Source organism: Mycobacterium europaeum, from assembly GCF_002102155.1.
GTDB classification, from domain to species: Bacteria; Actinomycetota; Actinomycetes; order Mycobacteriales; family Mycobacteriaceae; genus Mycobacterium; species Mycobacterium europaeum.
In genome coordinates this window covers 1-57671 of record NZ_LQOU01000009.1, presented here as the reverse complement: position 1 = coordinate 57671, position 57671 = coordinate 1, and the positions used below count along the sequence as shown (strand labels likewise).

The 57671-nt window shown below is 68.2% G+C and carries 47 protein-coding genes and 3 tRNA genes (1 of these 50 running past the window's edge); 38 read left to right on the top strand and 12 right to left on the bottom strand.

Going from position 1 to position 57671, the window contains the following annotated elements; translation table 11 throughout:
- A protein-coding gene (locus tag AWC03_RS03255) for an MFS transporter (protein ID WP_085239093.1) crosses the window boundary here: on the top strand, positions 1-36 show its final stretch. The gene continues 1305 nt to the left of window position 1, outside the view; the window shows 36 of its 1341 coding nt (coding positions 1306-1341); its start codon lies beyond the left edge, outside the window; its stop codon occupies positions 34-36.
- Positions 37-40: 4 nt separating this feature from the next.
- Here AWC03_RS03255 and AWC03_RS03250 read toward each other — a convergent pair whose 3' ends face one another.
- Positions 41-805, bottom strand: coding sequence for an MmpS family transport accessory protein (locus AWC03_RS03250; protein ID WP_208859346.1), 765 nt, complete (start codon positions 803-805; stop codon positions 41-43).
- 64 nt (positions 806-869) lie between these two features.
- Positions 870-1526 carry an SACE_7040 family transcriptional regulator gene (locus AWC03_RS03245; RefSeq protein WP_085239092.1) on the bottom strand — a complete coding sequence of 219 codons (657 nt, stop codon included), beginning with the start codon at positions 1524-1526 and terminating at the stop codon, positions 870-872.
- Between the two features lie 193 nt (positions 1527-1719).
- Here AWC03_RS03245 and AWC03_RS03240 point away from each other — a divergent pair, with 193 nt between their 5' ends.
- The 10 genes from AWC03_RS03240 to AWC03_RS03195 all read left to right on the top strand — a co-directional run bounded on the left by AWC03_RS03240 (position 1720) and on the right by AWC03_RS03195 (position 12687).
- Positions 1720-2463, top strand: a complete 744-nt coding sequence (locus AWC03_RS03240) for a CoA transferase subunit A (protein ID WP_085239091.1) — start codon at positions 1720-1722, stop codon at positions 2461-2463.
- Positions 2463-3113, top strand: coding sequence for a CoA transferase subunit B (locus tag AWC03_RS03235; protein ID WP_085239090.1), 651 nt, complete (start codon positions 2463-2465; stop codon positions 3111-3113). Before AWC03_RS03240 ends, AWC03_RS03235 begins: the two co-directional genes overlap by 1 nt.
- Positions 3114-3124: 11 nt before the next feature.
- Positions 3125-4696: a carboxyl transferase domain-containing protein gene (locus AWC03_RS03230; RefSeq protein WP_085239089.1), complete on the top strand. Its 1572-nt coding sequence runs from the start codon at positions 3125-3127 to the stop codon at positions 4694-4696.
- A gap of 5 nt (positions 4697-4701) precedes the next feature.
- Entirely contained in the window at positions 4702-6708 is a 2007-nt protein-coding gene (locus AWC03_RS03225) for an acetyl/propionyl/methylcrotonyl-CoA carboxylase subunit alpha (protein ID WP_085239230.1), read from the top strand.
- Positions 6705-7871, top strand: a complete 1167-nt coding sequence (locus tag AWC03_RS03220) for an acyl-CoA dehydrogenase family protein (protein ID WP_085239088.1) — start codon at positions 6705-6707, stop codon at positions 7869-7871. Before AWC03_RS03225 ends, AWC03_RS03220 begins: the two co-directional genes overlap by 4 nt.
- Positions 7868-8371 carry a MaoC family dehydratase gene (locus AWC03_RS03215; protein WP_085239087.1) on the top strand — a complete coding sequence of 168 codons (504 nt, stop codon included), beginning with the start codon at positions 7868-7870 and terminating at the stop codon, positions 8369-8371. Before AWC03_RS03220 ends, AWC03_RS03215 begins: the two co-directional genes overlap by 4 nt.
- Entirely contained in the window at positions 8368-9189 is an 822-nt protein-coding gene (locus tag AWC03_RS03210) for an HpcH/HpaI aldolase/citrate lyase family protein (RefSeq protein WP_085239086.1), read from the top strand. Before AWC03_RS03215 ends, AWC03_RS03210 begins: the two co-directional genes overlap by 4 nt.
- 194 nt (positions 9190-9383) lie before the next feature.
- Positions 9384-10475: a pyruvate dehydrogenase (acetyl-transferring) E1 component subunit alpha gene (gene pdhA / locus AWC03_RS03205; RefSeq protein ID WP_085239085.1), complete on the top strand. Its 1092-nt coding sequence runs from the start codon at positions 9384-9386 to the stop codon at positions 10473-10475.
- Positions 10472-11527: a 3-methyl-2-oxobutanoate dehydrogenase subunit beta gene (bkdB, locus tag AWC03_RS03200; protein ID WP_085239084.1), complete on the top strand. Its 1056-nt coding sequence runs from the start codon at positions 10472-10474 to the stop codon at positions 11525-11527. Before pdhA ends, bkdB begins: the two co-directional genes overlap by 4 nt.
- Positions 11524-12687 (top strand): dihydrolipoamide acetyltransferase family protein, encoded by a 1164-nt coding sequence (locus AWC03_RS03195; RefSeq protein WP_085239083.1) that lies wholly within the window; start codon positions 11524-11526, stop codon positions 12685-12687. Before bkdB ends, AWC03_RS03195 begins: the two co-directional genes overlap by 4 nt.
- Positions 12688-12702: 15 nt before the next feature.
- On the opposite strand, the gene AWC03_RS03190 is transcribed toward AWC03_RS03195, so the two are convergent.
- Together AWC03_RS03190 and AWC03_RS03185 are read right to left on the bottom strand one after the other, a co-directional pair.
- Positions 12703-13473, bottom strand: a complete 771-nt coding sequence (locus AWC03_RS03190; RefSeq protein WP_085239082.1) for an enoyl-CoA hydratase — start codon at positions 13471-13473, stop codon at positions 12703-12705.
- Positions 13474-13806: 333 nt separating this feature from the next.
- A complete protein-coding gene (locus AWC03_RS03185) occupies positions 13807-14250 on the bottom strand; it encodes a hypothetical protein (RefSeq protein ID WP_085239081.1) in 444 nt (147 codons plus the stop codon).
- Positions 14251-14601: 351 nt separating this feature from the next.
- Here AWC03_RS03185 and AWC03_RS03180 point away from each other — a divergent pair, with 351 nt between their 5' ends.
- Positions 14602-16083 (top strand): biotin carboxylase, encoded by a 1482-nt coding sequence (locus AWC03_RS03180; protein ID WP_090421587.1) that lies wholly within the window; start codon positions 14602-14604, stop codon positions 16081-16083.
- Complete coding sequence (locus tag AWC03_RS03175; RefSeq protein WP_085239080.1) at positions 16080-17258, top strand: serine hydrolase domain-containing protein; 1179 nt, start codon at positions 16080-16082, stop codon at positions 17256-17258. Before AWC03_RS03180 ends, AWC03_RS03175 begins: the two co-directional genes overlap by 4 nt.
- Here the strand turns inward: AWC03_RS03175 and AWC03_RS03170 are convergent.
- A tRNA-Arg gene (locus tag AWC03_RS03170) sits at positions 17259-17332 on the bottom strand.
- Positions 17333-17518: 186 nt separating this feature from the next.
- Between AWC03_RS03170 and lipQ the strand changes: the two genes are divergently transcribed.
- From lipQ to AWC03_RS03120, 10 genes are all read left to right on the top strand, one after another.
- A complete protein-coding gene (gene lipQ, locus AWC03_RS03165) occupies positions 17519-18766 on the top strand; it encodes an esterase LipQ (protein WP_085239079.1) in 1248 nt (415 codons plus the stop codon).
- 140 nt (positions 18767-18906) lie between these two features.
- The gene (locus tag AWC03_RS03160; RefSeq protein ID WP_085239078.1) at positions 18907-20376 is read left to right on the top strand and encodes a WS/DGAT/MGAT family O-acyltransferase; all 1470 of its coding nucleotides are present in this window, start codon (positions 18907-18909) and stop codon (positions 20374-20376) included.
- Entirely contained in the window at positions 20373-22037 is a 1665-nt protein-coding gene (locus AWC03_RS03155) for an HAD-IB family hydrolase/lysophospholipid acyltransferase family protein (RefSeq protein WP_085239077.1), read from the top strand. The genes AWC03_RS03160 and AWC03_RS03155 overlap by 4 nt, the downstream gene beginning before the upstream one ends.
- On the top strand, positions 22034-24385 hold the full coding sequence (locus AWC03_RS03150; protein WP_085239076.1) for a glycerol-3-phosphate 1-O-acyltransferase: 2352 nt from the start codon (positions 22034-22036) through the stop codon (positions 24383-24385). The genes AWC03_RS03155 and AWC03_RS03150 overlap by 4 nt, the downstream gene beginning before the upstream one ends.
- A 29-nt stretch (positions 24386-24414) precedes the next feature.
- Positions 24415-26451 (top strand): bifunctional copper resistance protein CopD/cytochrome c oxidase assembly protein, encoded by a 2037-nt coding sequence (locus AWC03_RS03145; protein ID WP_085239075.1) that lies wholly within the window; start codon positions 24415-24417, stop codon positions 26449-26451.
- Between the two features lie 154 nt (positions 26452-26605).
- Positions 26606-27085 (top strand): single-stranded DNA-binding protein, encoded by a 480-nt coding sequence (locus AWC03_RS03140; RefSeq protein ID WP_085239074.1) that lies wholly within the window; start codon positions 26606-26608, stop codon positions 27083-27085.
- Between the two features lie 113 nt (positions 27086-27198).
- Entirely contained in the window at positions 27199-28875 is a 1677-nt protein-coding gene (ettA, locus tag AWC03_RS03135) for an energy-dependent translational throttle protein EttA (protein ID WP_085239073.1), read from the top strand.
- A 118-nt stretch (positions 28876-28993) separates the two neighbouring features.
- Positions 28994-33856, top strand: a complete 4863-nt coding sequence (locus AWC03_RS03130; protein ID WP_085239072.1) for an NAD-glutamate dehydrogenase — start codon at positions 28994-28996, stop codon at positions 33854-33856.
- The gene (locus AWC03_RS03125; RefSeq protein ID WP_085239071.1) at positions 33853-34266 is read left to right on the top strand and encodes an acyl-CoA thioesterase; all 414 of its coding nucleotides are present in this window, start codon (positions 33853-33855) and stop codon (positions 34264-34266) included. The genes AWC03_RS03130 and AWC03_RS03125 overlap by 4 nt, the downstream gene beginning before the upstream one ends.
- Positions 34254-34925, top strand: a complete 672-nt coding sequence (locus AWC03_RS03120) for a DUF8185 domain-containing protein (protein WP_085239070.1) — start codon at positions 34254-34256, stop codon at positions 34923-34925. Before AWC03_RS03125 ends, AWC03_RS03120 begins: the two co-directional genes overlap by 13 nt.
- A 25-nt stretch (positions 34926-34950) precedes the next feature.
- Here AWC03_RS03120 and AWC03_RS03115 read toward each other — a convergent pair whose 3' ends face one another.
- The 4 genes from AWC03_RS03115 to AWC03_RS03100 form a co-directional block, all read right to left on the bottom strand.
- Entirely contained in the window at positions 34951-35985 is a 1035-nt protein-coding gene (locus tag AWC03_RS03115; protein WP_208859345.1) for an NAD(P)/FAD-dependent oxidoreductase, read from the bottom strand.
- 56 nt (positions 35986-36041) lie between these two features.
- The gene (locus tag AWC03_RS03110) at positions 36042-36674 is read right to left on the bottom strand and encodes a DUF5134 domain-containing protein (protein ID WP_141659183.1); all 633 of its coding nucleotides are present in this window, start codon (positions 36672-36674) and stop codon (positions 36042-36044) included.
- Between the two features lie 177 nt (positions 36675-36851).
- Entirely contained in the window at positions 36852-38417 is a 1566-nt protein-coding gene (locus tag AWC03_RS03105; RefSeq protein WP_085239068.1) for a glycoside hydrolase family 13 protein, read from the bottom strand.
- Between the two features lie 21 nt (positions 38418-38438).
- Positions 38439-38834: a globin gene (locus tag AWC03_RS03100; protein ID WP_085239227.1), complete on the bottom strand. Its 396-nt coding sequence runs from the start codon at positions 38832-38834 to the stop codon at positions 38439-38441.
- 142 nt (positions 38835-38976) lie between these two features.
- Here AWC03_RS03100 and AWC03_RS03095 point away from each other — a divergent pair, with 142 nt between their 5' ends.
- The 3 genes from AWC03_RS03095 (at position 38977) to AWC03_RS03085 (ending at position 40384) form a co-directional block, all read left to right on the top strand.
- Entirely contained in the window at positions 38977-39624 is a 648-nt protein-coding gene (locus AWC03_RS03095; protein WP_085239067.1) for an HNH endonuclease, read from the top strand.
- 78 nt (positions 39625-39702) lie between these two features.
- On the top strand, positions 39703-39930 hold the full coding sequence (gene ctaJ, locus AWC03_RS03090; RefSeq protein ID WP_085239226.1) for an aa3-type cytochrome oxidase subunit CtaJ: 228 nt from the start codon (positions 39703-39705) through the stop codon (positions 39928-39930).
- Positions 39917-40384 (top strand): DUF5130 domain-containing protein, encoded by a 468-nt coding sequence (locus AWC03_RS03085; RefSeq protein ID WP_085239066.1) that lies wholly within the window; start codon positions 39917-39919, stop codon positions 40382-40384. The genes ctaJ and AWC03_RS03085 overlap by 14 nt, the downstream gene beginning before the upstream one ends.
- 192 nt (positions 40385-40576) lie before the next feature.
- Here AWC03_RS03085 and pepN read toward each other — a convergent pair whose 3' ends face one another.
- Complete coding sequence (gene pepN, locus AWC03_RS03080; RefSeq protein WP_085239065.1) at positions 40577-43153, bottom strand: aminopeptidase N; 2577 nt, start codon at positions 43151-43153, stop codon at positions 40577-40579.
- Positions 43154-43258: 105 nt separating this feature from the next.
- On the opposite strand from pepN, the gene AWC03_RS03075 reads away from it, so the two are divergent.
- The 3 genes from AWC03_RS03075 to AWC03_RS03065 are packed head-to-tail and all read left to right on the top strand — an operon-like array spanning position 43259 to position 45197.
- Positions 43259-43882: a mycothiol-dependent nitroreductase Rv2466c family protein gene (locus AWC03_RS03075; protein WP_085239064.1), complete on the top strand. Its 624-nt coding sequence runs from the start codon at positions 43259-43261 to the stop codon at positions 43880-43882.
- Between the two features lie 27 nt (positions 43883-43909).
- Positions 43910-44389: a ribose-5-phosphate isomerase gene (locus AWC03_RS03070; RefSeq protein ID WP_085239063.1), complete on the top strand. Its 480-nt coding sequence runs from the start codon at positions 43910-43912 to the stop codon at positions 44387-44389.
- A 7-nt stretch (positions 44390-44396) separates the two neighbouring features.
- Positions 44397-45197, top strand: a complete 801-nt coding sequence (locus AWC03_RS03065; RefSeq protein ID WP_085239062.1) for an Fpg/Nei family DNA glycosylase — start codon at positions 44397-44399, stop codon at positions 45195-45197.
- Positions 45198-45218: 21 nt separating this feature from the next.
- Here AWC03_RS03065 and AWC03_RS03060 read toward each other — a convergent pair whose 3' ends face one another.
- Together AWC03_RS03060 and AWC03_RS03055 are read right to left on the bottom strand one after the other, a co-directional pair.
- Positions 45219-46409, bottom strand: coding sequence for a serine hydrolase domain-containing protein (locus AWC03_RS03060; RefSeq protein ID WP_085239061.1), 1191 nt, complete (start codon positions 46407-46409; stop codon positions 45219-45221).
- Between the two features lie 32 nt (positions 46410-46441).
- Positions 46442-46512: transfer RNA gene (locus AWC03_RS03055), tRNA-Gly, on the bottom strand.
- Positions 46513-46660: 148 nt separating this feature from the next.
- Between AWC03_RS03055 and AWC03_RS03050 the strand changes: the two genes are divergently transcribed.
- The 9 genes from AWC03_RS03050 (at position 46661) to mobA (ending at position 56452) form a co-directional block, all read left to right on the top strand.
- Positions 46661-46737 (top strand) — tRNA-Pro (locus tag AWC03_RS03050).
- Between the two features lie 66 nt (positions 46738-46803).
- Positions 46804-48213, top strand: a complete 1410-nt coding sequence (gene tig, locus AWC03_RS03045; RefSeq protein WP_085239060.1) for a trigger factor — start codon at positions 46804-46806, stop codon at positions 48211-48213.
- A gap of 127 nt (positions 48214-48340) precedes the next feature.
- Positions 48341-48931 carry an ATP-dependent CLP protease proteolytic subunit ClpP1 gene (gene clpP1 / locus AWC03_RS03040; protein WP_066958374.1) on the top strand — a complete coding sequence of 197 codons (591 nt, stop codon included), beginning with the start codon at positions 48341-48343 and terminating at the stop codon, positions 48929-48931.
- On the top strand, positions 48928-49569 hold the full coding sequence (clpP2, locus tag AWC03_RS03035) for an ATP-dependent CLP protease proteolytic subunit ClpP2 (protein ID WP_085239059.1): 642 nt from the start codon (positions 48928-48930) through the stop codon (positions 49567-49569). The genes clpP1 and clpP2 overlap by 4 nt, the downstream gene beginning before the upstream one ends.
- A gap of 395 nt (positions 49570-49964) precedes the next feature.
- The gene (gene clpX, locus AWC03_RS03030; protein WP_085239058.1) at positions 49965-51245 is read left to right on the top strand and encodes an ATP-dependent Clp protease ATP-binding subunit ClpX; all 1281 of its coding nucleotides are present in this window, start codon (positions 49965-49967) and stop codon (positions 51243-51245) included.
- A gap of 45 nt (positions 51246-51290) precedes the next feature.
- Positions 51291-52586: an MFS transporter gene (locus AWC03_RS03025; protein ID WP_142278313.1), complete on the top strand. Its 1296-nt coding sequence runs from the start codon at positions 51291-51293 to the stop codon at positions 52584-52586.
- Positions 52587-52771: 185 nt separating this feature from the next.
- Positions 52772-54745, top strand: a complete 1974-nt coding sequence (locus tag AWC03_RS03020; RefSeq protein ID WP_142278312.1) for a 2-oxoacid:acceptor oxidoreductase subunit alpha — start codon at positions 52772-52774, stop codon at positions 54743-54745.
- Entirely contained in the window at positions 54742-55833 is a 1092-nt protein-coding gene (locus AWC03_RS03015) for a 2-oxoacid:ferredoxin oxidoreductase subunit beta (protein ID WP_085239055.1), read from the top strand. The genes AWC03_RS03020 and AWC03_RS03015 overlap by 4 nt, the downstream gene beginning before the upstream one ends.
- A gap of 1 nt (position 55834) precedes the next feature.
- Entirely contained in the window at positions 55835-56452 is a 618-nt protein-coding gene (gene mobA, locus AWC03_RS03010) for a molybdenum cofactor guanylyltransferase (protein ID WP_142278311.1), read from the top strand.
- Positions 56453-57671 lie beyond the last annotated feature (1219 nt).

The following is a 57671-nucleotide window of genomic DNA, read 5'->3' as shown; positions in this document are numbered from 1 at the left end:
CCGGCGCGCGGCGCCTTCGCGGCCGAACCGACGTAGGCGCTTAGCGCCTGGCGTCGCAGATCGTCAGGCCCACGCCGACGCGCCTGCTCATCTGCACGCCGTTGACGGTGACCGAACAGGTGACGTTGTGGCCGATGTTGACGATGGTGACGTTGGCCGGGTGCGCGGCCGTCGCGGCCAGGCTGACCTCTTTGCTCCAGGGCAACGCGACGTTGAATTCGGTCTGGATGAGGTCCCCGGTGTCGATGTACATGATGCTGATCGCGCGGCCTTCGCCGGCCACGCTGTAGACGATGTCCTGCATCGCGGCCGGGCCGGGCGACTCGCTGGGTGTCGGCGCGCCGCCGGTCGGCGGCACCGGGGCCGGGATGCGCGGCTGGGAGGCGCGTGTCGACGGGCTCGGCACTGTCGGAGTCGTCTCCGGCATGGCGGGCAACGGCGGGACGGCGGTCTGCGTCTTGATCGCGTCGTTCACCAGCACCAGGGCGATGACCAAGGCGACCACGAGCAGCACGGCCGCACCGGCGACGATCCACAGCCAACGCGGTGGATGCTTCGGGCCTTCCGGCGGCGGGGGAGGCGGTTGGCCCGATGGGCGAAGCTCTTGTTGCCAGTAGGCCGGCAGCTGTTTGGTGGTGTTGGTGTCGTTCGCCCATGACGGAGGCTGCCCGCCGTACGCGGACGCATAGGGCGTCTGATCGGCGTAGGCCGGATCGGCCGGGGGCGGGTACCACGGACCCTGCTGCCCCGATCCGGGCATAGAAGCACTGAACCGGTCGGTGGGACGTGAATCGTTCATCTCCACCTCATGGATTGCAGAGTACCTGCGCCGGGCGCCGGGCCGGTGGTTCACCTCACCGGCGGGCGGCTCAGGGGCACTCGTTGCCGGCGGCGAGCGCGGCGACGGTCATCGCCCGCATGACGGCGCGGGATCGCGCGGCGCGGGCGGGCTTGCTGCGCGAGGCGTCGGGGGATTTCATGCTGTACGGCGTCGAGTTCAGCAGGCCGAACACCGCGTGGGCGGTCAACCGCGCGTCGGCCTCGGCCAGGTCGGGGTTCAGCTCGCGCAGCACCCCGACCCACACCTCGACGTACTGGCGTTGCGCTTTGCGCACCTGCTTCTCGGCCGCCTCGGGCAGGTGCGCGAGGTCGCGGTCCTGAATGCGGATCAGGTCCGGCTCCCCGAGCGCGAAGTCGAGATGAAAATCGATCAATCCGTCCAGCGCGGCGGCCGCGTCGGAGCTGCGGGCCCGCACGTCGCGGGCGCCGGCGAGCAACCGCGCGCTGATGCCCACCAGCAGCTCGACCAGCAGCGACTCCTTGTTGGGAAAGTGCCGGTAGATCGCCGGTCCGCTGACGCCGGCGGCGGCGCCGATGTCTTCGAGCCGCACGGCGAGGAAGCCGCGCTCGGCGAACAGTCGCTCGGCGGCCGAGAGTAGCTGCAGGCGCCGGTCGGATTTCAGCTGGCTGCGCCGCTTCGGGGCATCGGGGGGACCGGTCCGGTCGTCGGAGGTGGACGCTGTCATGACGAACCCCCGTCCAGTTGGTTAATCGTCACTAACTTAGCACGAGTTATCCACGATTAACCTGCGGTAACGGACGGCGCCATGCCGGAACGGCGTTTCTGGACCGGTGGGGTCGCCAATGGTATTCTCAGCGGCGAGTTAATGAGCATTAACTCAAAACCGCCCGCCCGACGGCAAGGAGGCTGCTGCGGCGATGGACAAGGTGGTGGCGACGGCCGCCGAGGCGGTTGCCGACATAACCGACGGATCCTCCCTCGCGGTGGGGGGCTTCGGGTTTTGCGGCATCCCCGAGGCGCTGATCGCCGCGCTGGTGACCACCGGCGCGCGTGACCTGGAGACGGTGTCCAACAACTGCGGCGGAAACGGCGTCGGGTTGGTTCACCTGTTGGAGCACAAGCGAATTCGCCGGGCTATCGCCTCCTACGTCGGTGACAACAAGGAGTTCGCCCGCCAGTTCCTCGCGGGTGAACTCGAGGTGGAGCTCACCCCGCAGGGCACACTCGCGGAGCGGCTGCGTGCCGGCGGGATGGGAATCCCGGCCTTTTACACCCCGGCGGGCGTCGGCACCCCCGTCGCCGACGGTGGTCTGCCGTGGCGCTACGACGCATCCGGCGCGGTGGCCGTGATGTCGCCGCCGAAGGAGACCCGCGAATTCGATGGCGTCACCTATGTCCTGGAGCGGGCCATCCGCACCGACTTCGCGCTGGTACACGCCTGGAAGGGCGACCGGCACGGCAACCTGGTCTACCGCCGGGCCGCCGCCAACTTCAACCCCGACTGCGCGCAGGCAGGCAGCATCACGATCGCCGAGGTGGAGCATCTCGTCGAGCCGGGAGAGATCGATCCCGAGACGGTGCACACCCCGGGCGTCTTCGTGCAACGGGTCGTGCATGTGCCCGACCCGGTCAAGCCGATCGAGAAGCTGACGGTGCGCTGATGCCATGGAGTAGAGAGGGTTTGGCGGCGCGGGTGGCCGCGGAATTCGAGGACGGCCAATACGTGAACCTGGGCATCGGGATGCCCACCCTGGTGCCCAACCACATCCCGGCCGGCGTCACCGTCGTCGTGCATTCGGAGAACGGAATCCTGGGGGTGGGGCCCTATCCCCGGCCCGGGGACGCCGACGCGGATCTGATCAACGCGGGCAAGGAGACGGTCACCACGCTGCCGGGTGCGGCCTTCTTCGGTTCCTCGGCCTCCTTCGGGATCATCCGTGGGGGGCACCTCGACGTGGCCGTGCTCGGGGCGATGCAGGTCTCGGCCACCGGCGACCTGGCCAACTGGGTGATTCCGGGAAAGCTGGTGAAGGGCATGGGCGGCGCGATGGACCTGGTGCACGGCGCGCGCAAGGTGATCGCGATGATGGAGCACACCGCGCGCGACGGCAGCCCGAAAATCGTTGCGCGGTGCACCCTTCCGCTGACCGGTACGGGCTGTGTCGACCGCATCATCACCGATCTGGCCGTCATCGACGTCCGCGACGACGGTTTGCACTTGATCGAGACCGCCCCCGGCGTCTCGGTCGACGAGGTGCTGGACAAAACCGAACCGCCGCTTGTGCGGGCGACAACCGGGAGGCATTCGTGACTTCAACCGTGATGACCGCGCCGTCGTTCGCCGACGAGCACCGCCGGCTGGTCGCCGAATTGAACGCCAAGCTGGCGGCCGCGGCGCTGGGCGGTAACGAACGCGCGCGCGAACGCCACGTCAGTCGCGGCAAGCTGCTGCCGCGCGAGCGGGTGGACCGGCTGCTCGACCCGGGCAGCCCGTTCTTGGAGCTGGCCCCGCTGGCCGCCAACGGGATGTACGACGACGAGTCGCCGGGCGCGGGAATCATCACCGGGATCGGCCGGGTGTCCGGGCGGGAGTGCGTGATCGTCGCCAACGACGCCACGGTCAAGGGTGGCACCTACTACCCGATCACGGTCAAGAAGCACCTGCGCGCGCAGGAGGTCGCGCTGCAGAACCGCTTGCCCTGCATCTATCTGGTGGACTCCGGGGGCGCATTCCTGCCGCGTCAAGACGAGGTGTTCCCCGACCGCGAGCACTTCGGCCGGATCTTCTACAACCAGGCGACCATGAGCGCCAAGGAGATTCCGCAGGTGGCCGCCGTCCTCGGTTCGTGCACGGCGGGTGGAGCGTACGTGCCGGCCATGAGCGACGAGGCCGTCATCGTGCGCGAGCAGGGCACCATCTTCCTCGGCGGCCCGCCCCTGGTGAAGGCGGCCACCGGGGAGATCGTCTCGGCCGAGGACCTCGGCGGCGGCGACCTGCACTCGCGGGTCTCCGGTGTCACCGACCACCTCGCCGACGACGACGAGCACGCGCTGCGCATCGTGCGCGCGATCGCGGCGACCTTCGGCCCGCGCGAGCCCGGCCAGTGGGACGTCCGGCCCACGGTCGAGCCCACACACGCGCAGACCGAGCTTTACGACGTGGTGCCGCCGGACCCCCGGGTGCCCTATGACGTGCACGAGGTGATCGTGCGGCTGGTCGACGGCGGAGAGTTCAGTGAATTCAAGGCCAATTACGGCAAGACACTGGTGACCGCCTTCGCGCGCATCCACGGCCACCCCGTCGGGATCATCGCCAACAACGGTGTCCTGTTCAGCGAATCCGCCTTGAAGGGCGCGCATTTCATCGAGCTCTGCGACAAACGCAAGATTCCGTTGCTGTTTTTGCAGAACATTGCCGGGTTCATGGTCGGACGCGACTACGAAGCGGGCGGCATCGCCAAGCACGGTGCCAAGATGGTAACCGCCGTGGCCTGCGCCCGGGTGCCCAAGCTGACGGTGGTGATCGGCGGATCCTATGGTGCGGGCAATTATTCGATGTGCGGACGGGCGTACTCGCCGCGCTTCCTGTGGATGTGGCCCAACGCCCGGATCTCGGTGATGGGCGGCGAGCAGGCCGCCTCGGTGCTGGCCACGGTGCGCGGCGAGCAGCTGGCCGCTTCGGGCAAACCCTGGCCGCCCGACGAGGAGGAGGCCTTCAAGGCGCCGATCCGCGCCCAATACGAGGACCAGGGCAACCCGTACTATTCGACCGCGCGCCTGTGGGACGACGGCATCATCGATCCGGCCGACACCAGAACAGTTGTCGGGCTAGCCCTTTCGATATGTGCTCACGCCCCGCTGGAGCCGGTGTCCTACGGCGTCTTCCGGATGTGATGACCATGTTCGAGACCGTATTGGTGGCCAACCGCGGCGAGATCGCCGTCCGGGTGATGCGAACCCTGCGCCGGCTGGGCATCCGCTCGGTGGCGGTATACAGCGACCCTGACGCCAACGCCCGCCACGTCCTGGAGGCCGACACGGCCGTCCGGCTCGGACCCGCCGCGGCCCGCGACAGCTACCTCGACATCGGCAAGGTGCTGGACGCGGCGGCACGCACCGGAGCTCAGGCGATCCACCCGGGCTACGGGTTCCTCTCGGAGAACGCCGAATTCGCCGCCGCCTGCGAGCGTGCCGGGGTGGTGTTCCTGGGGCCGCCGCCGCGGGCGATCCAGGTGATGGGGGACAAGATCACCGCCAAGAACGCGGTCGCCGCGTTCGACGTGCCGGTGGTGCCCGGGGTGGCCAAGCCCGGACTGACCGACGAGGAACTGGTCGTCGCCGCCGACGAGGTCGGGTATCCGGTGCTGATCAAACCGTCGGCGGGCGGCGGCGGCAAAGGCATGCGCCTGGTCGAGGACCCGAGCCGGCTGCGCGACGCCCTGCTGGGGGCACGGCGGGAGGCCGCCTCGTCGTTCGGCGACGACACCCTGTTCCTGGAACGATTCGTGTTGCGGCCCCGGCACATCGAGGTGCAGGTGCTCGCCGACACCCACGGCAACGTGGTGCACCTCGGCGAGCGTGAGTGCAGCCTGCAGCGGCGCCACCAGAAGGTGATCGAGGAGGCGCCTTCTCCGTTGCTCGACCCGCAGACCCGCGCCCGCATCGGAGCGGCCGCCTGCAACACCGCCCGCAGCGTCGACTACGTCGGGGCGGGCACCGTGGAGTTCATCGTGTCCGCCGATCGGCCCGACGAGTTCTTCTTCATGGAGATGAACACCCGGCTGCAGGTGGAACACCCGGTCACCGAAGCTATTACCGGCCTGGACCTGGTCGAGTGGCAGCTACGGGTCGCGGCCGGAGAGAAACTGGGCTTCGCGCAGGACGACATCGAACTGCACGGCCACGCGATCGAGGCCCGGGTGTACGCCGAGGATCCGGCACGGGGCTTCTTGCCCACCGGCGGTCGGGTGCTGCAGGTCGTCGAACCGTCGGGGTCCGGGGTCCGCGTCGACTCGTCGCTGCTGGCGGGCACGCTGGTCGGCAGCGACTACGACCCGATGCTGAGCAAGGTGATCGCCCACGGCGAGGACCGCGACGAGGCGCTGGCGAAACTCGACGGGGCGCTTGCGCACACGGCGATCCTGGGTGTGCAGACCAACATCGAATTCCTGCGGTTCCTGCTGGCCGACGAGCGCGTCCGCGCCGGTGACCTGGACACGGCGCTGCTCGACGAGCGGGTGGCGGACTTCGCACCGCTGCCGGCCCCCGACGACGTGCTCGCCGCCGGGGGCCTCTACCGCCAGTGGGCCCTGGACCGCCGGGCCCCGGGTAACCCCTGGGCCACGCCGACCGGATGGCGGGTCGGCGGGGCACCGGCGCCCGTCCGCACCGAAATGCAGACACCGCTGCGCAGCGACACCGTGTCGGTATGGGGCACGCCCGGCGCCGCCCGGGTGCAGGTGGGCTCGGGTGAGATCGGTTCGGCCAGCGTGCAGCTCGACGGTTCCCGGATGGACGTCACGCTGGACGGCGTGCGCCGCGAATACCGATGGGCGGAGGCCGACCGTCACCTGTGGATCGCCGACGAGCGCGGGGCCTGGCACCTGCGCGAGGCCGAGGAACACAAGATTCACCGCGCGGCCGGCGCGCAGCAGGCCGAGATCCTCAGCCCCATGCCCGGCAGTGTGATCGCGGTCCAGGCTCCCTCGGGCACCGAGGTATCCGAGGGTGACGTGGTGGTGATCGTGGAGGCGATGAAGATGGAACACTCGCTCTCCGCGCCGGTTTCGGGACGAGTGGAGCTCTTGGTCTCCGTCGGCGCTCAGGTCACCGTCGACCAAGTGCTGGCCCGGCTGGTCCCCGAAGAGCCCGACACAGCAGCCGATTCGAGTAAGGACGAGACATGACGACATCCATCACCGCGGGAACGCTACCCAAGGAATACGAAGATCTTCGCGACACGGTGGCCGAGTTCGCGCGCACCGTGGTCGCGCCGGTGTCGGCCAAACACGACGAAGAGCACAGCTTCCCCTACGAAGTCGTCGCCAAGATGGGCGAGATGGGGTTGTTCGGCCTGCCGTTCCCCGAGGAGTACGGCGGGATGGGCGGTGACTACTTCGCCCTGTCGCTGGTGCTCGAGGAACTGGGCAAGGTCGACCAGTCGGTGGCGATCACGCTGGAGGCCGGCGTCAGCCTCGGTGCGATGCCGATCTACCGGTTCGGCTCCGAGGAACAGAAGGCCAAGTGGCTGCCGGACCTGACGGCCGGCCGGGCGCTGGCCGGTTTCGGGCTCACCGAGCCGGGCGCCGGCTCGGACGCGGGCGCCACCCGCACCACGGCCCGGCTCGACAACGGCGAGTGGGTGATCAACGGCAGCAAGCAGTTCATCACCAACTCCGGCACCGACATCACCAAACTGGTCACCGTCACCGCGGTGACGGGAACGGTCGGTGACGGCAAGAAGGAGATCTCGACGATCATCGTGCCCAACGGCACACCGGGATTCACCGTCGAACCGGTCTACAGCAAGGTCGGCTGGAACGCCTCGGACACCCACCCGCTGAGCTTCGCCGACGCCCGCGTTCCCGAGGAGAACCTGCTGGGCGCCCGCGGCACCGGCTACGCGAACTTCTTGTCCATCCTGGACGAGGGCCGCATCGCCATCGCCGCGCTGGCCACCGGCGCCGCGCAGGGCTGCGTCGACGAAAGCGTCAAGTACGCCAGGGAACGCCAGTCGTTCGGTCAGCCGATCGGCTCCTACCAGGCCATCAGCTTCAAGATCGCGCGGATGGAGGCACGCGCCCACGTCGCGCGCACGGCGTACTACGACGCGGCCGCAAAGATGTTGGCAGGCAAGCCGTTCAAGAAGGAGGCGGCCATCGCGAAGATGATCGCGTCGGAAGCGGCCATGGACAACGCCCGCGACGCCACCCAGATCCACGGCGGCTACGGGTTCATGAACGAATATCCGGTCGCGCGGCACTACCGCGACAGCAAGATCCTCGAGATCGGTGAGGGCACCACCGAGGTGCAGCTGATGCTCATCGCGCGGTCGCTGGGGCTGTCATGAGCGAGCAGAGCGGCAAGTCGATCATCCAGCGGGGCTTGTGGTTCGAGGAGTTCGAGATCGGCACCACCTACCTGCACCGTCCCGGCCGCACCATCACCGAGGCCGACAACGTCTTGTTCACCACGCTGACGATGAACACCCAGTCGCTGCACCTGGACGCGGCCTGGGCCGCCGAGCAGCCGGGCTTCCGGGGGGAGCGGTTGGTGAACTCGATGTTCACCCTGTCCACGCTGGTCGGCCTGTCCGTCTCGCAGTTGACGCTGGGGACCATCGTCGCCAACCTGGGCTTCTCCGAGGTGTCGTTTCCCAAGCCCGTCTTTCACGGCGACACCCTCTACGCGGAGACGGTGTGCACCGGCAAGCGCGAGTCCAAGAGCCGGCCCGGCGAAGGGATCGTCACCCTCGAGCACACCGGGCGCAACCAGCACGGCGACGTCGTCGCGCGCGCGGTGCGGACCACGCTGGTCCAAAAGCGGCCAGACGGTGAGGAGTCACGATGAACCTGCACTCCGCCGGCCCGGGGTGGCTGTTCTGCCCGGCCGATCGTCCCGAGCGGTTCGCAAAGGCCGCCGCCGCGGCCGACGTGGTGATCCTCGACCTCGAGGACGGCGTGGCCGAAGCGGACAAGCCCGCCGCCCGCAAGGCGCTGCGGGAGACCCCGCTGGATCCCGAGCGCACCGTGGTGCGCATCAACGCGGCGGGCACCGAGGAATACGCCCGGGACCTGGACGCCCTGGCCGAGACGGCGTACACGACGGTGATGCTGTCGAAGACCGAGTCGGCCGCGCAGGTGTCCGCGCTGGCACCGCGCGACGTCATCGCGCTGATCGAGACGCCCCGCGGGGCGGTGTTCACCACCGAGATCGCCGCCGCCGACGGGACCGTCGCGATGATGTGGGGCGCCGAGGACCTGGTCGCCGCCCTTGGCGGCAGCTCCAGCCGGCTGGCCGACGGCACCTACCGCGACGTCGCCCGCCACGTCCGGTCGACGGTTCTGCTGGCGGCGTCCACCTTCGGCCGCATCGCGCTCGACGCGGTGCATTTGGACATCCGCGACCTCGACGGCCTGCGCGCGGAAGCCAACGACGCCGTCGCGGTGGGCTTCCACGGGACGGTCTGCATTCACCCGACCCAGATTCCGGTCGTGCGCGACGCCTACCGACCCAGCGAGGACAAAGTCGACTGGGCGCGAAGGGTATTGGCGGCCGCCCGCACCGAGCGCGGCGTTTTCGCCTTCGAGGGGCAGATGGTGGACTCGCCGGTGCTCAAGCACGCGGAGATGCTGGTGCGCAGGGCGGGGCAATCCGCCGCCCAGTGACCGCCCACAGCGCCGTGCCCGACGGCGCGACACGGTCGCGATCGCCGCGGTCTCTTCTGATTTGAGCGCATAATGGTCAGTACGCCAGTGTCGCGGCGAGCGGAGACTTTCGGGTAGCTGGTCATCGACTTCGGCTCGCGGCGGGTCTCGGGAGCTTTGCTGTGACCCCTGCGGCACCGAGGTAGGGAGACGGTATGGCAAAGGCGCCTGAACTGCCGATGACCGTCGACCTGGACCCGGTGCAACTCGTCGCCGCGGACGGCACACCGACGCCCGAACTCCGCTACGGCCGCGACCTTCCCGCCGAGACACTGTGCTGGCTCTACGAGATGATGGCGGTCACCCGGGAGCTGGACACCGAGTTCGTCAACCTCAAGCGCCAGGGGGAGTTGGCGCTGTTCGCGTCCTGCCGCGGTCAGGAAGCCGCCCAGGTGGGCGCGGCGGCCCCTTTGCGCAAGACGGACTGGCTGTTTCCCCAATACCGGGAGCTCGGCGTGTATCTGGTGCGCGGCATCCCGCCCGGGCACGTCGGGGCGGTGTGGCGCGGAACCTGGCACGGCGGACTGGAATTCACCAAGAAATGCTGCGCCCCGACCTCGATTCCGATCGGCACCCAGACCCTGCACGCCGTCGGCGCGGCGATGGCCGCGCAGCGTCTCGGCGAGGATTCGGTGACGGTGGCCTTCCTCGGCGACGGTGCCACCAGCGTCGGGGACGTGCATGAGGCGCTGAACTTCGCGGCCGTGTTCGCCACGCCGTGCGTGTTCTTCGTGCAGAACAACCAGTGGGCGATTTCGGTGCCGATCCACAAACAGACCAGGGCACCGTCGATCGCGCACAAGGCAATCGGGTACGGCATGCCCGGGGTCCGGGTGGACGGCAACGACGTGCTGGCCTGCTACGCCGTGATGGCCGAGGCCGCCGGCCGCGCCCGGGCCGGCGGTGGCCCGACCCTGATCGAGGCGGTCACCTACCGGCTCGGCCCGCACACCACCGCCGATGATCCCAGCCGCTACCGGACCCAGGAGGAGGTGGACCGCTGGGCGGCGCTCGACCCGATCCCGCGCTACCGCACCTACCTGCAGGGGCAGGGCCTGTGGTCGGACCGCTTGGCGGAGCGTGTTGCTGCCCGTTGCAAGCGGATGCGCGCCGAGTTGCGCGACGCGGTGTGCGGGGCACCCGATTTCGACGTCGACGAGGTGTTCACCACCGTGTACGCCGAGATGACGCCCGGGCTCGAGGCGCAGCGCCAACAGCTGCGGGCCGAACTGGGGAGGCCCGAATGACCCAGCTCGCGGATCGACCCGCCGGTCCGGCCGAAACCCTCACTCCGGCCTCGCAGAACGTAGCGCTCGGTGCGCAGTCGCTGACCATGGTGCAGGCGCTCAACCGAAGCCTGCATGACGCGATGGCCGCCGACGACCGGGTGCTGGTGTTCGGTGAGGACGTCTCGGTCGAGGGTGGGGTGTTCCGGGTGACCGACGGACTCGCCGGAACGTTCGGCGACACGCGCTGTTTCGACACGCCGCTGGCCGAATCCGCCATCATCGGCATCGCGGTCGGGCTGGCGTTGCGCGGCTTCGTCCCGGTGCCGGAGATTCAATTCGACGGGTTCTCCTACCCCGCTTTCGATCAGGTGGTCAGCCATCTGGCGAAGTACCGCACCCGCACCCGCGGCGAAATCGACATGCCGGTCACGGTGCGAATCCCCTCCTTCGGTGGAATCGGTGCCGCAGAACATCATTCGGAGTCCACCGAGTCGTATTGGGCCCATACCGCGGGTCTGAAGGTGGTGGTTCCCTCCGGCCCGGCCGACGCGTACTGGCTGCTTCGCCACGCGATCGCCTGCCCGGACCCGGTGATGTTCCTCGAGCCGAAGCGGCGCTATCAGGTCCGCGGCACGGTCGACACCGAGCGGACGGAACCGCCGATCGGGCAGGCGATGGTGCGAAGGCCCGGCTCCGACGTGACGGTCGTGGCCTACGGCAGCCTGGTCGGCACCGCCGTCGCCGCGGCCGAAGATGCGCAGCGGCAACGTGGTTGGAGCATCGAGGTCATCGACCTGCGGTCACTGGTCCCGTTGGACTTCGAGACCGTGGCCGCGTCGGTTCATCGGACCGGACGTTGTGTGGTGATGCACGAGGGGCCGCGCAGCCTGGGGTATGGCGCCGAGTTGGCCGCCCGGATTCAAGAGGAGATGTTCTACGAGTTGGAGGCGCCGGTGTTGCGCGCCTGCGGATTCGACACCCCGTACCCGCCGGCCCGGCTGGAGCGACTCTGGCTGCCCGGCCCCGACCGGTTGCTGGACTGCGTCGAGCGTGCGTTGGGGCAGCCATGAGCACCGACGAAAGAGTGAAGGCGTTTCGCGTCCCCGATCTCGGCGAGGGGTTGCAGGAAGTGACCGTGACGCACTGGAACGTCGCCGCCGGCGACGACGTCGAGCTCAACCAGGTGTTGTGCTCGGTGGAGACGGCGAAGGCGGAGGTGGAGCTGCCCAGCCCGTATGCGGGTCGGATCGTCGAAACACACGGCGGCGAAGGCGATGTGCTGCCGGTGGGGGCGGTGTTGGTCCGCATCGATACGGCCGCGCTGAACGGCGACGATCGCGGGGACGCCGGGACGGTCCCCACTTTGGTCGGCTATGGCGCCGACGCCGGCATCGACGCCAGCCGACGAACCCGCCGCCCGCTCGCCTCCCCTCCGGTGCGCAGATTGGCCAAGGACCTGATGGTCGACCTGCGGTCGCTGCAGGGCGATCCCGACAGCATCATCACCCGCGCGGACGTGCTGGCGGCCGCGGGCCAGAACGGCGCCGACGTCCGGCCGGTCCGTGGCGTGCAGGCGCGGATGGCCGAGAAGATGATGTTGTCGCACCGCGAGATCCCCTCCGCCACAGTCAGTGTCGCGGTCGACTGCACCGAATTGCTGCGGCTGTCCGACCGGGTGTCGACGGAGGAGAAGATCACGCCGTTCGTCCTGACGATGCGGCTGCTGCTCGTCGCGTTGCGCCACAACGAGATTCTCAACTCGACATGGGTCGACTCGCCCGACGGACCGGCGGTTCGCGTCGACCATCGCGTGCACCTGGGATTCGGAGTCGCGTCCCCGCGTGGGCTGCTGGTCCCGGTGATCACCGACGCGCACACCAAGACGACCCGCGAACTGGCAACACGGGCAACCGAATTGATCACCGGCGCGCGAGCGGGCACGCTGACCCCGGCGGAACTGCGCGGCTCCACCTTCACCGTCTCGAATTTCGGTGCGCTGGGCGCCGACGACGGCGTGCCGGTGATCAACCATCCGGAGGCGGCCATCCTGGGAATGGGGGCGATCAAACCGCGCCCGGTGGCCGTCGGTGATCAGCTCGTGGTGCGCCCGACCATGACGCTCACCTGCGTGTTCGACCACCGCGTCGCCGACGGCGCGCAGGCGGCCCAGTTCGTCACCGAGCTGAGGGATTTGGTTGAGTCACCGATGACCGCGCTGCTGGACCTGTAGTCGGCTGTGCGGCGGTTACCGGCGCTGCGCCGCGGCCAATCGCTGGGCGAACTCCGGTGACTGGATGGAATAGGCTTGCGGCCCGAGTTCGGTGCGCATGGCGAACACGTGTTGTTCGTGATCGAGCGATCCCGGGCTGGCGGTGGCGCGCATGGTGGCCTTCGTCGCCAGGACGACCTCGCGCGGGGCCGCCGCGGGCCCGGCCGCCAGCTCCAGCGCCGCGGCGACGGGATCGTCGGCGACGGCCAGCGCCAAGCCGTGGTGCACGGCGGCTTCGGCGTCGAAACGCATGCCGAAGAGCAGTGCCGCGCGGGCGACCTGCGGGCCCACCGCCCGCTGCAGCATCCACGTCGCACCGCCGCCGGGGTGCAGCCCCAGCTTCTGGAATCGGGCGTCGAACATCGCCGCCGGCCCGGCGATGCGGACGTCGGCCGCCAATGCGAGATTCAGGCCCGCGCCGACGGCCGCGCCGTTGACCGCGGCGATGGTGGGCAACCGGCAACTGCCGACGGCCATGAAGCCGTCGTAGAGCTGCTGCAGACCCGTCTCGGCTTTGTCGCCGCCGGCGGCTCCGAGCGCGCTCAGATCCGCGCCGGCGCAAAATGCCTTGCCGGCACCGGTGACCACCACGGCGTGCACGTCGGGATCGGATTCCGCCCGCTCGATGGCCGCGCGCAGCCGCGCCGACATCTCGGCGGTGACCGCGTTGCGCCGGTCGGGGTCGTTGACGGTGATCAGCGCGACGCGATTGTCGACGGTGTACAAGACGAGGTCTGACTGGGCCATCGGGTACCTCCGCGGCTCGGGGGATGGCGGGTCTTGGGCGACGCACGGTTACGGCGCCGCCGGCTGCGACTCGGGGCAGGGGTAAGGGTACTGCGGGGCGTCGGGGTGGTTTTTCGCCACGTCGGTTGCCGTATGAGTGTGGAACCGCCCGGTCCTGAACAGCCGATTAATTGCCTGCGCTTCGGCGCCGTCGCGGATTGCTTAGCGCCGACAAACGCGAACGCTATTGGGGTGGCCGCGGAATTCAGCAAAGAATCGTTGTGCAAGAACGAATGCGTTAGCGGTTTCCTCGTTCAGACCTCGATCGCAGTCCGCGCGATCGGACCGCGTTGATTACAAAGATGTATTTAAAGAGGCGACGTTCTCCTCGACCTCGGGTCTCGCCAACTTCGTCGCCAGTTCATCGAGCGCCGCCTGGCGCCGTCTCACCGCCCACGCCCGTTGATCCGGCTGCGCGCCGGAAACGACCGTCTTGGGCACCGCGTCACTGCGCAATCTGGTGTTCGCGTAGTGGATTGCGGCATCGATCATTTCGATGTAGCGCTCCGCTTCGTCGAGGGCGCACGTGCCCTCGATGCGCTGGACCTCATCCCAGCAGGGATAAGAGGAGTATCTGGCATCGAGCCGTTGCCGCGATACCTGTAGACCGAAGTAGCCGCGCCAGTCTCGGCTTAGCCACCCCCGTGTCTTGACCTCGACTTTGATCCTATTTCCCAGGCCGGCTACGAACTTTGGTTTTCCAACTCGTACCACCGGTTGCCAGTCGTCCGACGTCATCATCGACCACCCCTCGAATAGAGACGCCTTTAAGTCATGATCCCCCTGCTGGCGTCATCTGCTCGCACGACACGCCAATTGTGGTTCCCGAACCGTCTAATAGGCAAACTCTGGGCGACGCGCAGCGATGAAACCGTTGTTAAAAACCATTTCCACCGGGTGACGTTCGTGCGACGGGCCGGCCAGAGAAGGCGCATCGCGGCCTCGCGCGCACTCCGCACTTTCGCCCGGCGGTGGGGCGGGCCAGACTTGTGGGATGAAGACACGCGATCTGACCGCCCACACGCCGACCGGGGCGCCCCCGCCGCCATGCCACCGCTGGCCGCAGGCGCCGACGGCGGCGCGAGCGGCGTGATGGTGCCCGCCGGCGGGTCTGCGCCGGAGCCGCCCCGCCAGTTGAACGGCCTTTCGGACATACGCGCGTTCTTCCACACCAACAAGGTGCCGCTGTACTTCATCTCGCCGACGCCGTTCAACCTGCTCGGCGTCGATCGCTGGATACGGAACTTCTTCTACCTCACCTACTTCGACTCTTTCGAGGGCACCCACTCGCGCGTGTTCGTGCCGCGGCGGCGCGACCGCCGCGATTTCGACTCCATGGACGAGGTGTGCAGCCACCTCCTGTCCGACCCCGAGACGCTCGAGTTCATCGCCGGTAAAGGTCCCGGCGGCAAGTGCTGCTTTGTGATGATGAACGAGGAAATCCAGGCCCTCGCGCGGTCCGCGGGCCTCGAGGTCATGCATCCGCCGATCGAGTTGCGCAATCGCCTGGGCTCCAAGATCGTCATGACGCGCCTGGCCGAGGAGGCGGGGGTACCGAGCGTGCCCAACACGATCGGGCGGGCCGGCTCGTACGACGAACTGCTGGCGCTCGCACAAGACGCCGGCTTGGGCGATGACCTCGTCATCTCGATCGCGTATGGCAATGCCGGCAGCGGGACGTTCTTTGTGCACGGTCAGCGCGACTGGGACGAGCACGCCGGTGACCTGGTCGGGCAGGACCTCAAGGTCATGAAGCGCATCCGCAATGTGGAGGTGTGCCTCGAGGGCGCCGTGACCCGCCACGGCACCGTGGTCGGGCCCGCGATGACCAGTCTCGTCGGCTATTCGGAGCTGACGCCGAGCCGGGGCAGTTGGTGCGGCAACGACATCTGGCACGAGGTGCTTCCGCCCGCCCAGACGCACGCCGCGCGAGAAATGGTGACAAAGCTGGGCGACGTCATGCGCCGCGAGGGCTATCTCGGTTACTTCGAGGTGGACCTGCTGCATGACCTCGACTCCGACGAGCTCTACCTCGGCGAGGTGAATCCTCGCCTGAGCGGCGCGAGTCCGATGACGAACCTGACCACCGAGGCCTACGCCGACATGCCGCTGTTTCTGTTTCACCTGCTCGAGTACATGGACGTGGAGTACGAGCTCGACATCGACGAGATCAACGCGCGCTGGGAGCGGGGCTACGGCGAGGACGAGGTCTGGGGCCAGGTGATACTCACCGAGACCTCGCCGGATATCGAGATCTTCACCGCAACACCACGCACCGGAGTATGGCGCATCGACGACGACGGTCGGGTCTCCTTTTCGCGGACCGCCAACGACTGGGCCACGCTCCTCGACGGCTCCGAGGCCTTTTACATGCGGGTCGCGGCGCCCGGCGACTTGCGTTCCGAGGGCGCCCAACTCGGCGTGCTCATCACCCGCGCGCACTTGCAGACCGACGACTATCAGCTCAGCGAGCGGTGCCAGCGCTGGGTCAAGGGCATGAAGGCGAAGTTCACCTCAACGCCCCTGACGCCCGCCGCGCCGATCGTCTCGCGGCTCGTCGCCCGCGCGTGAGCGTCCCGGCGGGAATCTCACTGGACAACTGGCTGTCGCCGCCGTATTCGCGGTGGTCGTTCCAGCACGTCGAAGACATGGTTCCGACGGTGACCATCGCGCGCGGGACCGGGCCGGTCGCGGCGCTGCCCGCGGCCCCTGCGCCGGTGGCCGAGATCCGGGTGACCAGCACCAACGGGGCGACCACGACCGTCGGCGCGGTGATGGCCGCCACCGTTACCGACGGCTGGGCCGTCGCGCACCGCGGCTCGCTGGTGGCCGAGGAGTATCTCGACCACCTCAGGGCGGACAGGCGACATCTGCTGTTCTCGGTGAGCAAGTCGATGGTGGCGGCCGTCGTCGGCGCGTTGCACGGCGCCGGTTCGATCGAGGTTGACGCGCCGGTGACGAAATACGTTCCCGCCCTAGCGGACTGCGGTTACGACGGTGCGACGGTGCGCCACCTGCTGGACATGAGGTCCGGCATCGCCTTCTCGGAGAACTACGACGACCCGGCCGCGGAGATACACCTGCTCGACCAGGCGATGGGCTGGGCGCCCAAAAGGAAGGCGGACGGACCCGCCACGGTGCACGACTTCCTGCTGACCCTGCGCCAGAAGTCGCCGCATGGCGGCCCGTTCGAATATCGCTCGTGCGAAACCGACGTCCTCGGGTGGATCTGTGAGGTCGCCGGCGGCCGGCGGATGACCGACCTGATGTCCGAACTGCTGTGGACCCGCATCGGCGCCCAGAGCGACGCCACCATCGGTGTCGATCCCGCCGGCACCGGATTTTTCGACGGCGGCATCAGCGCATGCCTGACGGACATGATCCGGTTCGGCTCGCTGTTCCTGCGCGACGGCGTGTCGCTGACCGGCCGGCAGGTGGTGCCACCGGCATGGATCGCCGACACCCTCGACGGCAGTCCCGACTCGCGTGCGGCGTTCGCCGCCAGCCCCGACCACGACACCGATCTGCCCGGCGGGATGTACCGCAACCAGATGTGGTTTCCCTACCCGGGCAACGACGTCGTGTTGTGCCTGGGCATGTGCGGCCAGATGATCTACGTCAACCGCCCCGCCGAGCTGGTCGCGGCCAAGGTGTCCGCCCAGCCGCACTCCCACGAGCCGCACATGCTGGACACGCTGCGCGCCTTCGACGCGGTGGCACGCGAACTGGCCGGAATCGCGCGTTAGTGCCCCCGGCACGACTCGAACGTGCGACCTAGGGATTAGAAGGCCCTTGCTCTATCCACCTGAGCTACGGAGGCAATGTGCAGGTCATTCTATTCCACCGGCGTGTCGTGCCCGACTCGCCGCCGCGCCGCGCGCGAAAAGCGTTCGCGCGCCGCGGTTATCGGCTATGGTTGGGAACCTCGACACACGTAGAACATCGGCCGGTCATCGGCCGTTAACCGCAAGGATGCGTGTGCATACCGTCGAGGGGTGGCGTTGCTATGAGCGTGACCACGCACGTGGCTTCACGGTGCTCGTGGGCTGGTAACCAGGCCGTACGCCTGGCGGGCGATGCGATGGATGCCTATCGGGTCGGCACGTTGTTGCTGCGCGGCTCGCCATTGGCGCTGGGCTGCCTCGCCGGCTGGCTCTCCACGGAGTTTCCCCCGCACGTCGTGACGGGGCACGCGTTGTCGCGCGTCGCGCACCCGTCCATCGGACGGATCGGCGCCAGTTGGGCGGCGCAACGGGCGGACCGGGCGCTCAGCGCCGCGCTCGAGGAAGCCCTCGGTCCGGACTTCCGCGAGCAGGTCTGCCACCCGGCCGGCATCAGGCCCGTCTGCGCCCCGCGCGGCGGGATGTTGAACAGGCCCGGGCCGCACCGCCGGTACGCGGCGCAGACCTCCGACATCCCCTACGGTCCCGGTGGACGCGACAACCTGCTCGACATCTGGCGGCGCCACGACCTGGCGCCGGGGCGGCGGGCGCCGGTGCTGATCCAGGTTCCCGGCGGGGCGTGGACCGTCGGCGACAAGCGGGTGCAGGCCTACACGCTGATGAGCCGCATGGCCGAACTCGGCTGGATCTGCGTCTCGATCAACTACTGCAAGAGCCCGCGCTCGACGTTCCCCGCGCACCTCATCGACGTGAAGAGGGCGATCGCCTGGGTCCGCCAAAACATCGCCGACTACGGCGGTGATCCCGATTTCATCGCGATCACCGGCGGGTCGGCGGGCGGGCACCTGGCCTCGCTGGCCGCCCTCACCCCGAACGACCCGGCGTTCCAGCCCGGATTCGAAAGCGCCGACACCACGGTTCAGGCCGTCGCGCCCTATTACGGGGTGTACGACTTCACCGACGCCGAGCACATGCACGACCTGATGCTGCCGTTCCTGGAGCATTTCGTCATGAAGGCCCGCTACGCCGACGAGCCCGAGCGGTTCCGGGCGGCGTCGCCGGTCTCCTACGTGCACAGCGGGGCGCCACCCTTCTTCGTGCTGCACGGCGAGAAGGACGAATTGGTGCCCAGCAGCCAGGCCCGCGCCTTCTGTGCCGCGCTGCGTGCGGCCGGCGCCGCCACGGTGGCCCACGCCGAACTCGCCAACGCCCACCACGCGTTCGACATCCTCTCGACGGTCCGCTCGCGGCTGGCCGCCGACGCCGTCGCGGATTTCCTGGGCGTCGTGTACGGGCGGCGCGTCAGCCCGTTGCTGGACTTCGTCCCGCTGGCGGCCACGTCGGCCAGCTGAGCCGGCGGCGCCCGGCCCCGACCGCTCCTTTCACCAGCGCGGCAACCCGACTAGCGTTGTGTTGGCGATGGGGTTGGTGGTGGGTCCGAGGCAGGAGGCTTGATCTTCGGTGACAGGCTTGGCGGGTCGGTCGGAGAGCGATGACTGAGTCCGATGGGGTCGTGAAATTGTCCGACCAGCTGGGACCGGTCGACTATCTGATGCATCGGGGCGAAGCGAATCCGCGGACGCGGTCGGGGATCATGGCGCTGGAGCTCCTGGACACCACGCCGGACTGGGACAAGTTCCTGACCCGATTCGAAAACGCCTCCCGACGGGTGTTGCGGCTGCGGCAGAAGGTGGTCGTGCCGACCCTGCCGACGGCGTCGCCGCGCTGGGTGGTGGACCCCGACTTCAACCTCGAGTTCCACGTCCGGCGGATGCGGGTGGCCGAACCCGGCACGATGCGCGACGTCTTCAACCTCGCCGAGGTGATGCTGCAGTCGCCGATGGACATCTCCCGGCCGCTGTGGACGGCCACCCTGGTCGAGGGTCTGCCCGACGGGAAGGCCGCGACGCTGCTGCACGTCAGCCACGCGGTCACCGACGGCGTCGGCGGGGTGCAGATGTTCGCCGAAATCTACGACCTGGAGCGCAACCCGCCGGCCAAGCCGACGCCCCCGCTGCCCATTCCGCAGGACCTCACGCCCAATGACCTGATGCGCCAAGGCATCAACCACCTGCCCACCGCCGTGGTCGGCGGCGTCCTGAGCGCGGTGTCCGGGGCGGTCTCGGCGGCCGGGCGTGCGGTCCTCGAACCCGCGTCCACCGTGTCCGGCGTCGTGGGTTACGCCCTCTCGGGCATGCGGGTGCTCAACCGGGCGGCCGAGCCGTCGCCGCTGCTGCGGCGGCGCAGCCTGGCCACCCGCACCGAGGCGATCGACATTCCGCTCGCCGACCTGCACCGGGCCGCGAAGGCCGGTGGGGGATCGATCAACGACGCCTATCTCGCCGGCCTCTGCGGCGCATTGCGCCGCTACCACGAGGCGCTCGGCGTGCCCATCAGCACGCTGCCGATGGCGGTGCCGGTGAACCTGCGGGCCGAGGCCGACACGGCCGGGGGCAACCGGTTCACCGGCGTCAACCTGGCCGCGCCCGTGGGTACCGTCGACCCGGTTTCGCGGATGAAGAAGATCCGCGCGCAGATGACGCAGCGCCGCGACGAGCCCGCGATGAACATCATCGGTTCCGTCGCGCCACTGCTCAGCGTCCTGCCGACCGCGGTGCTCGAGGGCCTCACCGGTTCGGTGATCGGCTCCGACGTGCAGGCCAGCAACGTCCCGGTGTACCCCGGAGACACCTACATCGCCGGCGCAAAGGTGTTGCGGCAGTACGGTATCGGCCCGCTGCCGGGGGTGGCGATGATGGTCGTGCTGATCTCGCGCGGCGGCTGGTGCACCATCACCGTGCGTTACGACCGGGCGGCGGTGCGCAACGAGCCGCTGTTCGCCCAATGCCTGTTGGAGGGCTTCGACGAAATCCTGGCGCTGGCCAGTGATTCGGCACCCCACGCGGTGCCCGCCTCGTTCACCGAACCGGCGACGTCGGCGCGGACGGTGGCGGGCTCATGAGCGCCGAGAAAGACGAAGGAACTGCTGGCGGGGACATGCGTCTGCCCGGCTCGGTCGCCGAAATCATGGCCAGCCCGCCGGGCCCCAAGATCGGCGCGTTCTTCGACCTCGACGGGACGCTGGTGGCCGGCTTCACGGCGGTGATCCTCACCCAGGAGCGGCTGCTGCGCCGCGACATGGGCGTGGGTGAGCTGCTCGGCATGGTGCAGGCCGGCCTGAGTCACACGCTGGGCCGCATCGAGTTCGAGGATCTCATCGGCAAGGCCGCCGCCGCGCTCGCCGGCCGCGTGCTCGACGACCTGGAGGAGATCGGTGAGCGACTGTTCGTGCAGCGCATCGAGTCACGGATCTACCCGGAGATGCGCGAGTTGGTGCGCGCGCACGTGGCTCGCGGGCACACCGTGGTGCTCAGCTCCTCGGCCCTGACCATCCAGGTCAACCCGGTGGCGCGGTTCCTGGGCATCTCGAACATGTTGACCAACAAGTTCGAGACCACCGAGGACGGGATCCTCACCGGCGGCGTGCAGAAGCCGATCCTGTGGGGACCCGGCAAAGCCGCTGCGGTGCAACGGTTTGCGGCCGAGAACGGCATCGACCTCAAGGACAGCTACTTCTACGCCGACGGCGACGAGGACGTCGCCCTGATGTATCTGGTCGGCAACCCGCGCCCGACCAATCCCGAGGGCAAGATGGCCGCCGTGGCCAAGCGCCGCGGCTGGCCGATCCTGCGATTCAGCAGCCGGGGTCCGGTGGGTCTGCGGCGCCAGCTGCGCACCCTCGCCGGCTTCGGCTCGATGTTCCCGGTCGCCGCCGGTGCCGTGGGCATCGGCGTGCTGACCCGCAACCGCCGGCGCGGCGTCAATTTCTTCACCTCGACGTTCTCCCAGCTGTCGCTGGCGATCACCGGCGTGCACCTCAACGTCATCGGCCAGGAGAACCTGACCGCGCAGCGGCCGGCGGTGTTCATCTTCAATCACCGCAACCAGGTTGACCCCGTCATCGCCGGCGCGCTGGTGCGCGACAACTGGATCGGCGTGGGCAAGAAGGAGCTGCAGAAGGACCCGGTCATGGGGACGCTCGGCAAGCTGCTCGATGGCGTGTTCATCGACCGCGACGATCCCGTCGCGGCGGTCGAGACGATGCGCGAGGTCGAGGACCGGGCCAGGAAGGGGCTGTCGATCGTGATCGCCCCCGAAGGCACCCGGGTCGACACCACCGAGGTCGGGCCGTTCAAGAAGGGGCCGTTCCGCCTGGCCATGGCGGCCGGCATCCCGATCGTTCCGATCGTGATCCGCAACGCCGAGATCGTCGCCGCCCGGAACTCCACCGTGGTCAATCCCGGCACGGTCGATGTCGCGGTGTTTCCGCCGATTTCGGTGCAGGACTGGACCGTCGAGAACCTGCCGGAGCGCATCGCCGAGGTTCGCCAGCTGTACCTGGACACGCTGGCCGACTGGCCCGTCGGCGACGAGCTGCCCCAGGTCGGCCTGTACGCGGAGAAGAAGACCGCGACGAAGGCCAAGGCGCCGGTGAAAAAGACTGCGGCCAAAGCTGTCCCGAAGGCGACGGCGAAGAAGGCCGCGCCCGCGAAGAAGGCCGCGCCGAAACCCCCTCCCGCCGAGGAAGCCGTCAACGCCGAACCGACCGAAGGGCAGCCGTGACCGAACCGGCCGCGGATACCACCGCGGTCCTCACCGGCGAGGACTCGCTGGTGCTGGCGTCCATGGCGTCGCCGGTCGAGCGTCAACTGGTCACAAGCTGGATGGCTCAACAGTGCGGCGACAAGCCGGGGGCCAGATTCGACGTCCTCGAACTGCCGCCGCCCAACGCGCCACCCGACGCGCTGACCGCACTGATCGAGCGTCTCGAGGCCGGCGGCGACGGCGACCGTTCCATCGTGCCGGTACGGGTGTTCTGGCTGCCGCCACCGGATCGCGGCAGGATCGCCAAGCTGGCCGGCCTGCTGCCCGGGCGGGATCCCTACCACCCCAACGACCGTCAGCAGTTGCACATCGTGCGCAACGCCCCCCGGCGGGCGCGGGTGGTGGCCGGCGAACCGGCAAAGGTGTCCGAACTGCGCCAGCAATGGCGCGACATCACCGTCGGCGAGAACGAGACCGACTTCGCCCGGTTCGTGATCCGCCGCGCGCTGCTGGCGCTGGAACGAGTGGAGTATCGAATCCTGGGGCCGCAGTACAAGTCTCCGCGGCTGGTGAAGCCGGAGATCTTGGAGTCCAGCCGGTTTCGCGCCGGGCTGAAGAAGATCCCCGGCGCGACCGTCGAGGAAGCCGGCCGGATGCTCGACGAACTCTCCACCGGCTGGAGCAGGGTGTCCGTCGACCTCGTGTCCGTGCTCAGCAGGGCGATCAGCCGCGGGTTCGATCCGGAGATCGACTACGACGGGTATCAGGTCGCGGCGATGCGCGCCGCCCTGGAAACCCATCCCGCGGTGCTGTTGTTCTCGCACCGCTCCTACATCGACGGCGCGGTGGTCCCCGTGGCGATGCAGGAGAATCGGCTGCCGCCCGTGCATGTGTTCGCGGGGATCAACCTGTCATTCGGCGCGATGGGTCCGCTGTTGCGCCGGTCCGGGGTCATCTTCATCCGCCGCAACATCGGCGCAAACCCGCTCTACAAGTACGTCCTGCGCGAATACGTCGGCTACATCGTCGAAAAGCGGTTCAACCTGAGTTGGTCCATCGAGGGCACCCGGTCGCGCACCGGCAAGATGCTGCCCCCGAAGCTCGGCCTGCTGTCCTACGTCGCCGACGCCTACCTGGACGGCCGCAGCGAGGACATCCTCCTGCAGCCGGTGTCCATCAGTTTCGACCAGCTGCACGAGACCGACGAGTACGCGGCCTACGCCCGCGGCGGCGAGAAGACGCCCGAAGGCGTCGGCTGGCTGTACAACTTCATCCGCGCGCAGGGCGAGCGCAACTACGGCAAGATCTACGTCCGCTTTCCCGAAGCCGTGTCGATGCGCCAATACCTCGGCCCGGCCCACGGCCCCATGACCCACGACCAGGACGCGAAAAGGCTTGCGCTGCAGAAGATGTCATTCGAGGTCGCCTGGCGGATCCTGCAGGCGACGCCGGTGACCGCGACGGGCCTGGTGTGTGCGCTGCTGCTGACCACCCGCGGCGCGGCGCTGACGCTCGACCAGCTGCACCACACCCTGCAGGACTCGCTCGACTATCTGGAACGCAAGCAGACCCCCATGTCGACGAGCGCGTTGCGGCTGCGCTCGCGCGACGGGGTGCGGGCGGCGGTCGACGCGTTGTCCAACGGGCACCCGATCACCCGGGTCGACGGCGGCCGCGAGCCGGTGTGGCGCATCGCCCCCGACGAACAGCACGCGGCGGCGTTCTACCGCAACTCGCTGATCCACGCCTTCCTGGAGACGTCGATCGTCGAACTCGCGCTGGCCCACGCCCGGCACGTCGAGGGCGACCGCATGCAGGCCTTCTGGGATCAGGCGATGCGGCTGCGCGACCTCCTGAAGTTCGACTTCTACTTCGCGGACTCGGCGGCGTTTCGGGAGAACATCGCCGAAGAGATGGCCTGGCACGACGATTGGGAAGCCCACGTCGCCGCCGGCGGCGAGGAGATCGACGCGCTGCTGTTCGCCAAGCGGCCGCTGATGGCGGACGCGATGCTGCGGGTGTTCTTCGAGGCGTACGAGATCGTCGCCGACGTGCTGCGGGACGCGCCACCCGACGTCGATCAGAAGGAATTGACGGAATCCGCGCTCGGGGTTGGCCGACAATACGTGGCGCAGACGCGCGTCCGCAGCAGCGAATCGGTGTCGACGCTGCTGTTCGCCACCGCGTACCAGGTGGTCGCCGATCAGGACCTGATCGCACCCGCGCCCGATCTCGCCGAACGGCGGATCGCTTTCCGGCGGGAACTTGGGGGCATCCTGCGGGACTCCGATCACGTCGGACGGATCGCCCGCGACCAGTTCGTCGCCCGCGAGACCAAGGCGCGTGAGGAGCGCCTGCCTCGATAGCCGCCGGCGCACGGCCATACCCTGGCTGTATGACGGTCGATCGGGCTGTGGCCCCACGCGCGCTGGTGTGGCCGATGCTGACCGGCGTTGCCGTGCTGGCCGGCTGCACGGCCGCCGGCATCGGAGCCCTGTCGCTGGCCGACGCGCTGACGGCCACCGGCCTGCCGAACCCCGGCCCCGCTACCACTCTGGGGCTGCCGTTCGTCCGGGCGGCCGGGGAGATCGCCGCGGTGCTCGCGGTCGGGTCGTTCCTGTTCGCGGCCTTTTTCGTGCCGCCGCAACGCAACGGCGTCCTGGACGCCGACGGCTATCGGGCGCTTCGCCTGGGAACGGTCGCGTCGGGGGTGTGGGCGGTGTGCGCCGCGCTGCTGGTCCCGCTCACCATTTCCGACGTGTCGGGGCGGCCGCTGGTCGCGCTCCTGGACCCGGTGCGGATCTGGTCGGTGGCCGGTCTGGTCACCAACGCCTCCGCGTGGCGCTGGACTGCGGCGCTGGCCGCGGTGGTGATGCTGGCCAGCCTGCCGGTGTTGCGCTGGTCGTGGACGCCGCTGCTGTTCGCCGGCTCCCTGCTGACGCTGATCCCGCTGGGGTTGACCGGCCACTCGTCCGCCGGCGGGGCGCACGACCTGGCCACCAACAGCCTGCTGATCCACCTGGTGGCCGCCGCGCTGTGGGCCGGTGGCCTGCTCGCGCTCGCCGCGTACGGGCTGCGCGGCGGGGGGTATGTCGCCCTGGCGGCACGGCGGTTCTCCGCGATCGCGCTGTGGTGTTGGGTCGCGATGGCGCTCAGCGGTGTGGTGAACGCTGTGGTGCGCGTCCCGATCGGTGACCTGTTCACCTCGGACTACGGGCGCCTGGTGCTCGCCAAGTTCGCCGCGCTGTGCGTGCTGGGGATCCTCGGTTGGCGCCAGCGGCGCTCGGCGGTGTCCCGCTTGCAGGCGGAACCGGATCTTCCCGACGCGCGTCGCGCCCTGCTCCGGCTGGCGCTCGCCGAGGCCGCGGTCTTCGGGCTGACGTTCGGCGTCGCCGTCGGGCTGGGCCGCACCGCGCCGCCGCCCCCGCCGAACCGGCTGCCCTCGATCCCCGAGGCCGAGATCGGCTACGACTTCGACGGGCCGCTGACTCCGGCGCGCATCCTGTTCGACTGGCGCTTCGACCTGATCTTCGGCACGGCCGCCATCGTCTTCGCGGTTCTCTACGTGGCCGCCGTGCTGCGGCTGCGCCGCCGGGGGGATGCGTGGCCGCCGGGCCGGACCGCCGCGTGGCTGCTCGGCTGTTTCACGTTGCTGTTCGTCACCTCCTCGGGGATCGGCCGCTACATGCCGGCGATGTTCAGCGTGCACATGATCGCCCACATGGGCCTGTCGATGCTGGTCCCGATCCTGCTGGTGCTCGGCGCCCCGGTCAGCCTGGCGCTGCGGGCGCTGCCCGCCGCGGGCCGCGACGACCCGCCCGGGATGCGGGAATGGCTCTTGGCCGCGCTGCACAGCCGCTATTCACGCTTCGTCACCAACCCCGTGGTCGCCACCGTGTTGTTCGTCGCCGGGTTCTACGGGCTGTACCTTTCCGACCTGTTCGACACCGCCGTCAGCAGCCACGCGGGGCACCTGGCGATGAACGTGCACTTCCTGCTCAGCGGCTACGTCTTCTATTGGATCGTCATCGGGGTCGACCCCACCCCGCGCCCGATCCCCCCGCTGGCCAAGGTGGGCGTGGTGTTCGCGTCCCTGCCCCTGCACGCGTTCTTCGGGGTGGTGTTGATGGGCACCCGCAAAGTCCTCGGCGCCGACTACTACCGGTCGCTCGGATTGAGCTGGCACACCGACCTGCTGGGGGACCAGCGACTCGGCGGTGGCATCGCCTGGGCGGCGGGGGAGGTGCCCCTGGTGATCGTGATGCTCGCGCTGTTGGTGCAGTGGGCGCGCAGCGACAAACGCACGGCCCGCCGGCTGGACCGCGCCGCCGACCGCGACGACGACGCCGAGTTGGTCGCCTACAACGCGATGCTGGCCGAGTTGGCGCGGCGCGACGAGACGCCGAAGCGCTCCCACCAGCCCGCGGACTGATCCACAGTCGCGGTTCCTTCCACAGGGGCGATCGCTCGAACCCGTTTCGGGTCGGTGATACGCCGATCCCGTCGGTGGCGCCGGGCTCAATGGCAGCCAGGACGGGCGGTGAACGCGTTTTCCGCCCAATAGCAACCGAGAAGGGATCAGCCCAATGTTCGAAACCTCACTCACCGTCGTCGGACACATCGTCAACGACCCGCAGCGCCGCCGCGTCGGCGATCAGGATGTCATCAAATTCCGGGTGGCCAGCAATTCCCGCCGCCGTACCGCCGACGGCGGCTGGGAACACGGGAACTCGCTGTTCATCACCGTCAACTGCTGGGGAAAGCTGGTCACCGGCGTGGGTGCCGCGCTGGGCAAGGGCGCGCCGGTGATCGCGGTGGGCCACGTCTACACCAGCGAGTACGAGGACCGCGACGGCAATCGCCGCTCGTCGCTGGAGATGCGTGCGACGGCGGTCGGACCGGACCTGTCGCGGACCATCGTGCGGATCGAGAAGCCCGGCTACACCGGTCCCGACGTGGAACCCGTGGCCGTCGGCGGAACTTCGGTGGGTGCCGCCGACGTTGGTGGTGACGAGGACCTGAAGGCTCGCGAGGAACCGGCCTCGCCCGGTAACGCCGCTGCTTGACGGCGCCGGCCGTCCGTTCCGGCTTGACGGTCGGCTTAGGGGCGGGCCGAGGGCCGTCGGGCGGTGCCTAGGATGGTCCGCGAGATCACTCTGCAGAAAGGCATAACCGCGGCATGGCTGAGTTCATCTACACGATGAAAAAGGTCCGCAAGGCGCACGGCGACAAGGTGATCCTGGACGACGTCACGTTGAGCTTCTATCCGGGCGCCAAGATCGGTGTCGTCGGCCCCAACGGCGCCGGGAAGTCGAGCGTCTTGCGGATCATGGCCGGGCTGGACAAGCCCAACAACGGCGAGGCCTTTCTGGCGACCGGCGCCAGCGTCGGCATCCTGCAGCAGGAGCCGCCGCTGAACGAAGAGAAGACGGTGCGCGGCAACGTCGAAGAGGGGCTCGGCGACATCAAGGTCAAGCTGGACCGCTTCAACGAGGTCGCCGAACTGATGGCCACCGACTACTCCGACGCGTTGATGGAGGAGATGGGCCGGCTGCAGGAGGAGCTCGACCACGCCGACGCCTGGGACCTCGACTCGCAGCTCGAGCAGGCCATGGACGCGCTGCGCTGCCCGCCGCCGGACGAGCCGGTGACGAACCTGTCCGGCGGCGAGCGGCGCCGCGTGGCGCTGTGCAAGCTGCTGTTGTCCAAGCCCGACCTGCTGCTGCTGGACGAGCCGACCAACCACCTGGACGCCGAAAGCGTGCAGTGGCTGGAACAGCACCTGGCCGCCTACCCGGGTGCGGTGCTGGCGGTGACTCACGACCGCTATTTCCTGGACAACGTCGCCCAGTGGATCCTCGAGCTCGACCGCGGTCGTGCCTATCCCTACGAGGGCAACTACTCGACCTATCTGGAGAAGAAGGCCGAGCGGCTGTCGGTGCAGGGCCGCAAGGACGCCAAGCTGCAGAAGCGCCTCACCGAGGAGCTGGCCTGGGTGCGGCAAGGGGCCAAGGCGCGGCAAGCGAAGAACAAGGCCCGCTTGCAGCGCTATGAGGAGATGGCCGCCGAAGCGGAGAAGACGCGCAAGCTCGACTTCGAGGAGATCCAGATCCCGGTCGGGCCGCGGCTGGGCAACGTGGTCGTCGAGGTGGACCATCTCGACAAGGGCTACGACGGGCGCACCCTGATCAAGGACCTGTCCTTCACGCTGCCCCGCAACGGCATCGTGGGCGTCATCGGACCGAACGGTGTCGGCAAGACGACGCTGTTCAAGACGATCGTCGGGCTCGAGCAGCCCGACAGCGGGACGGTCAAGGTCGGAGAAACCGTCAAGCTCAGCTACGTGGACCAGTCCCGCGCCGGTATCGATCCCAAAAAGACCGTGTGGGAAGTCGTTTCGGACGGCCTGGATTACATCGAGGTCGGCCAGAACGAGATCCCGTCCCGCGCCTACGTCTCGGCGTTCGGCTTCAAGGGCCCAGACCAGCAGAAGCCGGCCGGCGTGCTGTCCGGTGGTGAGCGCAACCGGCTGAACCTTGCGCTCACGCTGAAAGAAGGCGGCAACCTGATCCTGCTCGACGAGCCGACCAACGACCTCGACGTCGAGACCCTGGGGTCGCTGGAGAATGCCCTGGAGAAGTTCCCGGGCTGCGCGGTGGTCATCTCCCACGATCGCTGGTTCCTGGACCGCACGTGCACGCACATCCTGGCCTGGGAGGGCGACGAGGACAACGAGGCCAAGTGGTTCTGGTTCGAGGGCAACTTCGGTGCCTACGAGGAGAACAAGGTCGAACGGCTCGGTGTCGACGCGGCGCGGCCGCACAGGCTGACCCACCGAAAGCTCACGCGCGACTAGTGTCAGCTGCGCAGCCCCGTCGAAGCGGCCCCGACGGCGGCTGTGGGGGCGCCCCCGTTGCGGGGCAGAGTGGGCGGTTGAGCACAATGGCATCTGTCATGAGTTGGGAGCCATCGGCATGACGATCGATCCCGGAGCCAAGCAGGCCCTCAAGCCGTGGACCGCCTTCAGCCAGCAGCAGGACATACCGGACTGGATTGCGCGGGCCTACATCGAGAGCTATCGCGGTCCGCAGGGCGACGAACCCGGGGCGGGGCAATCCGGTCCGATCGACCTGACCGTCCCCAACGCCATCGTGACCCCCGGCATGCTCGGTGCCCACTATGAGCTCGGCCGCCACCGCCCCTCCGGCCAGAGCCGGGTCGCGGTCTACCCGCCGGACGACCCGGCCGGGTTCGGGCCGGCCCTGCAAGTCGTCACCGATCACGGCGGCATGCTGCTGGACTCCGTCACGGTGCTGCTGCACCGGCTCGGCGTGCCCTACGCCGCCATCATGACCCCGGTCTTCGAGGTGCAGCGCAACCCGAAGGGCGACCTTGTCAGCATCGATTCGAAGCCGCCCGGCGCCCCGCAATACGTGGGCGAGGCATGGATACACGTGCAACTGCTGCCGTCGGTCGACAGCAAGGGCCTGGCCGAAGTCGAACGGCTGTTGCCCAAGGTCCTGTCCGACGTGCAACAGGTCGCCAGCGACGCGGGCGTGCTGATCGACACCCTGACCGGGCTGGCCGCGGAAGTCGAAACCAACGCGCACGGCCGCTTCTCGGCCCCCGACCGCGAGGACGTCGCGGCGCTGCTGCGCTGGCTGGGCAACGGCAACTTCCTGCTGCTGGGCTACCAACGCTGCCGTGTCCACGACGGCCTGGTCTTCGGCGACGGTTCACCGGGCCTGGGCGTCCTGCGGGCCCGCACCGGGTCCCGCCCCCGGTTGACCGACGACGACACGTTGCTGGTGCTGGCCCAATCGGTCGTCGGCAGCTACCTGCGCTACGGCGCCTACCCGTACGCCATCGCGGTCCGGGAAAACGTCGGCGGCGAAGACGGCGTCGTCGAGCACCGCTTCGTCGGCCTGTTCACCGTCGCCGCGATGAACGCCGACGTCCTGGAGATTCCCACGGTCTCGACCCGGGTCCGCGACGCGCTCGCCCTGGCCGACAGCGACCCGATCCACCCCGGCCAGCTGCTGCTCGACGTCATCCAGACCGTCCCGCGCTCGGAACTGTTCACGCTGAGCGCCGAACGGCTGTTGGCGATGGCCAAAGCGGTGGTGGACCTGGGATCGCAACGGCGTGCGCTGTTGTTCTTGCGCGCCGACCGGCTCCAATACTTCGTCTCGTGCCTGGTCTACCTGCCCCGCGATCGCTACACCACGCAGGTGCGGCTGCAGATCGAGGACATCCTGGTGCGCGAATTCGGTGGCACGCGACTGGAATTCACCGCGCGGGTCAGCGAATCGCCTTGGGCCCTAATGCATTTCATGGTCCGGCTGCCCCAGAAAGAAGAGGCCGCGGCCCCGGTCGACGTCTCCGAGGACAACCGGGTCCGCATCCAGGGGATGCTGAGCGAGGCCGCGCGCACCTGGACCGACCGGCTGATCGCCGCGGCCGCGGAAGGCTCCGTCGACCATGGCGACGCCGAGCACTACGCGACCGCCTTCCCCGAGGTCTACAAACAGGCCGTCACCCCTGCCGATGCCATCGAGCACATCGCGATCATCAAAGAGCTGCAAGACAACTCGGTGAAGCTGGTGTTCTCCGAGCGCGGAGGGGAGGGGGCCGCCCAACTGACCTGGTTCCTGGGCGGGCGCACCGCCTCGCTGAGCCAGCTGCTGCCCATGCTGCAGAGCATGGGCGTGGTAGTGCTCGAGGAGCGGCCCTTCACGGTGACCCGCCCGGACGGGCTGCCGGTGTGGATCTACCAGTTCAAGATCTCCACGCACCCCACCATCGCCCCGGCGAAGACGGCGGCCGAGCGGGAGGCGACCGCCCAACGATTCGCCGACGCGGTCACCGCGATCTGGCAAGGTCGTGTCGAGATCGACCGCTTCAACGAGCTCGTCATGCGCGCGCGGCTGACCTGGCAGCAAGTCGTGCTGCTGCGCGCCTACGCGAAATACTTACGACAGGCGGGGTTTCCGTACAGCCAGTCCTACATCGAGTCGGTGCTCAACGAGCACCCCTCCACCGCCCGATCGCTGGTCGTCCTGTTCGAGGCGCTCTTCGATCCCCGCCCGTCCGGTACGTCGGCCAACCGCGACGCCCAGGCCGCGGCTGCCGCGGTCGCCGCCGACATCGACGCGCTGATGAGCCTGGACACCGACCGCATCCTGCGGGCGTTCGCCTCGCTCGTGCAGGCGACGTTGCGCACCAACTACTTCGTGACGCGAGAGGGCTCGGCCCGCGCCCGAAATGTGTTGGCCCTCAAGCTCGACGCCCAGCTCATCGACGAGTTGCCCCTGCCCCGGCCCAAATACGAGATCTTCGTCTATTCGCCGCGGGTCGAAGGCGTGCACCTGCGCTTCGGCCCGGTGGCACGCGGCGGGCTGCGCTGGTCGGACCGGCGCGACGATTTCCGCACCGAGATCCTCGGCCTGGTCAAGGCGCAGGCGGTGAAGAACGCCGTCATCGTGCCGGTCGGGGCCAAGGGCGGTTTCGTCGTCAAGCGGCCACCGATGGCGACCGGCGACCAGGCGGAGGACCGCGAAGCCGCCCGCGCCGAAGGCGTCGCCTGCTATCAGCTGTTCATCTCGGGATTGCTCGACGTCACCGACAACGTCGATCACAAAACGAAGAAGGTCAGCCCGCCGCCCGAGGTGATCCGTCGCGACGGCGACGACGCGTACCTGGTGGTGGCCGCGGACAAGGGCACCGCCACCTTCTCCGACATCGCCAACGACGTCGCCAAGTCCTACGGGTTCTGGCTGGGGGATGCGTTCGCCTCGGGCGGATCGGTGGGCTACGACCACAAGGCCATGGGCATCACCGCCAGGGGGGCGTGGGAGGCCGTCAAACGCCACTTCCGGGAGATGGGCGTCGACACCCAGGCTGAGGACTTCACCGTCGTGGGCGTCGGTGACATGAGCGGCGACGTGTTCGGCAACGGCATGCTGCTGTCCGAACACATCAGGTTGATCGCCGCTTTCGACCACCGGCACGTCTTCCTCGACCCCGATCCCGATACCGCGGCCTCCTGGCGGGAACGCAAGCGCATGTTCGACCTGCCCCGCTCCAGCTGGGACGACTACGACAAGTCGCTGATCAGCGAGGGCGGCGGGGTGTACAGCCGCGAGCACAAATCCATCCCCGTCAGCCCGCAGGTGCGCGAGGCGTTGGGCATCGACGGCTCGGAAGAGGACGTCACCGAGATGACCCCGCCCAGCCTGATCAAGGCGATCCTGCAGGCGCCGGTCGATCTGTTGTTCAACGGCGGGATCGGCACCTACATCAAGGCCGAATCCGAGTCCGACGCCGACGTCGGCGATCGCGCCAACGATCCGGTGCGGGTCAACGCAAGTCAGGTGCGCGCCAAGGTGATCGGCGAAGGCGGCAACCTGGGCGTGACCGCGCTCGGCCGGGTCGAGTTCGACCTGTCGGGCGGGCGGGTCAACACCGACGCCATGGACAACTCCGCCGGCGTGGACTGCTCGGACCACGAGGTCAACATCAAGATCCTGATCGACTCGCTGGTCACCGCCGGCAAGGTCGACCCCGGCGAGCGCAAAGAGCTGCTGGAGTCGATGACCGACGAGGTCGCGCAGCTGGTGCTCACCGACAACGAGGATCAGAACGACTTGATCGGCACCAGCCGCGCCAACGCGGCGAGCCTGCTGCCGGTGCACGGCAGGCAGATTCAGTACCTGGTCGACGAGCGGGGGCTGAATCGCGAACTGGAAGCGCTGCCTTCGGAGAAGGAGATCGACCGCAGGTGCGAGGCCGGCATCGGTCTCACCTCGCCCGAGCTGTGCACCCTGATGGCGCACGTCAAACTCGGGCTCAAAGAAGAGATGCTGAACACCGAACTGACCGAGCAGGACGTGTTCGCCTCCCGGCTGCCCCTGTACTTCCCGACGCCGCTGCGGGAACGGTTCACCCCCGAGATCCGCACCCACCAGCTGCGCCGCGAGATCGTCACCACCATGCTGATCAACGACCTGGTCGACACCGCCGGCATCAGCTACGCGTTCCGCATCACCGAGGACGTCGGTGTCGGGCCGGTCGACGCGGTGCGGACCTACGTCGCCACCGACGCCATCTTCGGCGTGGGCCAGATCTGGCGGCGCATCCGCGCGGCCAATCTGCCGGTCGCCCTGTCGGACCGGCTCACGCTGGACACCCGCCGGCTCATCGACCGCGCCGGCCGCTGGCTGCTCAACTACCGTCCACAGCCGCTGGCCGTCGGCGCCGAGATCAACCGGTTCGCGGCGAAGGTCCAGGAACTGACCCCCCGGATGTCGGAGTGGCTACGCGGCGACGACAAGGCCATCGTCGAGAAGGAAGCCGCCGAATTCGCGGCGCAGGGAACGCCCGAGGACCTGGCGTACATGATCGCCGCCGGCCTGTACCGCTTCAGCCTGCTCGACATCATCGACATCGGTGACATCAACGACATCGACGCCGCCGAGGTCGCGGACACCTACTTCGCGCTGATGGACCGGCTGGGCACCGACAGCCTCCTGACGGCGGTATCCGAACTGCCGCGCAACGATCGCTGGCATTCCTTGGCGCGCTTAGCGATTCGCGACGACATCTACGCATCGCTGCGGTCGCTGTGCTTCGACGTGCTCGCGGTGGGGGAGCCGGACGAAAGCGGCGAGGAGAAGATCGCCGAGTGGGAACACCTGTCCGCATCGAGGGTGGAGCGGGCCCGCCGCACTCTCATCGAAATTCAGGAAAGCGGGGAGAAGGACCTTGCGACGCTGTCGGTGGCCGCGCGTCAGATCCGGCGCATGACCCGCACCAGCGGAAGAGGTTCGTCGAGTTGAGCGTCGGCTTCGTAGCCCCCGTACCGGTGCGCTGGTCGGACATCGACATGTACCAGCACGTCAACCACGCCACCATGGTCACGATTTTGGAGGAGGCGCGGGTTCAGTTCCTGCGTGAAGCGTTCGAGGTCGACATCTTGACCATCGGGTTGCTGATCGCCGAAGTCAAGGTGACCTATAAAGGTCAGCTGCGGCTGGTCGATTCGCCGCTGCAGGTGACGATGTGGACCAAGCGGCTCCGGGCCGTCGACTTCACGCTGGGCTACGAGGTGCGCTCGGTGTCCGCGGATCCGGAATCCAAGCCCGCCGTCATCGCCGAGTCGCAACTGGCGGCGGTCCATATCGAGGAGGAGCGGCTGGTGCGGCTCTCCGCGCATCATCGGGAGTATTTGCAGCGGTGGATTCGGTAGTTGATCGCGGCGTTTGGCTGGGGCCACAGGACCTGCCCGCCCAGCGCAGGGACCTGGCCGCGTTCGTCGATCATGCGCTGCGCCTCGACGACACCGCGGTCATTCGCCTCCGCAACCGATCCGCAGGGCTGCTGACGGCTTGGGTGGCAACGGGTTTCGATGTCCTGGCCAGCCGGGTGGTGGTCGGCCGGGTGCGGCCCGAGGACCTGTCCGTGGGCGCCGACGCCCTGGCGCGCGGCCTGACCGCGATGGATGACTCGGGCTACGTCGATCCCGGGTTCCCGATGGACTCGGCGTGGCGGGGGGCGTTGCCCCCGGACGCCGGCTTCACCCACATCGAGGACATACCCGCCCGGGTGGTGCTCGACCTGGCGCAGCGCGGCGCGCGGCTTGCCAAGGAGCACAGCAGTTCTCACGGCCCGCCCGTGTCGCTGCTCGACCAGGAGGTCATTCAGGTGAGCGCGCCCGACACCAGCGTCGGGCTGCCCATGCGGTGCGTGTTCGCTTTGACCGCAATGGGTTTCCTGCCGCAGTCCCCGGACGCCGTCGGCGCCGACGAGATGATCCGGGTGCGGATCCTGCCCACCTGGCTGCGCATCGACGCCCGGTTCGGCTCGGTGTACCGGCGCCGCGGGGACCCCGCTCTGCTGCTGAGCTGACGCTCCGGGCGGCGATCACCTCGAGTCACGTCCCGTAAGCCATCCACAGCGGGAGAACCGAGTCGAGGTAATCCATGAACTTCTGCAGGCCCACGCGGTATTGCCCGTATCCGTAGGGGTCTTCGGCGTATTCCGGGAAGGCGATGCCCAGCCCGAACAGGCCGGGGGCGATGATTCCGTTCATCCGGTTGTACCCCAGCGGCCCCCACTGGGGCGTCTCGGGCAGCTTTCGCGGCTCGAAACCGACGGTGTAGACCACGCGGTCACACTCGGCGACCTTCTCGTCGAACTCCGGGCTCGACACCAGGCACCTCTCCAGCCGTTCCGGGCACACCCCGTCGATGTTCTCGCGAGCCCACACGGCGGCCCGCCCCTTGAGGCCGGTGTCGTCGAACAGGATCCAATCATCGAGGTAGATCGCGTATTTGAGCGGGCTGCGGTAGAAGTTGATCACCTTGGCGACCGGAAGCCGCAGCAGGTGGGGCAACACGATCATCGACGAGTGCGACGAGCCGAAGACCGCAACCGTCGCTCCTTCCAGCGGCACCTCGGCGAGCTTGTCGGCATCGAGGGCGACCTCGACCGGAATCTCGTCGATGGGGTAGTCGAGGCTTATCGGTACCGCGCCGACCGCGAGAACCACGTTGTCCGAAGTCAGTTCCGGGCCGCGTGTCTCGATCCGCCACCGCCGCTGCCCCAGGGTCAACGTGGTGGCCGTCGTCTCGAATGTGTGCACCTGCTGGCGCAGCTGCCCGGTCACCCACACCAACGGATCGGCGACGAGGGCAAGGGCGCAGGTCTCCTCAGGGTCGACTTCGGCCAGCGGCAGCGGCGGAGCTTGTGAGAACCGAAACGCCGCAGAGCCATTCAAGTAACTCATGAAAGTCCCGGCGATGGTGTTGCTGGACACCGATCTCCACTTACCGCCCAGATCCCCTGCGGCAAAGGCGGGATCCACCCAGGCGATCTTGTCGGGCGGTATGCCGTGATCCAGTAACCGTCCCACCGCGGCAATGCCCGCGGGTCCCGCCCCGATCACCGTCCACGCGTAGGTCGCCATGTACTAGGTATAGAGGAGCGGCACGCCGGGCGCGGAGCCGCAAGCCTGGGATCGGGTCACAAGATGTCGGCGAACATCAGCGCCGTACCGGCGGCGGTGACCGTCTGGGTCACGATTTGCGCGTAGCTGAGTCCAACGGTGCGTGGCGCCGATTTCGTCCAGCGCTGCGCCATCCAGCGGTACGCCCAGAACATCGCCACCGCGCCGAACCCCAGGGCCGCGGTCCAGTTCACGATGCTGACCCAGTCCGGTACGGCCGGGGACATGCGGTGCGCTGCGTGCTGCATCCCCGACGCGGGGCTGTGCGCGGGCATGCTCATCGCAGCGTCGCCCGGGTGACCGGCGCGGCCCGGCAAGCTGCCGTTCATCGCAACGTACATCCAGGCCATCGCCACCATCATCAGGGCGTAGTAGTAGTTGGTCAGCCGGCCGTCGCCGGCCCAGGGCCCGTGGCCGGCGATGCCGACGAACCAGGCGCCGCCGAGCAGGAAACACGTCGCGGCGACGACGGTCGGGAAGGTCATGCCCACCCCCCACGCCATCAGGATCATCACCGCCGACATCGCCAGGTGCAGCAGCTGGCTGACGACGCCGGTCCAGCAGCGGCGTTGGGCGACAAGGAAATATCCGTAAGTCGCGAAGCTGACGGCGAAGAGCGCCGTCACCAGCCATCGCAACGTGTTATCCACCAATCCGCCTTTCGCCGGTGGGCTCGCGCGGCGCCAGCCGGAGACCCGGAATCGGCGGTTCGATCTCGGTCATGGCACGACAGTACCCCCGCAGGGTATCTCCACGTCGGAGCCACCCCGGTAGCCGGCTGATCCCGAGGCGAAAGCGTCTGGACCACCGCGGCTTTGGGTGCGCCGTCAGGCCAGCCACGCCGCGGCGTCCGGGGCGAGCTGCCCGTCGACCAGCGGGGCGCTGGCCACGATGAGCTCTCCCGGTGGCAGTGGGATCGGTCGGCGGCCGGCGTTCAGCGCGCACACCGCCCCGCCGCCGCGGCGCCGGAAGACCAGCGCATCCCGTGGCGCGTCCAGCCAGTCGATCTGGTCGCCCTCGAATTCGGTGCGCTCCTTGCGCAATTTGATGACGTGCCGGAAGAACGACAGCGTCGATTCGGGGTCCGCGAGCTGGCGCTCGACGGTCAGCGCCGCCCACTCCCGCGGCATCGGCAACCAGGTGTCGGGCGAGCTGGAGAACCCGAACGGGGGAGTATCGCCGGACCACGGGATCGGCACCCGGCACTTGTCGCGGCCGCGTTCGGTGTGCCCGGAGCGTTCCCACGTCGGGTCCTGCAGCACCTCGTCGGGCAGCTCGACGTCGGGCAGCCCCAGTTCCTCGCCGTTGTAGATGAACACCGCACCCGGCAGGGCGAGCATCGCCATCGCCATCGCTTTCGCCCGGCGCAGCCCGACCTCGCCGCCCCCGTACCGGGTGACCTCCCGGCCGACGTCGTGGTTGGACAGCGTCCAGGTGGGGATGGCGTTTTCGATCGCGATGGCCTCCATCGAATTCTGGATCGCGTGCTGGATCTGGTCGGCGGCGAAGTCGATCTTTGTCAGCCGGAAGTTGAAACCCAGGTGCAGTTCGTCGGGCCGCAGATACTCGGCCCACAGGAGGTTGTCGAGCACCCACACCTCGCCGATGGTCACCGCGTCGGCATAGTCGTCGACGACCTTGCGGATCCCGCGATGGATCTCGTGCACGCTGGGATGGTTGAAGCGCGGGTCGTCGTCGCTGTGGCTCAGCACCTTGACGTCGTCCTTGGCGTCGGGCAAATCGGCCGGCTTGGCCATGCCGTGTGCCACGTCGATGCGGAAGCCGTCCACGCCGCGCTCCAGCCAGAAACGCAGCGTCTTCTCGAAATCGTCGAAGACGTCGGGGTGTTCCCAGTTCAGGTCCGGCTGCTCGGTGTCGAAGAGGTGGAGGTAGTACTGGCCCGGATTGCCGTCCGGCTCGACCACCCGCGTCCAGGCGGACCCGCCGAACACCGACGTCCAGTTGTTCGGCGGCAGTTCCCCGTCCGGGCCCCGGCCGTCGCGAAAGTAGTAGCGCTCGCGCGCCTCGGTGCCCGGCCCCGCGGCCAGCGCGGCCTGGAACCACGGGTGCGCCGAGCTCGTGTGGTTGGGCACCACGTCCATGGTGATCTTGATGCCCCGCTCGTGCGCCGCCGGGATCAGGCGCTCAATGGCCGCCATCCCACCGAACAGCGGATCGATGTCGCGCGGGTCGGCGACGTCGTAGCCGTGGTCGGCCATCGGCGAGACGGTGACCGGGTTGAGCCAGATCGCGTCCACCCCGAGTAGCTCGAGGTGATCCAGATGGGCCAGTAATCCATCGATGTCGCCCACGCCGTCGCCGTCGCTGTCGGCGAACGACCGGGGATAGACCTGATAGAACACCGCGTTCGACCACCATGCTCCGGGGCTCATCCTGCTCCGTTCGGTTGGGTATCAGAAGGGCGAATTGACCAGTGAGTGGGCGGCCATCTCCAGGTAGTCGAGCAACTGGCGCCGGTGCTCGTCGTCGAGGGTCTGCGAGTCGATCGAGGCGACGGCGGTGTGCATGCAGCGCAGCCAGGCGTCGCGCTCGATCGGGGTGATCCGGAACGGGACGTGCCGCATCCGCAACCGGGGATGGCCGCGCCGTTCGGAGTAGGTGCGCGGGCCGCCCCAGTACTGCTCGAGGAACATGCGCAACCGTTCCTCGGCGCCCGCCAGGTCGTCCTCGGGGTACAGCTGGCGCAGGATCTCGTCCTCGGCCACCTGGGCGTAGAAGCGGGACACAATCGCATGGAACGTCTCGGCACCGCCGACGGCGTCATAGAAGGACTGGGGCTCGGAATCCATCGCCTCCATTGTGGTCCATGCCGGCGGCATCCGGCCGAGCCGGGCCGCGGGCGCTCTGGCTGTTCACCCGGACGACATGCCGTTCACCTGCAATAGGGGTGCGATTGGCGACGAATCATGGTGGACTATCCGCGGAGGATCTATGGCGCAGGGCAAGAGACGCCGCAGCCACCGCAGTTCCGGTGCCGCGGCAGGGTCAACCGGGCCCCCGACCGCGTCATGCCTGCATAGCGTCGACACCCATCCCCCCAACCGCCAGGACTGCGCGTCGCTGTGGAGTCGCCGGCGGGTGCTGCTGCTGAATTCGACCTACGAGCCGCTGACCGCGCTGCCGATGCGGCGGGCGATTGTCATGGTGATCTGTGGCAAGGCCGACGTGGTGCACCACGACCCCGCCGGACCGGTGATCCACTCGGCCACCAGCTCGATCCTGGTGCCCTCGGTCATTCAGTTGCGGTCCTACGTCCGCGTTCCGTACCGCGCCCGGGTCCCGATGACCCGGGCCGCGCTGATGCATCGCGACCGGTTCTCCTGCGCCTACTGCGGGGCCAAGGCCGACACCGTCGACCACGTGGTGCCGCGCAGCCGCGGCGGCGACCACTCCTGGGAGAATTGCGTCGCCTGCTGCTCGACCTGCAACCACCGCAAGGGCGACAAACTGCTCACCGAGCTCGGCTGGGTGCTGCGCCGGACGCCGCTGCCGCCGACGGGGCAGCACTGGCGGCTGCTGTCGACGGTCAAGGAGCTCGACCCGGCATGGGCGCGCTACCTCGGCGAAGGCGCGGCGTAGCGCCCGGATCGCACGACATCTCGTGTCCGAGTGTGCCGAGGGATCGTCGGGTGGGATACGGTTTTCGTCGTGAGCCTTTTGCAGATTCACCTGTACTTCATCGGGATACCGTTGCTGCTGGTGGCCGTGCTGGCGGTGCTGATCTGGTCGCACAAGGGACCGCACCCGGCGACCTACAAGTTGGGCGAGAAGTGGACGCACCCGCCGATCCTGTGGGCGGCCACGGACGAAGACGTCGGTCACGCGCACGGCGGGCACGACACACGGGAATTCTCAGTCGGAGGTGGCGCCAGTGGCACATGGTGAGATAGCGACCGTCGAGCCCGGCGAGCTGCCCGACGGCTGGGTGATCACCACCAGCGGGCGGATCTCCGGGGTGACCCAGGCGGGCGAGCTGTCCGTCCATTACCCATTCCCGATCAAGGACCTCGTCGCCATCGACGACGCCCTGAAGTTCGGCTCGCGGGCGTCGAGGGCACGGTTCGCCATCTACCTCGGCGACCTGGGCAACGACACCGCCGCGCGCGCCCGCCAGATCCTGGCCAGGGTGCCGACACCGGACAACGCCGTGCTGCTGGCCGTCTCGCCCGACCAGAAGGTCATCGAGGTGGTCTACGGCTCCGAGGTGCGCGGCCGCGGCGCCGAGTCGTCCGCGCCGCTCGGGGTCGCCGCCGCGTCGTCGGCGTTACAGCGGGGCGACCTGGTGGACGGGCTGGTCAGCGCGATCCGCGTCCTCAGCGCGGGCATCGCCCCGGCCTAACGGCGATCGCAAGCGCGGCGTAGCCGGGCGCTGCGGGTCGCCGCCGTCGGGTTAGTGGCGATCGCAAGCGCGGCGTAGCCGGGCGCTGCGGGTCGCCATCATCGGGCCATCAGCCGCTCGCGAGGGTGCGTGTTCGTACGCGACACGCCGGTCGCCGGTGTGCAGACACGCACGCTCGGCGAGTAAGTCGGCCTAGTCGGCCGCGTCGAACCGGCGGGCCCGCAGGGCCCGCTTCACGCCGGCCTGGCCCTCGAGCACCAGCCGTCGCAAGGCCGGCGGCACGTCCGGGTCGGACAGGAACTTGTCGGCGGCCGCGATGCCGGCGTCGCTGATGTTCCAGTGCGGGTACAGCCCGATCACCACGGTTTGTGCGACCTCGCTGGACCGCCGCGCCCACACGCCCGGTATCGCCGCGAAATAGCGGTCCGTGAACGGTTCGAGCAAGCCGTGCTGGCCGGCCGGGGCGAAGCCCGCGATGATGGAGCGGGCGGTGATGTTGGCCAGGGTGTCGTCCTCGATCACCGTGGTCCAGGCCTCCTCCTTGACCTGCAGTTGCGGCCGCGCCGTCGCCGCCTGCGCGCCGTTTCGCTTGCCGGCGGCCGTCGGGTCGCGCTGCACCTCCGCGTCGACGAAGGGCGTCGCGGGCCCGTCGGCGTCGATTTCGCCCGCGCTCGCGAGCGCGGTCACGATGCGCCACCGCAGGTCGGTGTCGATCTCGAGGCCGGCCAGGCCAAGCTCGGCCGGATCGTGGTCGAGCAGGTCCGCCAGCGTCACGACGTGCCGGGTCGACAGCACCGCCGAGCACAGGCTGTTGACGAACGCGAGCTGGTGATCGGAGCCGGGCCGCGCCGCGCGTGCCAGCTCCAGCAGCCGGTCGGCGAACTGCGGCCACCCCCGCTCATGCGCCCAGCCCGGCTCGGCATAGGAAGCCAGCGCCGTCTGCGCCTGCAGCAGCAGCCGCTGCGCCACCCCGACCTCGGTCTCGGCGTGCACCCCGGTCGAAACCAGGGCCACGAAGTCGCGCGCCCGCAGTTCGGCCTCGCGCGTCATCTCCCACGCCGCCGACCACACCAGGGAGCGCGGCAGCGGCTCGGCGATGTCGGCGATGCGCCGCAGCGCGGTCTGCAGTGACTGCGGGTCGAGCCGCAGCGAGCAGTAGGTCAGGTCGTCGTCGTTGACCAGCACCAGCTGGCCGCGGGAAACTCCCACCAGCGCAGGCACTTCCGTGACTGGGCCCTCGACGTCGAGTTCTTCCCGCCGCACCCGCACCAGCTTGCCGGCTCCGTCGTCGTCGTAGATCCCGATCGCCAGCCGGTGCACCCGGGTTTCGCCGGCCCCCGGCGCGGCACCGCTCTGGGTCAGCGCGAACCGGGTGAACGTCCCGTCGGCGTCGGTGTCGAAGTCGGCGCGCAGCGTGTTCAACCCGGTCGTCTTCAACCATTGCTGACCCCAGTCCGACAGGTCCCGGCCCGACGCCTGCTCCAACGCGGCGACCAGGTCGTCGAAGGTGGCGTTGCCGAATGCGTGGCTGCGGAAGTAGTCGCGCAGCCCGGCCAGGAAGTGCTCCAGCCCGACGTAGGCCACCAGCTGCTTGAGGACCGAGGCGCCCTTGGCGTAGGTGATGCCGTCGAAGTTCACCTCGACCGCGGCCAGGTCGGGGATGTCGGCGGCGATGGGGTGTGTCGACGGCAATTGGTCCTGGCGGTACGCCCACGACTTCTCGACTGTGGCGAAAGTCGTCCAGGCCTCGGTGAATTCGGTGGCCTCGGCCTGACACAGCACCGAGGCGAACGTCGCGAACGACTCGTTGAGCCACAGGTCGTCCCACCAGGTCATGGTGACCAGGTCCCCGAACCACATGTGCGCCATCTCGTGCAGGACGGTTTCGGCGCGCCGCTCGTAGGAGGCCCGGGTGACCTTGCTGCGAAAGACGTAGTCCTCCAGGAAGGTCACCGCGCCCGCGTTTTCCATTGCGCCGGCGTTGAATTCGGGGACGAACAGCTGATCGTACTTGCCGAACGCGTACGGCAGCCCAAAGTTCCTGTGGTAGAAGCCGAACCCCTGTTTGGTCTGGGTGAACAACCGCTCGGCGTCCATGTGGCGCGCCAACGATTCCCGGCAGAAGATGCCCAGTGGGATCTCCCCGTGTTCGTCGGCGTAGGTGTCCTTCCATTCGGCGTACGGGCCGGCGATGAGCGCCACCAGATAGGTGCTCATCCGCGGCGTGGTGGCGAAGGTGTGCACCCCGTTTTCGATCGACACCGTGGCGCCGTTGGAGACGACCTTCCAATGCCGGGGCGCCGTCACGCGCAGGTCGAACGTCGCCTTGAGGTCCGGTTGGTCGAAGCAGGCGAACATGCGCTTGGCGTCGGCGGTTTCGAATTGCGAGTACAGGTAGGTCTCGTTGTCGACCGGGTCGACGAAGCGGTGCAGCCCCTCACCGGTGTTGGAGTAGCGGCAGTCCGCGTCGACGACCAGGACGTTGTGTTGCTCCAGGCCGGACAGCGCGATGCCGGTCGATTCATCGTATCCGGACACGTCGATGTTGTGACCGTTGAGCGTGGCGCCATGCACCGTCTCGGCGGCGAGGTCGATGCACGTGTCGGCGCCGGGAAGCGCGTCGAACACCACCGTGGTCGTGGACCGGAACGTGCGTTCGCCCGGGTTGCCGGTGCCATCAGTGACATCGAGTTGGATCTGGTAGCTGTCGACGGTGACCAGGGCCGCGCGTTCGACGGCCTGGTCCCGCGTGAGATTAGGAAGGGCCACGCGTCCAACTTACGTGCCCCGTTCGCGTCCCGGGCACTGCGGGAACAGCGGCGCGGCGCCTACGGTTGTGCTCAACGGTGTGTCGACCGACGAGAGGACTGCGCTATGCCTGACAAGGGTGCCGGGAAAGACCAAGCCGATTTCTGGTTCGATCCGCTGTGCCCGTGGTGCTGGATCACGTCGCGCTGGATCCTCGAGGTGGAGAAGGTCCGCGACATCGAGGTGCACTTCCACGTGATGAGCCTGGCGATCCTCAACGAGAACCGCGAGGGCCTGACCGACAAGTATCGCGAGATGATGAAGCACGCCTGGGGGCCGGTCCGGGTGGCGATCGCCGCCGAGCAGGCCCACGGTGCCGGGGTGCTGCACCCGCTGTACACGGCCATGGGCACCCGGATCCACAACGAGGACAACAAGAATCTCGACGAGGTCATCAAGTTGTCCCTGGCCGACGCCGGCCTGCCCGCGGAGCTGGCCGAGGCCGCGCACAGCGACGCCTACGACGACGCTCTGCGCAAGAGCCACCACGCCGGCATGGACGCCGTCGGCGACGACGTCGGCACGCCGACCATCCACGTCAACGGGGCGGCGTTCTTCGGGCCGGTGCTCTCGAAGATCCCGCGCGGCGAGGAGGCCGGCAAGCTGTGGGACGCGTCGGTGACCTTCGCGTCTTACCCGCACTTCTTCGAACTGAAGCGGACCCGCACCGAGAAGCCCGAATTCGACTGATCGGTTGCCCGTGTAAGGATTGCGGGCATGCGCGTCTACCTCGGCTCTGACCACGCCGGATTCGAGCTCAAGCAACAGATCATCGAGCACCTGAAAGCGTCCGGGCACGAGCCGATCGATTGCGGTGCCTACACGTACGACGCCGAGGACGACTACCCGGCGTTTTGCATCGCCGCCGCGGTTCGCACGGTGGCCGATCCGGACAGCCTGGGTATCGTGCTGGGCGGGTCGGGCAACGGTGAGCAGATCGCCGCCAACAAGGTGCCCGGAGCCCGGTGCGCGCTGGCGTGGAGCGTGGAGACCGCGACGCTGGCCCGCGAACACAACAACGCCCAGTTGATCGGGATCGGTGGTCGCATGCACACCGTCGAAGAGGCGCTGGCCATCGTGGACGCGTTCCTGACCGCGCAATGGTCGAAAGCCGAACGCCACCAACGGCGTATCGACATCCTCGCCGAGTACGAACGCACCCACCAGGCGCCGCCGGTGCCCGGCGCACAGGGCTGAGGCGCCTATGCCCGAAGGGCACACCCTGCACCGGCTGGCCCGGCTGCACCAGCGCCGTTTCGGCGGGGCGCCCGTCGCGGTGTCGAGCCCGCAGGGCCGCTTCGCCGATGCGGCCGTGGTGGACGGGCGCGTGTTGCGCCGCACCAGCGTCTGGGGCAAGCACCTGTTCCACCACTATGACGGCGGCCCGATCGTGCACGTGCACCTGGGTCTCTACGGCGCCTTCACCGAATGGCCACGCGAGGACGCGGTCCTTCCCGCACCGGTCGGGCAGGTGCGGATGCGCATGGTCGGCGCCGACTACGGCACCGACTTGCGCGGGCCGACGGTGTGCGAGGTGATCGACGAGGGCCAGGTTTCCGACGTGCTGGCCAAGCTCGGTCCCGACCCGCTGCGCAACGACGCCGACCCGTCCTGGGCGTGGAATCGAATCAGTAAGTCCCGCAGGCCCATTGGTGCACTGTTGATGGATCAGACCGTCGTCGCCGGCGTCGGCAACGTCTACCGCAACGAGCTGCTGTACCGCCACAACATCGACCCGCTTCGGCCCGGCCGGGAAATGAGCGAGGCGGAGTTCGACGCGGCGTGGACCGACCTGGTGGCGCTGATGAAGGTCGGCTTTCGCCGCGGCAAGATCATCGTGGTCCGGCCCGAGCACGACCACGGACCGCCGTCGTATCGGGCCGGGCGGCCCCGGACGTATGTCTACCGGCGCGCCGGCGAGGCCTGCCGGGTGTGCGGGGATTCGATCCGCACGGCCGTCCTGGAGGGGCGGAACCTGTTCTGGTGCCCCACCTGTCAGAAATGACGGGCCGCGTCCGCCTCGACGCTAGATTACGCCGAGCGTTGCGTAGACCTGGTTGCTGAGGGCCAGGCTGCGCGGGTCCGCGTTGGCCTTGGTGGCGTCGAACCGGTTCGCCACGTACGCGTAGCCGATGCGGTGTTCCAGGTCGACGAAGCCGAAGGAGCCACCCAGGCCGCCGTGGCCGAAGATCCGCGGGTTGGGCCCGTTGACGCACCGCTGGTTGAGCATGTAGCCCAAACCCCAGCCGTGGTCGGCGACGCGCGGCCCCAGCACCAAGTCGGTCTCCAAGCCGCCCTGACACTCGCGCACGAGGTCCATGTGCTCGCGGCTGAGCACCTTCTCCTGCGCGAGCGCGTTATAGAACGTCGCCAACCCCAGGGCCGACACCTGCCCGTTGGTGCCCGGGAACTCGAGTTCGCGCCACAGCCGCAGGTCGTGGGAGCCGAGCTCGTCGTCGGGGGCGAAACCCATCGAGATCGACAGCCCCGCCTTGGGATGGTCGGCCAGGCTCACCGGGTAGCCGGGGGCCTGCGCGTCGGCCAGCAGGTCCCGGGCGTGCGGCTTGTTGACCCGCTCCGCGCAGCGGCGTTGTTCAGCCAGGGACAGGCCGATGTGGACGTCGGCGCCGAACGGTTCGGCGATCTCGGTGCGCAGGTATTGGCCGATCGTCCGGCCCGTGACGCGGCGGAACACCTCCCCGAGGATGAATCCGAACGTGGTCATGTGGTAACCCTGGGCGGTGCCCGGCTCCCAGTAGGGTTCGGCGGCCGCCAGCTGCCGGCAGACGAAGTCCCAGTCGGCGACGTCTTCCCAGCGCAACCGGGTGCGGGGGCCGATCACGCCGGACCGGTGGCACATCACCATCGCCAGCGTGATGTCCTTTTTGCCCGCCTGCCCGAACTCGGGCCAGTAGTGGGCGACCGGGGCCTGCAGGTCCAGCTCGCCGCGGTCGGCCAGTTGATGGACACAGGTGGCCGACAACCCCTTGGTCCCGGACAGGACCGTGGTCAGGGTGTTCTGCTGCCAGGGCCGGGTCTGGGCGGCGTCGGCCCAGCCGCCCCAGAGATTGACGACGAGGCCGCCGTCCACCCACACCGCGACGGCCGCGCCCACTTCGTCGCCCAGCCTGAAGTTGCGTTCGAACGCGTCGCGCACCCCGGCGAAGTCCGGCGCGCATGACCCGTGGATCGGCGCATCCGTTTCTGGGTCGCTCATGGCGCCTCTCTGTGGAGCAGATCCTTAACCCGAGCGGGCGACGGGAATCGAACCCGCGTAGCTAGTTTGGAAGACTAGGGCTCTACCATTGAGCTACGCCCGCATGTATTGGTCGAGCGTGACTGTAGCTGTCGACGAAGATCAAATCTAATCGATGCGGTCTTGTGATCGCTCCGTGAGGGTCTGCGAGGTCGCCGCGACGCCCGTGGCCAACCCGGGCTCGAGGGGCCTTAGGATCATCGAGGTCAGCGCGGGGTGTAGCGCAGCTTGGTAGCGCATCCGCTTTGGGAGCGGAAGGCCGCAGGTTCAAATCCTGTCACCCCGACCAGCACCACCCCGCGCCGCATGTACGCGGCCCACCGAACGCCAGGAACGACCACCGAGGAGCACCCCCGTGAAGAGCACTGTCGAGCAGCTGAGCCCCACCCGGGTCCGCATCAACGTGGAGGTGCCGTTCGCCGAACTCGAGCCCGATTTCCAGCGTGCCTACCGAGAGCTGGCCAAGCAGGTGCGGCTGCCCGGCTTCCGGCCCGGCAAGGCGCCGGCGAAGTTGCTGGAGGCCCGGTTCGGCCGGGAGGCACTGCTGGACCAGGTCGTCAACGAGGCGCTGCCGGCGCGGTACGGGCAGGCGGTCGTGGATTCGGAGGTGCAGCCCCTGGGTCAGCCCGAGATCGAGGTCACCAAGAAGGAGTATGGCGAGGAGCTGGCGTTCACCGCCGAGGTCGACGTCCGCCCCAAGATCGAGCTTCCGGACCTGTCCGCGCTGAAGATCTCGGTGGATCCCGTCGAGGTCAGCGACGAAGACGTGGACGCCGAACTGGAGTCGCTGCGCGCCCGGTTCGGCACCCTGACCGGGGTGGACCGTCCCGTGGCCACCGGTGACTTCGTCTCGATCGACTTGACGGCCACCATCGACGGCGAAGAGGTGCCGGGGGCCGCCGCGCAGGGGCTGTCCCACGAGGTCGGCTCGGGCCGTCTCATCGCGGGCCTCGACGACGCGCTGGTCGGTCTGTCCGTCGAGGAGTCCCGCGAGTTCACCGCGCAGCTGGCGGCCGGCGAACACGCCGGGCAGGACGCGCAGGTGACCGTCACCGTCAAGTCGATCAAGCAGCGCGAGCTCCCCGAGCCCGACGACGAGTTCGCCCAGTTGGCCAGCGAGTTCGACACCATCGACGAGCTGCGGTCCAACCTGCGCGAGCAGGTGGGGCGCGTCAAGCGCGCTCAGCAGGCCGACCAGATACGGAACGCCGCGCTGGACGCTCTCTTAGACCAGGTCGACGTGCCGCTGCCGGAGGCGATCGTCAAGGCGCAGTACGACAGCACCCTGCACAACGCCCTGCACGGCCTGGATCACGACGAGGCCAAACTCGACGAGGTGCTCGCCGGGCAGGGCAAGACGCGCGAAGAGTTCGAGACCGAAACGCGCACCGCGGCGGAGACGGACGTCAAGAGGCAGCTGCTGCTGGATGCGCTGGCCGACGAGCTGGAGGTCCAGGTCGGCCAGGACGACCTCACCGAGCGGCTGATGATGACGTCTCGCCAATACGGCATCGAGCCGCAGCAACTGCTGGGCTACCTGCAGGAGAACAACCAGCTGCCCGCCATGTTCGCCGACGTGCGGCGCGGGCTGGCCGTCGCTGAGGTGGTGCGGGCGGCGACGGTGACCGACAGCGGCGGGAACGCCATCGACACCGATGAGTTCTTCGGCAAGCGCGGGGAGGCCGACGATGCCGCGCCGACGGGCGAGGCTGACGAGGTCGACGAAGCCCCCGAAACCGAAGCGTCCGACGACGAAGCGGAGTGACCCGTCTTGACGCTGTGAGCGAAAGCGCCCAATTGAGGAGGAGCGTGACCGCGAAACGGTGGGCCAGGTTGGTTAGTGTCGGTGCATAGAAGAACTCGAGAAAGCAGGTAACCCAGTCGTGTCTGACATGCGTTCGCCCTCGCAGGGGCTCAACCTCACGGACTCGGTCTATGAGCGCTTGCTCTCTGAGCGCATCATCTTCCTGGGTTCGGAGGTGAACGACGAGGTCGCCAACCGGCTGTGCGCGCAGATCCTGTTGCTCGCCGCCGAGGACGCCGACAAGGACATCTCGCTCTACATCAACTCGCCGGGCGGATCGATCAGCGCCGGAATGGCGATCTACGACACCATGGTGCTGGCGCCGTGCGACATCGCGACCTACGCGATGGGCATGGCGGCATCGATGGGCGAGTTCCTGTTGGCGGCCGGCACCAAGGGCAAGCGCTACGCGCTGCCGCACGCCCGCATCCTGATGCACCAGCCGCTGGGTGGGGTGACCGGAAGTGCGGCCGACATCGCCATCCAGGCCGAGCAGTTCCACGTCATCAAGAAGGAGATGTTCCGGCTGAACGCCGAGTTCACCGGGCAGTCGATCGAACGCATCGAGGCCGATTCCGACCGCGACCGCTGGTTCACCGCCCCGGAGGCCCTGGAATACGGGTTCGTCGACCACATCATCACCCGCGCGGCCCACATCACCAACGGAGAAGCCCAGTGAGCACCCAGCACCCCATCCAGCCTCAGGCGCGCTACATCCTGCCGTCGTTCATCGAGCACTCCAGCTTCGGCGTCAAGGAGTCCAACCCGTACAACAAGCTGTTCGAGGAGCGCATCATCTTCCTCGGCGTCCAGGTCGACGACGCTTCGGCGAACGACATCATGGCGCAGCTGCTGGTGTTGGAGTCGCTGGACCCCGACCGCGACATCACCATGTACATCAACTCGCCCGGCGGCGGATTCACCTCGCTGATGGCGATTTACGACACCATGCAGTACGTCCGCGCCGACATTCAGACGGTGTGCCTCGGCCAGGCGGCGTCGGCCGCGGCGGTGTTGCTGGCCGCCGGAACGCCCGGCAAGCGGATGGCGCTGCCCAACGCTCGCGTGCTGATCCACCAGCCGTCGCTGCAGGGCGTGATCCAGGGACAGTTCTCCGATCTAGAGATCCAGGCCGCCGAGATCGAGCGGATGCGCACGCTCATGGAGACCACCCTGGCCCGCCACACCGGCAAGGACGCCGCGACCATCCGCAAGGACACCGACCGGGACAAGATCCTGACCGCGGAAGACGCCAAGGAGTACGGGATCATCGACACCGTCCTGGAGTACCGGAAGCTTTCCGCGCAGACCGCTTAGCGTTGTCGTGTCGGCATGCTCGCCGGCCACACCTTGGTCAGGACCGAATCGCTGGTCTGAGCCGATTGCGGCCGGCCGCGGTAGGGTGATTTCGTGGGGATCTGCCCATGCTTCGCCGGGTCGGTGTCTCCAGCGGAAGTGGGGTTCGGTCTGCGCACCAGCCTCGGTTGGGTCACGACCGCGACACGCCAAAGACACGCAAAGCGCGTCTTTCACGGGTGACGGGCAGCGTCTGGCTATATGTTTCATTCAGACGGGATCAGCATGACTCCCCCGAATATCATGGGCGCGATTCGGCCTTAATGGTCGCGTCGGGCCCGATCTAGCGGGTAGCGTCGGGGCATACATGCGGCACAGCAAGACGAACGGCGAAAAGGAAGTAGGCCCTCAGCACCATGGCGCGCATCGGAGACGGCGGTGACCTGCTGAAGTGCTCGTTCTGCGGGAAGAGCCAGAAGCAGGTCAAGAAACTCATTGCTGGTCCCGGTGTGTACATCTGCGATGAATGCATCGATCTCTGCAACGAGATCATCGAAGAGGAACTCGCCGACGCCGACGACGTCAAACTCGACGAACTGCCCAAGCCCATGGAGATCCGGGAGTTCCTGGAGGGCTACGTCATCGGGCAGGACACCGCCAAGCGAACGCTGGCCGTCGCGGTCTACAACCACTACAAGCGGATCCAGGCGGGGGAGAAGGGCCGCGACTCGCGGCACGAGCCGGTCGAGCTGACCAAGTCCAACATCCTGATGCTCGGGCCGACCGGCTGCGGCAAGACCTATCTGGCCCAGACACTCGCCAAGATGCTCAACGTGCCGTTCGCCATCGCCGACGCCACCGCGCTGACCGAAGCCGGCTATGTCGGTGAGGACGTCGAGAACATTTTGCTCAAACTCATCCAGGCCGCCGACTACGACGTCAAGCGCGCCGAGACCGGCATCATCTACATCGACGAGGTGGACAAGATCGCCCGCAAGAGCGAGAACCCCTCGATCACCCGCGACGTCTCCGGTGAGGGCGTCCAGCAGGCCCTGCTGAAAATCCTGGAGGGCACCCAGGCTTCCGTGCCCCCGCAGGGCGGCCGCAAGCACCCGCACCAGGAGTTCATCCAGATCGACACCACCAACGTGCTGTTCATCGTCGCGGGCGCCTTCGCCGGCCTGGAGAAGATCATCTACGAACGTGTCGGCAAGCGCGGGCTGGGCTTCGGCGCCGAGGTGCGCTCCAAGGCCGAGATCGACACCACCGATCACTTTTCCGACGTCATGCCCGAGGACCTGATCAAGTTCGGGTTGATCCCCGAGTTCATCGGGCGGCTGCCGGTCGTCGCGTCGGTGACCAACCTCGACCGCGAGTCGCTGGTCAAAATCCTGTCCGAGCCGAAGAACGCGTTGGTCAAGCAGTACACGCGGCTGTTCGAGATGGACGGCGTCGAGCTCGAGTTCACCGACGATGCGCTGGAGGCAATCGCCGATCAGGCCATCCACCGCGGCACGGGTGCCCGTGGTCTGCGCGCCATCATGGAAGAGGTCTTGCTGCCGGTGATGTATGACATCCCGAGCCGCGACGACGTCGCCAAGGTCGTGGTGACCAAGGAGACGGTGCAGGACAACGTGCTTCCGACGATCGTGCCGCGCAAGCCGTCGCGCACCGAGCGCCGCGACAAGAGCGCCTAACACAACCCGCGGTCGTAAAGCCGCGCTTTTGGGTACTAGATGCCCATGCCGGCCGCCGCTGAAGCCCCCAGCCTCGTGCCGCGCCGGCTGACGCGCGCGCTGGATCTGCTGAACTTTCTGCTGGCCGACGTCCGCGACGGGCTGGGCCCCTACCTGTCGATCTACCTGCTGCTGGCCCACCACTGGGATCAGGCGTCGATCGGGTTCGTCATGGCGGTCGGGGGGATCGGCGCGATCGTCGCGCAGGCCCCCGCCGGCGCGCTGGTGGACCGGAGCACCGCCAAGCGCGCGTTGATCGTCGGCGGCGCCTTGACCATCACCGCCGGTTCCCTGGCCATGCCGGTGTTTCCGGGCCTGTACTCGATCTCGGTTCTGCAGGCCCTGACCGGCATCGCCGGCTCGGTGTTCGCCCCCGCGTTGGCGGCGATCACTTTGGGCGTCGTGGGTCCGCGCTTCTTCGCCCGCCGGATCGGACGCAATGAGTCGTTCAACCACGCGGGCAACGCGTCGGCCGCGGCCATCACCGGCGGCTTGGCGTACTTCTTCGGCCCGGTGGTGGTGTTCTGGGTGCTGGCCGTCATGGCGGCCGCGAGTGTGCTTGCGACGCTGCGAATTCCGGGCGAGGCGATCGATCATGACGTGGCGCGGGGCATGGACCACGTGCCGGGTGGGCCGCACGAGACGCCCTCCCGGATGGGGGTATTGCTGCGCAATCGCAGGCTGATCATCTTCGCCGCGACGGTCATCGCCTTCCACTTCGCCAACGCGGCCATGCTGCCGCTGGTCGGTCAGTTGCTGGCGCTGCACAACAAGGACGTCGGGACCGCGCTGATGGCCGGTTGCATCGTGGCCGCGCAAGTGGTCATGGTGCCGGTCGCGTACCTGGCCGGAGCCAAGGCCGATTCGTGGGGGCGAAAGCCCATCTTCCTGCTCGGCTTCGCGGTCCTTGCCGCACGCGGATTTCTCTACACCCTGTCCGGCAACCCGTATTGGTTGGTCGGCGTGCAGCTGCTGGATGGCGTCGGGGCCGGCGTATTCGGTGCGCTGTTCCCCCTCGTCGTCCAGGACGTCACGCACGGCACCGGCCGGTTCAACGTGAGCCTGGGCGCCGTCACGGCCGCGACGGGGATAGGCGCCTCGGTGTCCAATCTCGTGGCCGGCTGGATCGTGGTGGCCGCCGGCTACGACGCCGCCTTCGCCTTCCTGGGGGCGCTCGCCGGCGCGGGCTTTTTGCTCTACCTGGTCGCGATGCCGGAGACGGCGCCGAAGGAATCGGCCGCATCGGGGAAAAGTGACCAATACCACAGTTTTCAACGGACCGCACCACCCTCCGCGCGCTGACATTGGCTTTAGGTGTAAAACCGCTGTATGCAACGGTTTAGAGACGATCGTTCTCCCCTAAATCGAGTGCCATAATTGGTACTAGCAGTGACACACAAGCTCGAGGGCGCGGGAGTCGCTTCAACGGCGCGTAACCTAAAACTCCAGCGAAGTGCCTATCCGGATAACGAATGGAAGGCGGATACGTGGATCCGAACGGCAGCGGGGCCGGGTCTGATTCTCACAACGGCTCGAATGGTTCCTCTTCCGGTGGCGGGTCGGACCGCCGGCGCCTGGAGCAGGTTGTCATTCGCTTCGCCGGGGACTCCGGCGACGGGATGCAGCTGACGGGCGACCGGTTCACCTCGGAGGCGGCGCTTTTCGGTAACGACCTGGCGACCCAGCCGAACTATCCCGCCGAGATCCGGGCGCCCGCAGGAACCCTGCCCGGGGTCTCCTCCTTCCAGATCCAGATCGCCGACTACGACATCCTGACGGCCGGTGACCGCCCCGACGTGCTCGTGGCCATGAACCCGGCGGCGCTCAAGGCCAACCTGGGCGACCTGCCGCGGGGCGGCATGGTGATCGCGAACTCCGACGAGTTCACCAAGCGCAACCTGACCAAGGTGGGTTACGTGACGAACCCGCTCGAGTCCGACGAGTTGTCCGAGTACGTCGTGCATTCCGTCGCGATGACCACGCTGACGCTGGGCGCCGTCGAGGCGATCGGCGCGTCGAAGAAGGACGGCCAGCGCGCCAAGAACATGTTCGCGCTGGGCCTGCTGTCGTGGATGTACGGCCGCCCGATCGAAACCAGCGAGAAGTTCATCCGGGAGAAGTTCGCCCGCAAGCCCGACATCGCCGAGGCCAACGTCTTGGCCCTCAAGGCGGGCTGGAACTACGGCGAGACGACCGAGGCGTTCGGCACCACCTACGAGGTCTCGCGGGCGACGCTGCCATCCGGCGAATACCGGCAGATCTCCGGCAACACGGCGATGGCCTACGGCATCGTCGCGGCCGGGCAGCTGAGCGACCTTCAGGTGGTGCTCGGCAGCTACCCGATCACGCCGGCGTCGGACATCCTGCACGAGCTGTCCAAGCACAAGAACTTCAACGTGATCACCTTCCAGGCCGAGGACGAGATCGGCGGCATCTGCGCGGCCATCGGCGCCTCCTACGGCGGTGCGCTCGGTGTCACGAGCACTTCGGGCCCGGGGATCTCGCTGAAGTCCGAAGCGTTGGGTCTGGCGGTGATGACCGAGTTGCCGCTGTTGGTCATCGACGTACAGCGGGGCGGGCCGTCGACCGGCCTGCCGACCAAGACCGAGCAGGCCGACCTGCTGCAGGCGCTGTACGGCCGCAACGGGGAGTCGCCGGTCGCCGTGTTGGCGCCGCGCTCGCCGTCCGACTGCTTCGCCGTCGCGATCGAGGCGGTGCGCATCGCGGTGTCCTATCACACGCCGGTGATCGTGCTGTCCGACGGCGCGATCGCCAACGGCTCTGAGCCGTGGCGCATTCCGGACGTCAGCACGCTGCAGCCGATCAAGCACACCTTCGCCAAGCCCGACGAGCCATTCCAGCCGTACAACCGCGACCCGGAGACGCTGGCCCGGCAGTTCGCCATCCCCGGCACCCCCGGCCTCGAGCACCGCATCGGCGGGCTGGAGGCGGCGAACGGTTCGGGCGCCATCTCCTACGAACCGGTCAACCACGACCTCATGGTCCGGTTGCGTCAGGCCAAGATCGACGGCATCTCGGTTCCCGATGTGGAAGTCGACGACCCGACCGGGGACGCCGAGCTACTGCTCATCGGCTGGGGCAGCTCGTACGGTCCGATCGGCGAAGCCTGCCGGCGCGCGCGGCGCAAGGGCGTCAAGGTCGCGCATGCGCACCTGCGCCACCTGAGCCCGTTCCCGGCGAACCTGGGCGACGTGCTGCGGCGCTACCCGATGGTGGTGTGCCCCGAGATGAACCTGGGCCAGCTGGCGCTGCTGCTGCGCGGCAAGTACCTGGTCGACGTGCAGTCGGTCACCAAGGTCCAGGGCGTCGCCTTCCTGGCCGACGAGATCGGGCGCGTCATCCGCGCCGCGCTGGGCGGCACGCTGGCCGAGATCGAGCAAGACAAGACGATGGTCGCCAGAATGGCGGCAGCGACGGTGGGAGCGGGAGCTAGCGAATGACCGACCTGATGGGAAATCTGGCGGGGACCGACCTGGGGCTGACCCCGAGGTTGCGGAAGAACGACGGCGTCCCCACCACGGATCAGCCGCAGAAGGGCAAGGACTTCACCAGTGACCAAGAGGTCCGCTGGTGCCCCGGCTGCGGGGACTACGTCATCCTCAACACCATCCGCAACTTCCTGCCTGAGCTGGGACTGCGCCGCGAGAACATCGTGTTCGTCAGCGGCATCGGTTGCTCCAGCCGCTTCCCCTACTACCTGGAGACCTACGGATTCCACTCCATCCACGGCCGCGCACCGGCGATCGCGACCGGGTTGGCGCTGGCCCGCGAGGACCTGTCCGTGTGGGTGGTCACCGGCGACGGGGACGCGCTCTCGATCGGCGGCAATCACCTGATTCACGCGCTGCGCCGCAACGTCAACATCACGATCCTGTTGTTCAACAACCGGATCTACGGGCTGACCAAGGGCCAGTACTCGCCCACGTCGGAGGTCGGCAAGGTCACCAAGTCGACACCCATGGGCTCGCTGGACCACCCGTTCAACCCGGTGTCGCTGGCGCTGGGCGCCGAGGCGACGTTCGTCGGCCGCGCCCTGGATTCCGACCGCAACGGACTGACCGAGGTGCTGCGTGCGGCCGCCGAGCACCGCGGCGCCGCGGTGGTCGAAATCCTGCAGGACTGCCCGATTTTCAACGACGGCTCATTCGACGTGCTGCGCAAGGAGGGCGCCGAGGAGCGGGTGATCAACATCCGCCACGGCGAGCCGATCACCTTCGGCGCCGACGGGGAGTACTGCGTGGTGAAGTCCGGGTTCGGCCTGGAATTCGCGAAGACCGCCGACGTGGCCGTCGACGAGATCATGGTGCACGACGCGCACACCGACGACTCGGCCTACGCCTTCGCGCTGTCGCGGCTGTCCGATCAAAACCTCGATCACACCGTGCTCGGCATCTTCCGGAACGTCAGCCGGCCCACCTACGACGACGCGGCGCGCTCCCAGGTGCAGACCGCGCGGGCCTCGAAGCCGTTCGACGATGCCGCCCTGCAGTCGCTGCTGCGCGGGCGCGACACCTGGACCGTCGACTGAGGTGGGCGAGACCGTGCCCGAGACGGCTGCACTGGCCGGGGTGGTGCTCGCCGGCGGCGCATCACAACGCATGGGCCGCGACAAGGCCAGCCTCCCGGTCCCCGCATCCGCGGGCTCCCAGGCGACCACGATGGTCGAGCACGTGGTCGGCATCCTCGGGCAGCGTTGCGACCCGGTCCTGGTGATGGCCGCCCAGGGCCAGCCGTTGCCGGAACTGCGGGCCCGAGTCATGCGCGACGAACTGCGCGGGTTGGGGCCGTTGCCGGCGACCGGGCGGGCGCTGCGCGCGGCCGCCGACGCCGGTGCCCGGCTCGCCTTCGTCTGCGCCGTCGACATGCCTTTCCTGGCAATCGATCTCATCGACGATCTCACCCGCCGGGCGCTGGAGACCGGCGCGGAAGTGGTGCTGCCGTGGGACGGCCAGGACCACTACCTCGCCGCGGTGTACCGGACCGACCTGGCCGACCGTGTCGACGCCTTGGTGGCGGCCGGCGAGCGCAGCATGCGCGCCCTGGTGGACGCGTCGGACGCCCAGCGCATCCTGACGTCGGATTCGCGGTCGCTGACCAACGTCAACACCGACGCCGAGTTGCGCGCCCTCGCGCAGCCGCGCAGCTGACCCGATCCGCACGCGAGCCCAACGCGGTTGGGCCGCGCCCGGATAGTTTTTCTGGATCGCCGGCAGCCGCCTTCGGGCACACGAAAATTGGCCGAGCCATTCGACATACGGCGAGTTTTCCTTTCGCTCCAAGAATGGCCGGGCGTACTAACTGTTTGGTGTACTAGTCGAATTCGACGCTCGATCGTGATCTGTTGCCACATAGCACTTTTCGGACGGAATGACGGCGCCTGTGTCGGCGACAGTGACGCCGGGGCGGCTCGCCGCCGGCCGCACGCCGCGGCCGGCGAGCAAATTGCACGGCCGAATGGCGCAAGGCTCGGTGGCCATGCGGTGACGACGTTCCGGTCGATCCCTGCTTAGTTACCGTACGGCCGCATATCTCTGAAATCGTTGTCCAGAAAGGACTTTCGGTGTTCCTGCCGTCGATCCGCGGGCGATGGGGATCTCCTGCGCGTTCGCTATTCGACCGACGCAAGTTAGCCAGCAGCGCAACGTAATTCGTCCGCATCGTCGGGCGTGGCGGATCGGCGGTATCGCGTAACTTGTTGTAAGCTACGCCGCTTCGCGCGCGGACCCCGGTCCGGTACAGCGAAACCGATCTCAACGCACTAGCGCAAATGCGTGTGCCAGTTCACAAAATGCGCGTGATTCGGGTCACGATTTGACAGCGATTGCGAATGTTGGGTACTTCGCGGAATTGCCGTGCTGACCTGCCAAAATGACGACGCGATTGCGCCGTGATCACCCCGTTACCGAAACGAGATGTCCGTTTTCCGAAGATGACGAATGCGGCTGGGTCTCGTACGGTCCCTGTTAGCCCACAACGGGTTACGGAAGAGTAACTGAAAACAGAATCACGGACCCGCGTGTGAGCGGGGCTGCGGACGGCGAAGCCCAGTCCGCGGCCGGTGGGTAGCACCCCGCCGGGCGTTTCGAGCCCACCGCTGTCGTGCCGGAACAAGTCGGCACGTTCCGAAGCAGGTTTTCCGCATCAACCAAAGACCGTCAGCCCACCCCCGTGGGCTTGCTTTGGCGCGCGCGCACCGCGAAAGGAAAGATATTGAAGAACGTCCGTAAGACGCTCGTTCTCGCCGCGGTCACAGGCACCCTCGTGACCATCCCGTCGGCCACCGCGACTGCGGAGCCGATGGGTTTCGACCCCAACATGGCGCCCGCCGGGGCGCCGGACGCGCCCCCGCCGCCCCCGGCTCCGGAC

Excerpts from the sequence above, each read along its gene's own strand:
- AWC03_RS03245 (WP_085239092.1), bottom strand. The coding sequence starts at position 1,526 with ATGACAGCGTCCACCTCCGACGACCGGACCGGTCCCCCCGATGCCCCG.
- AWC03_RS03240 (WP_085239091.1), top strand. The coding sequence starts at position 1,720 with ATGGACAAGGTGGTGGCGACGGCCGCCGAGGCGGTTGCCGACATAACC.
- AWC03_RS03235 (WP_085239090.1), top strand. The coding sequence starts at position 2,463 with ATGCCATGGAGTAGAGAGGGTTTGGCGGCGCGGGTGGCCGCGGAATTC.
- AWC03_RS03230 (WP_085239089.1), top strand. The coding sequence starts at position 3,125 with ATGACCGCGCCGTCGTTCGCCGACGAGCACCGCCGGCTGGTCGCCGAA.
- AWC03_RS03225 (WP_085239230.1), top strand. The coding sequence starts at position 4,702 with ATGTTCGAGACCGTATTGGTGGCCAACCGCGGCGAGATCGCCGTCCGG.
- AWC03_RS03220 (WP_085239088.1), top strand. The coding sequence starts at position 6,705 with ATGACGACATCCATCACCGCGGGAACGCTACCCAAGGAATACGAAGAT.
- AWC03_RS03215 (WP_085239087.1), top strand. The coding sequence starts at position 7,868 with ATGAGCGAGCAGAGCGGCAAGTCGATCATCCAGCGGGGCTTGTGGTTC.
- AWC03_RS03210 (WP_085239086.1), top strand. The coding sequence starts at position 8,368 with ATGAACCTGCACTCCGCCGGCCCGGGGTGGCTGTTCTGCCCGGCCGAT.
- pdhA (WP_085239085.1), top strand. The coding sequence starts at position 9,384 with ATGGCAAAGGCGCCTGAACTGCCGATGACCGTCGACCTGGACCCGGTG.
- bkdB (WP_085239084.1), top strand. The coding sequence starts at position 10,472 with ATGACCCAGCTCGCGGATCGACCCGCCGGTCCGGCCGAAACCCTCACT.
- AWC03_RS03195 (WP_085239083.1), top strand. The coding sequence starts at position 11,524 with ATGAGCACCGACGAAAGAGTGAAGGCGTTTCGCGTCCCCGATCTCGGC.
- AWC03_RS03190 (WP_085239082.1), bottom strand. The coding sequence starts at position 13,473 with ATGGCCCAGTCAGACCTCGTCTTGTACACCGTCGACAATCGCGTCGCG.
- AWC03_RS03185 (WP_085239081.1), bottom strand. The coding sequence starts at position 14,250 with ATGACGTCGGACGACTGGCAACCGGTGGTACGAGTTGGAAAACCAAAG.
- lipQ (WP_085239079.1), top strand. The coding sequence starts at position 17,519 with ATGAGCGTGACCACGCACGTGGCTTCACGGTGCTCGTGGGCTGGTAAC.
- AWC03_RS03160 (WP_085239078.1), top strand. The coding sequence starts at position 18,907 with ATGACTGAGTCCGATGGGGTCGTGAAATTGTCCGACCAGCTGGGACCG.
- AWC03_RS03155 (WP_085239077.1), top strand. The coding sequence starts at position 20,373 with ATGAGCGCCGAGAAAGACGAAGGAACTGCTGGCGGGGACATGCGTCTG.
- AWC03_RS03145 (WP_085239075.1), top strand. The coding sequence starts at position 24,415 with ATGACGGTCGATCGGGCTGTGGCCCCACGCGCGCTGGTGTGGCCGATG.
- AWC03_RS03140 (WP_085239074.1), top strand. The coding sequence starts at position 26,606 with ATGTTCGAAACCTCACTCACCGTCGTCGGACACATCGTCAACGACCCG.
- ettA (WP_085239073.1), top strand. The coding sequence starts at position 27,199 with ATGGCTGAGTTCATCTACACGATGAAAAAGGTCCGCAAGGCGCACGGC.
- AWC03_RS03130 (WP_085239072.1), top strand. The coding sequence starts at position 28,994 with ATGACGATCGATCCCGGAGCCAAGCAGGCCCTCAAGCCGTGGACCGCC.
- AWC03_RS03115 (WP_208859345.1), bottom strand. The coding sequence starts at position 35,985 with ATGGCGACCTACGCGTGGACGGTGATCGGGGCGGGACCCGCGGGCATT.
- AWC03_RS03105 (WP_085239068.1), bottom strand. The coding sequence starts at position 38,417 with ATGAGCCCCGGAGCATGGTGGTCGAACGCGGTGTTCTATCAGGTCTAT.
- AWC03_RS03100 (WP_085239227.1), bottom strand. The coding sequence starts at position 38,834 with ATGGATTCCGAGCCCCAGTCCTTCTATGACGCCGTCGGCGGTGCCGAG.
- AWC03_RS03095 (WP_085239067.1), top strand. The coding sequence starts at position 38,977 with ATGGCGCAGGGCAAGAGACGCCGCAGCCACCGCAGTTCCGGTGCCGCG.
- AWC03_RS03075 (WP_085239064.1), top strand. The coding sequence starts at position 43,259 with ATGCCTGACAAGGGTGCCGGGAAAGACCAAGCCGATTTCTGGTTCGAT.
- AWC03_RS03070 (WP_085239063.1), top strand. The coding sequence starts at position 43,910 with ATGCGCGTCTACCTCGGCTCTGACCACGCCGGATTCGAGCTCAAGCAA.
- AWC03_RS03065 (WP_085239062.1), top strand. The coding sequence starts at position 44,397 with ATGCCCGAAGGGCACACCCTGCACCGGCTGGCCCGGCTGCACCAGCGC.
- AWC03_RS03060 (WP_085239061.1), bottom strand. The coding sequence starts at position 46,409 with ATGAGCGACCCAGAAACGGATGCGCCGATCCACGGGTCATGCGCGCCG.
- clpP1 (WP_066958374.1), top strand. The coding sequence starts at position 48,341 with ATGCGTTCGCCCTCGCAGGGGCTCAACCTCACGGACTCGGTCTATGAG.
- clpX (WP_085239058.1), top strand. The coding sequence starts at position 49,965 with ATGGCGCGCATCGGAGACGGCGGTGACCTGCTGAAGTGCTCGTTCTGC.
- AWC03_RS03025 (WP_142278313.1), top strand. The coding sequence starts at position 51,291 with ATGCCGGCCGCCGCTGAAGCCCCCAGCCTCGTGCCGCGCCGGCTGACG.
- AWC03_RS03015 (WP_085239055.1), top strand. The coding sequence starts at position 54,742 with ATGACCGACCTGATGGGAAATCTGGCGGGGACCGACCTGGGGCTGACC.